This is a genomic window from Streptomyces sp. NPDC056738, from assembly GCF_042790435.1.
In the GTDB taxonomy this organism is placed as follows: Bacteria; Actinomycetota; Actinomycetes; order Streptomycetales; family Streptomycetaceae; genus Streptomyces.
In genome coordinates this window covers 343249-400919 of record NZ_JBHTZF010000007.1, presented here as the reverse complement: position 1 = coordinate 400919, position 57671 = coordinate 343249, and the positions used below count along the sequence as shown (strand labels likewise).

The window sequence follows — 57671 nt, the reverse complement described above, 5'->3', positions numbered from 1 at the left end:
CGACTCCGAGCCCGATCTCAAGCGTGTCGACTATCAGGTCGAGCTGCTGACGGCTCGCCGTGCGGCGAGCTATCCCGTGGCGGCGCCCGAGGGTCTGCCGTCGGCGTGGAAGGCGACCTCGGTGCGGTACGACGGCAGCGAGTTCGACGCCTGGCATCTGGGCTTCCGTGCCCCCGACGGTCAGTACGTGGCGGTCGAGCAGTCCACTCAGCGGCCGGCGGTGTTCATCGACACGGCGAGCCAGGGCGCCCGGCAGACGAAGGCCACCGAGCGCATCGGCGACCGGACCTGGCGGCGCTACGAGGGCGACCACTACGACGCCCTCGTCCTGGAGGGCAAGGGTTCCACGACGGTGGTGACCGGCACCGGGTCGTTCGGCACGCTGGTGAAGATGGCGGAGTCCCTGAAGACCTCCTAGCGGCGACCGGTACGGCCGCCGCAGAACCCCCAAGGCATGGAGAAGGGCCCCCGGCGGCGCGCCGGGGGCCCTTCTCGTTCGCTGGTGCCGTCGGTCAGACGGTCGTGATGACCTGGTCGGCCTCGAGGCGCGGGGAGCGCGGGAACCAGGCGTCCTCGCCCGGCTTGCCGATGTTGACGATCATCAGCGGGGTGTGGTCGTCGTCCAGGAACTCCTTCTGGACACCGGCGAGGTCGGCGCCGGTCATCGGGCCCGCGGCGAGGCCGGCGGCGCGGACGCCGATGATGAAGTACGCGGCCTGGAGCGCGGCGTTCATCGCGGCGGCGCTCTCACGGACCGGGCGCTCGGAGAAGAACATGTCCTTGGCGGCGGGGAAGTGGGGGAGCAGCGCCGGCAGTTCCTCGTGGAACTCGTTGTCCGCGGAGAGGATCGCGACCAGCGGGGCGGCGGCGGTCTTCGCCTGGTTGCCCTCGGCGAGGTGCTGCACCAGACGCTCACGGGCCTCGGGGGAGCGGACCAGGGTGATGCGCAGCGGCGACTGGTTGAAGGCGGTCGGGCCGTACTTGACCAGGTCGTAGATCGCCTGAACCTGCTCGTCGGTCACCGGCTCGTCGGTGAAGGTGTTCGCCGTGCGGGCCTCGCGGAACAGCAGGTCCTGAGCGGTGGGGTCAAGGACGAGAGACATGAAGAACCTTCTCGGTATGTGCGGTGGATCCGGGGGGATCTGTTGGCGAGTACGACAGTACGTCGAGGAGGTTTAAAGTTCAACCAAAAGCGGGGCGTGGTGATCCGCTTCACAGGCGGAGGGATCGAAAAAAGGGGGCCCGCCGTCTCGCGGGCCCCGCTGCAGCTACTCGGAATCGGAGAAGGACGTCACCCCGCCGCGGACGCGCCCGTCACGAGGACGTGGGGCCGCTCGTCACCCGGAGTCGCGGCACCGCACGTCACCTCGAGCAGGCGCCGGACCTCACTCGGATCCGGAACCGGCGCCCTCGGCGCCTTCCCCCTCCGCGGACTCCTCGGCCAGGGCCGCGTCCAGACGGGCCCGAGCGCCCTCCAGCCAGCGCCGGCACACCTTGGCCAGCTCCTCGCCGCGCTCCCAGAGCGCCAGGGACTCCTCCAGGGTCGTACCGCCCGCCTCCAGACGGCGTACGACCTCGATCAGCTCGTCCCGTGCCTGCTCGTACCCGAGCGCCTCGTCCACCTTGCTGGTCATGCGCCCACCCTATGCATCGACTCGAACCGTGAATTCACCCTCGGCGACCCGCGCCCGCAGCGTCTCGTCCGCCGCCACCTCGGCCGGGTCCCGGACCACATGACCGTCGGCCCGCTGCAGCACCGCGTACCCCCGCTGGAGGGTCGCCGCGGGGGAGAGGGCCACCACGCGCGCGTGGGTGTGCGTCAGCTCCGAGTCCGCGCGGTCCAGCAGATGGCCGAGGGTGCGCCGCCCCCGGTCGAGCAGGGCGGACACCTGGTCCGCCCGCTCGTCGATCATCCGGTGCGGATCCTCCATCGAGGGCCGGGCCAGCGCGTGCGCGAGGCCGCGCTCCTCGCGGTCGATGAACGACTGGACGCAGCGCCGCGCCCGGTCCCGCAGGAACCGCACCCGCTCGTACTCCTCGCCGACGTCCGGCACGACCTTCTTGGCGGCGTCCGTCGGTGTGGAGGCCCGCAGGTCCGCCACGAGGTCGAGCAGCGGGCTGTCCGGCTCGTGCCCGATCGCCGACACGACCGGCGTACGGCAGGCCGCGACCGCGCGGACGAGCTGTTCGTCGGAGAACGGCAGTAGATCCTCCACGCTGCCGCCGCCGCGCGCCACGACGATCACGTCGACCTCTTCGAGGGCGTCCAGCTCCTTCACCGCCTGCACGACCTGCGGTACGGCGTGGACACCCTGCACGGCGACGTTGCGCACCTCGAAGCGGACGGCGGGCCAGCGGTGCCGCGCGTTCTCCAGCACGTCACGCTCGGCCGCCGACGCGCGCCCGCACACCAGCCCGATGAGCTGCGGCAGGAACGGCAGCGCCTTCTTGCGCTCCGCCGCGAACAGCCCCTCGGCCGCCAGCGACTTCTTGAGCTGTTCGAGACGGGCCAGGAGCTCTCCCACTCCCACCGGTTTGATCTCGGTGGCGCGCAGGGAGAGCTGCCCGCGCGGCGCGTACCACTCCGGTTTGGCGAGGACCACCACCCGGGCGCCCTCGCTCACGACGTCGGAGACCGCGTCGAAGACCTGTCGGTAGCAGGTCACGCTCACCGAGATGTCGTACGACGGGTCGCGCAGCGTCAGGAAGACGACGCCCGCGCCGGGGCGCCGCGACAACTGGGTGATCTGCCCCTCGACCCACACCGCGCCGAGCCGGTCGATCCATCCCCCGATGAGCCGTGACACCTCGCCGACGGGCAGCGGAGCGTCCGCGGACGTGTTGAGAGCCATGCGCCCGAGCGTAGTGGGCCCCACCGACAACGCCCGTGCGGTCCGCCACGGTTCGAGGCCGTCGGCCACGGCTCGCGGCCGTCCGCAGCGGTCCGGCCCCTGGCCGTGCACGGTCCGGCCCCCGTCGGGTGGGGTGCCGCCCCCGGTCGGGGACTACCCCGTCGCGGCCCCAGCCCGCCCCCGTTGGGCGAACAGCACCACCAGCCCCGCCGCCAGCCACACGAGGCCCGTCACCTGGGCCGTTCCCGACGCCTCGGCGATCACCGCGACGGTGATCGCGGCCCCCAGTACGGGCAGGAGCACGTGCCGCCACCACACCACGGGCCCGCCCAGATGCCGTACGGCGAACCAGCCCACCACCGACGCGTGCAGCAGCGTGAACGCGGTCAGCGCGCCGATGTCGACCACCGAGACCAGCTTGTCCAGGCCGTCGTCGCGGCGCGCCGCCCAGACGGCGGCGACCGTCGTGATCACCGCCGCGCACAGCAGTGCCGCGCGCGGCACCCCGGACCCGGTCCGCGCCAGCGCCCGCGGCAGCCGCCGGTCGCGGGCCATCGCGAAGACGATCCGCCCGGCCGCGGCCTGCCCGGCCAGCGCCGCGAAGGCCGCGCCGACCGCCTTGCTCACGGCGACCAGGTTGTGCAGCCACGAGCCGACGGCGGCGTCCACGGCGTCGTAGAACGCCGGTCCCTGGAGCGCGGGGTCGGCGGCGAGCCGCGCGGACGGCAGCGGCTCCAGCAGCGCCGCCAGATAGGTCTGCGCCACGAACAGCACACCCGCGAGCACGAGACAGAACAGCACCGCGCGGGCGACCTTCTCCGAACCGCCCGTGACCTCCTCGGCGAAGGAGGCGATCGCGTCGAAGCCCAGGAAGGACAGGACGGCGACCGAGACGGCGCCGATCACGGCCGACAGCGCGAACGCGCCCTGCGTGCCGTCACCCGACAGCGGGGACAGCCAGTCGCGGTGCGCGCCGTCGCGCGCGAGCACCACGGCCGCCGCCACGACGAAGACGACGAGGACCACGATCTCCGTCGCGAGCACCAGGAAGCCGACGCGCGCCGCGGTGCGGACCCCCAGGAGATTGAGGGACGTCGTGACGAGGACGGCGAGCGTGGTCCACACCCACCGGGACACCTCCGGGACCAGCGCGTTCATCGCGATCCCGGAGAACAGATAGGCCACCGCCGGGATGAGCAGATAGTCCAGCATCACCATCCACCCGGCGACGAACCCGGCCGCCGGGCCGAGCCCCGCGCGCGCGTAGGCGAACACCGAACCGGCCTGGGGGACCACCCGGACCATCTGGGCGTAGCTGAAGGCGGTGAACGCCATGGCGGCCGTCGCGACGACGTACACCAGCGCGACCGCCCCGTGCGACCTCGCGTCCAGCGTCCCGAAGATCCCGACGGGCGCCATCGGCGCGATGAACAGCAGGCCGTAGACGACCAGGTCCCGGAAGCCGAGGCTGCGGCGCAGCCCCCGCCCGGCGGGGTCCGCCTCGGCGGTGGCCGGTGCTTCGGACATCGTGCCTCCCGGGAATCGCCTGGTCCCACCCCCAGCGGCTGTCCACAGTCTCTCCGAGGAGGCGATCCCCGACCCGCCGGACGCGGCCTTACGATGGGGGCATGACCGCTTCGCCTGGCCGCCGTGTCCTGCTCGCCGCCCCCCGTGGCTACTGCGCGGGCGTGGACCGCGCCGTGATCGCCGTCGAGAAGGCCCTCGAGCAGTACGGGGCCCCGATCTACGTCCGTCACGAGATCGTCCACAACAAGTACGTCGTGCAGACGCTGGAGAAGAAGGGCGCGATCTTCGTCGAGCAGACGGCGGAGGTCCCCGAGGGGTCCATCGTCATGTTCTCGGCGCACGGCGTCGCCCCCGTCGTCCACGACGAGGCCGCCGCCGGCAAGCTCGCCACCATCGACGCGACGTGCCCGCTGGTCACCAAGGTCCACAAGGAAGCCGTCCGTTTCGCCAACGACGACTTCGACATCCTCCTCATCGGGCACGAGGGCCACGAGGAGGTCATCGGCACCTCCGGCGAGGCGCCCGACCACATCACCCTGGTCGACGGCCCCGAGGACGTCGCCAAGGTCGAGGTCCGCGACCCCTCCCGGGTCGTCTGGCTCTCCCAGACCACCCTCTCCGTCGACGAGACGATGGAGACGGTCGACGCCCTCAAGGAGAAGTTCCCGCTCCTCATCTCGCCGCCGAGCGACGACATCTGCTACGCCACGCAGAACCGCCAGCTCGCCGTGAAGCAGATGGGTGCGGAGGCCGAGCTGGTCATCGTGGTCGGATCGCGCAACTCCTCGAACTCGGTCCGGCTGGTCGAGGTAGCCAAGCTGGCCGGTGCCCGCGCCGCCTACCTGGTGGACTTCGCCGAGGAGATCGACGAGGCCTGGCTGGAGGGCGTGACCACGGTCGGTGTCACCTCCGGCGCCTCCGTCCCCGAGGTCCTCGTCGAGCAGGTCCTGGAGTTCCTGTCCGGGCGCGGCTTCGAGGACGTGGAGATCGTCAAGGCCGCCGAGGAGTCCATCACGTTCTCGCTCCCCAAGGAGCTGCGCCGCGACCTGCGCGCGGAGGCGGCCGCTCTGGTGGAGGCGCGTACGGGTGGGCCGTCCGGGAAGTGACATTCAGCCGTACGTCGTAACGTAGGGCCATGAAGATCTTCGGTGTGGACATTGGCGGATCCGGGATCAAGGGTGCCCCTGTGGACCTTGACCGCGGGGACCTCGCGGAGGAGCGCTGCAAGGTGCTCACCCCGCACCCGGCGACGCCCGACGCGGTGGCCGACGGCGTGAAGGAAGTCGTCGACCACTTCGGCTGGACGGGCCCGGTGGGGATCACGTTCCCCGGTGTGGTGACCGGCGGTTCCACCATCCGTACGGCGGCGAACGTCGACAAGTCCTGGATCGACACCGACGCGGGCGCGCTGCTCGGCGAGCGGCTGGGCGGTCTGCCGGTGACCGTGCTGAACGACGCCGACGCGGCGGGTGTCGCGGAGATGGAGTTCGGGGCGGGGAAGGGCCGCCGGGGCACGGTCATCCTGCTCACCTTCGGCACCGGCATCGGCAGCGCCGTGTTCACGGACGGCGAGCTGGTCCCGAACACCGAGCTGGGGCACCTGGAGCTGAACGGCCACGACGCCGAGAAGAAGGCCTCCACCAAGGCCAAGGACGACCACGAGCTGACCTGGGAGCACTGGTCGCGCCGTGTCTCCAAGTACCTCGCCCATGTCGAGATGCTGTTCTCCCCCGAGCTGTTCATCATCGGCGGCGGTGTCAGCCGCAAGTCCGAGAAGTTCCTGCCGCTGATCGAGGGCATCAAGGCGGAGATCGTTCCGGCGCAGCTCCAGAACAACGCCGGGATCGTGGGCGCGGCGATGCGGGCCGCGCAGATCGGCCGCTAGCGGCGACACCGCTCCCGACGGCAGGAGAGGGCGCCGGCCGACATGACGAGGGCCGCCCGCCCGCCGTCCACGGACAGCGGTACGAGGCCCGTCAGCCCGCCTGTCCGCGGGCGGGCGGGCGGGCGGCGGGCGGCCGGTCGGGTACGCGGGCCTTCGACGGGCCGTCAGCGGGCCTGTCTGCCGGGCGGTACGGCGCGTGCCCGCTCGCGCCGCTGGGCGGCCCGGCGCCGCGACATCAGACGGATCCGGCGGAGCGTCACGACGAGGACCGCGGCCAGCGTCCCCCCGTACAGCCAGCCCGCCTGCAGGGCCAGCGTGGTGACCAGGCCCATGAAGAAGCCGCCGAGCCCGCCCCCGCCGTCGTCGGTGATCGGCGGCAGCCCGCAGGCGAAGGCGATCGGCAGGACCACGGGGGCCGTCACCAGGTCGCCGGGCCGCACCCACAGCGCGGTCAGCACGCACACGGGCAGGAACAGCACCCCGTAGACCGTGGCCGACCCGCCGAACAGCAGGTGGTCCAGGCAGGCCAGCGCGAACATCGACGCGCCGCAGAACAGGCCGCCCCCGAGCCCGGTCAGCCGGGGACGCGAGGAACGGCGCGGTTGTCCGGCCGCCGCGGGCACGGGCCGCCGCGCCACCGGGCCGTCCCGTCGGACACCGCCGTTCGCCGCCCGTCCGGCCTGGGCCGGAACAGGTGCTCCGCGTCGCGGTCTGTACTGAGGGGGACGCGTCCTGTGTTGCTCCACTGGACCAACTTAGGTCGTTTTATGTGTGGAACGGCTCATCGGACACGCCGGAGACCGGCCGAAGGCGAGGCCGTGGAAAGAGCTTGGCCATGCGTTCGATACCTCGCGGGCGGGGGGCGGGCCACGCCGTAGACTGGTGGATCGGCCCGCTCTTCTGGAGGGCCCTTCGCCCATCCTCTCGTACGGGAAGTCGCAACGTGTCGCTCACGATCGGAATCGTCGGTCTGCCCAATGTCGGCAAGTCGACCCTGTTCAACGCCCTGACCAAGAACGACGTGCTCGCGGCCAACTACCCGTTCGCCACGATCGAGCCGAACGTCGGCGTGGTCGGTGTCCCCGACCCGCGTCTGACCAAGCTGGCCGAGATCTTCTCCTCGCAGCGCGTCCTGCCGGCGACCGTCGACTTCGTCGACATCGCGGGCATCGTGCGCGGCGCGAGCGAGGGCGAGGGCCTGGGCAACAAGTTCCTCGCCAACATCCGTGAGTCGGACGCGATCTGCCAGGTCATCCGTGCGTTCAAGGACGAGAACGTCGTGCACGTCGACGGCAAGGTCTCGCCCAAGGACGACATCGAGACGATCAACACCGAGCTGATCCTCGCCGACCTCCAGACGATCGAGAAGGTCCTGCCGCGCCTCCAGAAGGAGTCGCGCATCAAGAAGGACATCGCGCCCAAGGTCGCGGCGGTCGAGGCGGCCAAGGAGATCCTGGAGAAGGGCGACACCCTGTTCTCCGCGGGCATCGTCCAGGGCTCCGGCAACGAGGAACTGCTGCACGACCTCCACCTGCTCACGACCAAGCCGTTCCTCTACGTCTTCAACGTGGACGAGGACGAGCTGGTCGACGAGGACTTCAAGGCCGAGCAGCGCGCCCTGGTCGCCCCCGCCGAGGCGATCTTCCTCAACGCCAAGCTGGAGCAGGACCTCGCCGAGCTGGACGAGGAGGACGCCCTGGAGCTCCTGGAGTCGGTGGGCGCCGAGGAGCCGGGCCTGGCCACGCTGGCCCGCGTCGGCTTCAACACCCTCGGCCTGCAGACCTACCTGACGGCCGGCCCGAAGGAATCCCGCGCCTGGACCATCAAGAAGGGCGCGACGGCCCCCGAGGCCGCCGGTGTGATCCACACCGACTTCCAGAAGGGCTTCATCAAGGCCGAGGTCATCTCCTTCGCCGACCTGGTCGAGACCGGCTCGGTCGCCGAGGCCCGCGCCAAGGGCAAGGCCCGCATGGAGGGCAAGGAGTACGTCATGCAGGACGGCGATGTGGTGGAGTTCCGCTTCAACGTGTAGTCGTGCATGCCCGCACGTCGGCGGCCGAGTCGAACGTGCGGGCCGGAAGGGGCCGGACTCTGTCGAGTCCGGCCCCTTCGCCGTCCCCGCGCCGGACGGGTGCCGAATGGTGTGACGTGGGGTCGGGGAGCGGTCAGGTCTCGTACACCGTGGACCGGTGTCCCCCGTGGACGACCCGGCGTCTCCCGCGAGGAACCGGGCGAGGGTGGTTACTAAGGGGGACCTGCTGGCCGCCTGGCCTTTGTGAGCGGCGTACGGCGGGTGGGGTACGGGAGTCGCTGAATCCCGAAGGGTGTTCAGGGCCGGGCCAGGCCCGTCTTCACGCCGGCGCCGCACAGCGGCACCACCGCCTCCCGGCGGCCGAGCGCGCCCTCGCGGACCGCCGCCCAGCAGGCCACGCCCGTCGACTCCACGTACAGGCCGCGTCCCGCGAGGTCCGTCTGCGCGTGACGGATCTGGTCCTCCGTCACCGTCAGGAAGGCGCCCCCGGAGGCGCGCACCGCGCTCAGGATCTGGCGGGCCCGCAGCGGGTGCGGGATCGCGATGCCCTCGGCGAACGTGGGCGCCATCGGGGTGACGCCGACGAGGTCGTCCGCGCCCTCGGACCAGGCGCGGGCCAGCGGGGCGACCGCGGCGGACTGTACGGCGTACAGGGCCGGCCTCTTGTCGATCAGCCCCGCCGCGTGCAGCTCGGCCACGGCGAGGGCGGCACCGAGGAGCAGCGTGCCGTTGCCGACCGGCACCACGACGGCGTCCGGCAGGCGGCCGCCCAGGTCCTCCCAGAGCTCGTGGACGTACGTCTTCGTGCCGTGCAGGAAGTACGGGTTGAAGACGTGCGAGGCGTAGAACACGCCGTCCTCGTCGGCCGCCTCACGGGCCGCGCGTGCCGTCGCCTCGCGGTCGCCGTCGACCACCCGCAGTCGTGCCCCGTGCGCCTCGATCTGCTCCAGCTTCTTCGCCGAGGTGCCCTCGGGGACGTACACCGTGCACGGCAGCCCGGCCCGGGCGCAGTAGGCGGCGACGGCCGTGCCCGCGTTGCCGCTGCTGTCCGCGAGCACCTGTCGGGGTCCGAGCCGCAGCGCCAGCTCGGCCAGCAGCACGGCCCCGCGGTCCTTGAACGACAGCGTCGGCATCAGGAAGTCGAGCTTGGCGAGCACGCCCTCGCGCAGCGGGACCAGCGGGGTACGGCCCTCGCCGAGGCTGACCGTGGGCGCGGCGAGCGGCAGGCACTCCGCGTACCGCCACAGCGAGTTCACCCGGCCGGTCAGGGACGCCAGGGGAGCCGGTGTCGGCGAGAAGTCCAGGTCGAGCGGGCCGCGGCAGACCGGGCAGCACCAGGCGAGCGAGCCGGCGGGGACGCGCGTGCCGTCCGTCGGGCAGAAGCAGTCCGGCAGTGCAGTCATAGGTGCAGGTTAGACGCGCGACCGCGGGGCGCGGCGTTCCCGAGGGCCCGGCCACGTCCGTGCTCCGGCCGTCGTCCGGTCGATCCCTGCCGCGGCCCTCGCCCGTGCTCCGGCCGTTGTCCGATGGGTCCGTGCCGCGGCCCCGTCCGTGGTCCGGCCGGCGCCCGGCCGACCCCTGTCACGACGCCCGTCACGGCCCTCGCCCGCGCCCCGGTCACCGTCCGGTCGGCCTCCGTCACCGCTCCGCCCGTGCCGTGCGTACGATGCGCCCAGCCATTCGGCAGTCGTACGCGCGTTCCATCACGGATGGATGAGGAGCAAGGGAAACCGTGGCCATACCCCCGCCGCCCGGACCGCAGCAGCCCGAAGGGCAGTACCCGCCGCCGGGGACCCCGCCGTATCCCCGGTATCCCTCCCCGGAGGGCCCGTTCCAGCAGCCCCCGCAGGCCCCCTACGCGGGGCCGTACCAGCCCTGGGGGCAGGGCTACTCCCCGTACAACCGGCCCGTCCCGTTCAACGGGCTCGCGATCGCGGCGCTGGTCCTCGGCATCCTCTGCTTCCTTCCCGCCGTCGGGCTGGTGCTCGGGATCGTGGCGCTCGTCCAGATCAAACGGCGCGGCGAGCGCGGCAAGGGCATGGCGGTGGCCGGCATGGTGATGTCGTCGATCGGTGTCGTGCTGCTCGCGCTCATGGTCGCCACCGGGGGAGCCCGCGATTTCTGGGAGGGCTTCGAGGACGCGGCCGGCGACTCGGGAGGCTCGGCGTTCTCGCTGGAGGTGGGCGAGTGCTTCGACACCGCGGGCGGCTCCTTGAAGGGTGTGACGATCGACGTCGACGAGGTGCCGTGCACGCGTGAGCACGACGCCGAGGTGTTCGCGGAGTTCGAGATGTCCGAGGGCGACTACCCGGGCCAGGACGAGGCGGCCGACGAGGCCGACCGGCGGTGCTATCTGCTCCGGAACACCTACGCGATGGACTCCTGGGCCGTCCCGGCGGACGTGGCCGTGTACTCCTTCACGCCGACGGCGCAGAGCTGGCGCGTCGGCGACCGCGAGGTGAGCTGTCTGTTCGGGAACACCGACGACGAGGCCGGCCTGACGGGCTCCCTGCGCAACGACCAGCTCACGCTGGACCCCGACCAGTACTCGTATCTGAGCTCGGCGGCGGCCATCGACAACGCGCTGGACGCGATACCCGACACCGAGTACATCGACGACGACCTGCCCGCCTACAAGGAGTGGGCGGGCCACGTCTCGGAGGCGCTGGCCTGGGAGGCGGACGGGCTGCCCGCGCACAGGTTCTCGCCGGAGGCCGCCAAACTCGTCGCGGCCCTGGCCAAGGACCTGGAGCGCTCGGCGAAGGAGTGGGACAAGGCCGCGCGGGCGCCGGACGCGGACACCTTCTCCGACCACTACGAGAAGGCCCTGAAGCTCATCGACCCCGAGAAGACGGTCACCACCCGCAAGGCTCTGGGGCTCGCCACCACCCCGCCCGTGTACGACGGCGAAGGGGGCGCCGGTAGCGGCGGCGAAGACGGTCCCGGGATCGAGGTGTGACGGCAGCCACAGTGGGGAGAAAGTGCCTGCGTAATGCCCTCAAGGGCGCGCGTCATCACTTCGAGTGATTCTCTGGCCTTCGCTTGCATGGCACAACCCACGGTTGCCACGCTGTTGCTGTCTGTACAACCTGATGGGAGCGGCTAAGTGACATTCGGTGAGCAGCCGGCGTATCTGCGCGTCGCGGGTGATCTCCGCAAGAAGATCGTCGACGGCTCGCTGCCACCGCACACCCGGCTCCCCTCGCAGGCCAGGATCCGCGAGGAGTACGGGGTCTCGGACACCGTCGCCCTGGAGGCGCGCAAGGTGCTGATGGCCGAGGGCCTGGTCGAGGGCCGCTCCGGCTCGGGTACGTACGTCCGCGAGCGTCCGGTGCCGCGCCGCGTGGCCCGCTCCGGATACCGGCCGGACAGCGGCGCCACCCCCTTCCGTCAGGAGCAGGCCGACTTCGCGGTGCGCGGCACCTGGGAGTCCCGCAGCCGTCAGGTCGAGGCGAGCGGCGCGATCGCCGAGCGGCTGGCCATCCAGCCCGGCGACCGCGTGATGTGCACGAACTACGTCTACCGCGACGGCGGAGAGGCGATGATGCTCTCCACGTCCTGGGAGCCGCTCGCCGTGACCGGGCGCACGCCGGTGATGCTCCCCGAGGAGGGCCCGCTCGGCGGCATGGGAGTCGTCGAGCGCATGGCGGCCATCGACGTGATCGTGGACAACGTCACCGAGGAAGTGGGCGCGCGCCCCGGACTCGCCGAGGAACTCCTGGCGCTGGGCGGCGTGCCCGGACACGTGGTCGTCGTCATCCAGCGCACCTTCTACGCCTCGGGCCGCCCCGTCGAGACGGCGGACGTGGTGGTCCCGGCGGACCGCTACCGCATCGCCTACCACCTGCCCGTGAAGTGACCGCGCGTCACCCGGGCCGCGGCTGAGCCCGGTTGGAATCTGGCCTTTCTCAAGTGGGGGACCCGGGAACGACTTCGCCCTGCTCGCGGGCGCGCGAGGAGTCGTGGGCGGCGTGTTCGACGGCGTGCGCCCCCCGGGTCGAAGCTCCTTACTGGCCGGTTGCGTACCTCTTTGTGTAAACCCGTGTTCGCTGCGTGAAGGTAAGGCGTACGCTCGGGCATATGCGGATTGCGGTTTCGATGGAATGCGGGGTTCGACGGGGGCCCGGGGCGGGAAGTGGAGGGGCGCTATGAACGACAGCACGATCACGCTTCCCTGGCTCGTCATACGGCAGGACGACAACGGCAATCGCTATCGCGTGGGCAGGTACGCGACCAGGGCCGAGGCCCAGAAGATCGCGGACAGCCTCGACGACCGCGGGCACAAACAGCTCTACTGGGTCGAGCGGATCGGGCCGAACGGAACCCGCTGATCCACCGGGAGCCGGACCTCGTCCCGCTCCCGTAGGCTCCGGCGCATGACGGAACGGATCGTGGTGGTCGCGGGCGCCCTCGTGCGCGGCGGACGTCTGCTCGCCGCCCGCCGCAGTGCGCCCCCCGACCTCGCCGGCCGCTGGGAGCTTCCGGGCGGCAAGGTCGAACCCGGTGAGACCCCCGAACGCGCCCTCGTGCGCGAGCTGCGCGAGGAGCTCGGCATCGACACGCGGGCGCTGGAGCGCGTCCCCGGGGAGTGGCCGCTGAAGCCGGGATACGTCCTGGTGGTGTGGGCCGCCCGGCTGCTGCCCGGCTCGGCCGAACCGGAGCCCCTGGAGGACCACGACCAACTGCGCTGGCTGAGCGCCGAGGAGATCTGGGACGTGGACTGGCTGGACCAGGACGTGCCGGCGGTCAAGGGCGCACTCCCGTGGCTCGATCCGGGCGCCTGACGACCCGAGTGCCTCCTCGTGCGCCGTTCGCGCCATAGTGTGCCCCGGGCGCGGTAAAGCTCCACCGATACCGGGTATGTGCCCCTTAACCCCCCGAAACCGGGCAGGGGTGGGGTTTCTGGTCTGGGAAGTGATCGGCTTGATCGACACTGACGGCTACTGCGCCGAGTGGACCTTTCCCGCGGAGCCCGGTGCCGTCCGCACCGCCCGCGCCGTCGTCCGGGGGCAGCTCCGCGACTGGGATCTCGAATCCCTCGGCGACATCACCGCGCTCCTGGTCAGCGAACTGGTGACGAACTCGCTCCGCCATGCCACGGGACCGATCGGCGTCCGTCTCGTACGTCCCGAGGACGTGCCGGGCGCTCTGCGCGTCGAGGTCTCCGACCCGCTGCCGGACCCGCCCCGGGAACGGTCCGCCGACACCTCCGACGAGAGCGGCCGCGGACTCCAGCTCCTGGCCGGCTCGTGCCGGCGCTGGGGCACGTGGCCCGCGGACAACGGCAAGACGGTCTGGTTCGAGCTGGCCGTGCCGGACTGAGACACCGGGGCCGGCGCGCCCGCGCGGCGCGCGGCCGGATCACGCTCCCGACCCGTGTCGCGTTGTGTGGTTCGACGGGGTGCCACCTGGTTAGAAGACTGGGAGTATGTCGCGGCCGGTCCAAAAACCATCGGGACCGTGCTGTGATCGTGAACACCGTGTCGCGCGGCACCGTAGTGCTGGATACTGCGGGCAGCCGCCCCCGGTGACCGGTGCCGGACGCGGTGAGCTGGAGGGGACGGTTCGCGTGAGCGAGATACCAGCGAAGGCCACGGAGTCCGAGGACCCGTCGGGCGGCGCGAGGGCCGATGCGGCGGGCGATGACGCGCGCCCGGTTCCCGACGACACGGCGGACGCCACCACGGAGGACGCGTCGGACGCCGCCGCCGAGGGGGACGCGGCCACGGAGCGCGCGGCCGACGCCGCCGACGGCACGGACCACGCGGCGGGGGCCGCGGTCGCCGGTCCGGACGGCGACCGGAGCGACGGGACGGGCGAGACCGGCGAAGCGCCGGGGGACGCCATGTGGCAGAGCAGTCCGCCCGGTTCGATCTACGACTACATCAAGGCCGCCTCCTTCTCCATCGGCGCGGACGGGCTCGTCGACCAGTGGAGCCTGCGGGCCGAGCAGATCTTCGGCATCCCGGCGGAACGGGCCGTCGGCATGGACCCCATCGAGGCGTTCGTCAGCGAGGACCGGCGCGAGTTCGGTCAGCGGAAGATGGCGGAGATCCTGGACGGCCGCGAGTGGACCGGGCTCGTGCCGTTCCGCACACCCGCCGCCGAGGACGCCGACGAGGGCTCCGAGGACCCCGGGGGCAGGGAGGGCCTCGCCGAGGTCTACGTGATGCCGACGACCACCGAGCACGGCGAGCGAGCCGCCGTATGCATCGTGGTGGACGTCCGTACCCTGCGGACGATCGAGACGGACCTGGCCGCCTCGCAGGCGATTTTCGGTCAATCTCCTTTCGGGTTCCTGCTGATCGACACGGACCTCCAGGTCCGGCGCGCCAACCAGCGATTCGCCTCGATCTTCGGCGGCAGCGTCGACGACCACCGCGGCAAGGGTGTCCACGACTACCTTCCGCGCGCCGAGGCCGAGCGGGTGACGGCGGTCCTGCGCCGGGTCCTTGAGACCGGCGAGTCCATCACGGACATGCACGTCACCGGTCAGGTCCCCGGCTCCGACGAGCGCCGTCACTGGTCCATCAACCTCTACCGCGTGCACAGCGGCAGCGGCCGCCCCATCGGTATCGCGTGGCTCGGAACCGACATCACCTCCCGCCGCGCCGCAGCCCGCGAAGCGGCCGCAGCCCGGCGCAACCTCGCCCTGCTGAACGAGGCGGGCGCCCGCATAGGCAACTCCCTCGACCTGGAGACCACCGCGCGCGAGCTCCTGGACGTCGTGGTCCCGGGCTTCTGCGACCTCGCGACGGTCGACCTCTACCAGGGGCTGCTCGCCGGCGACGAGACTCCGCCCGGACTCGCGGACGGCAGCGCCGAACTCCGCCGGGTGGCCTTCGCCAGCGCCGTCTCCGACGCGCCCTTCGCCGGCGGTCCGGCGCCCGTGGCCGTCGGCGCGGTCCACCACTTTCCGTTCAACTCGCCCTGCGCGGACGCCCTGCGCACCGCCCGGCCGCAGCAGATACCCGCCGACGACGGCGGCCTCATCCAGTCGACGCTCGCGGTCCCGATGGTCGCCCACGACACGGTCGTGGGACTCGCCCAGTTCTCCCGCACGAAGGGCAGCGAGCCGTTCGGGGAGCGCGACCGCGCGCTGGCCGTGGAGCTGGCCGCCCGCGCGGCCGTCTGCATAGACAACGCGCGTCTGTACCGCCGCGAGCACGAACGCGCCCTCATCCTCCAGCGGTCCCTGCTGCCCCCGGGCGACCCCGAGGCCTCCGGCCTCGACATCGCGTGCCGCTATCTGCCGGGGAACGCGGCGACGGAGGTCGGCGGCGACTGGTTCGACGTCATCGAACTCCCCGGTCACCGCACGGCGCTCGTGGTGGGCGACGTGATGGGACGCGGGCTGCGCGCCGCCGTGGCGATGGGTGAACTGCGCACCGCGGTACGCACCTTGGCGCTGCTCGACCTCGAACCCGCCGAGGTGCTCTCGGCGCTGGACGAGATCGCGCGCGGCCTCGGCACGCCCGGAGGGGTCCAGCAGGCCACCCGGACGGCCCGTCAGCCCCGCGACGCCGACCTCTCCGAGGTGTACCTGGCGACCTGCGTGTACGCCGTCTACGACTCCGTGACCCGCCGGTGCACCTTCGCCAACGCGGGCCACCTGCCGCCCGTACTGGTCGAGCCCGGCGAGAGCGCGCTGATGCTGGACGTGCCGCCCGGGATGCCGCTCGGGGTGGGCGGCGAGCCCTTCGAGGAGGTGGAGGTCGAACTCCCCGAAGGCGCCCTGCTGGCGCTCTACACGGATGGACTGGTCGAATCGCGCGACCACCCCCTCGACGAGGGACTGCAGGCGTTCGTCGGCGCCCTCACCGACCCCTCCCGGCCGCTGGAGGACGTCTGCGACCACGTCCTCAACACCCTCGACACCCACCACGGCGAGGACGACATCGCCCTGCTGATGGCGCGTGTCCAGGGGCTGCCCGCCGATTCCGTCGGCGACTGGACCCTGCCGCGTGAGCCGCGCAGCGTGGGACGGGCCCGCGAGTACACCCGCACCCAGCTCGTCGCCTGGGACCTGGAACCGCTCGTCGACACGACGGAACTGCTCGTCAGCGAACTGGTGACGAACGCCCTGCGCTACGGCGAGGGCGAGATCAGGCTGCGGCTGCTTCTCGACCGCACCCTCGTCTGCGAGGTCTGGGACGCCGGACTCGTCCAGCCGCGCCGCCGCCGGGCCCGCGACACCGACGAGGGCGGGCGGGGCCTCCAGCTCGTCGGCCTCCTCTCCGCGGGCTGGGGCTCCCGGCGCACCCCGCGCGGCAAGACCGTGTGGTTCGAACTCCCCCTCCCGGACGGCGAGACCAGCCTCACGGACCCGGCGGAAGCGCTGCTGAGCCTGTTCTGAGGGCCGGCCGGGGGTGCCGACCCGCGGGGTCAGGTGAAGAACGCTCCCCGGCGGCCCCGGGTGCGAGGGCCGCCGTAGCTCATCGGGCCGCCCTCGCCGTCGCTCAGCAGGATCCCGCCGAGCACCGCGCCGCCCGCTCCGGCGCCCCCGCGGCCGCCGGAGGGATTGCCGTACGCCCGTACGTCCCGTTCGGCGAGCCGGCGCGCCTCACGGGCCAGGTCGTCGGCCTTCAGTGCCTCGGAGAGCGGGACGGTCCCCGGCCCGAGCAGCCGGCGCGCCTCCGCCAGCCGGGTCCGCGCCTCACTGCCCACCACCCCGCCGTGGGTGCCGATGAAGCACGCGGCCCCGGCGAGCGCGCTGCGCGCGGGCAGCAGCGCCTGCCCGTGTCCCTCGGGGACGTCACCGCCGACCGCCCCGGCCAGGCCCGCCGCGGCCTCCGTCACCCGGCGCAGCGCGTCCAGCGGATCGTGGGGGCCGGCGGCGGTCTCGTGACGCACCGCGGAGAGCACCACCTCCAGGTGCCCGAGCCGCCCGACGAGTCCGGCACGGGCCTCCGCCGGGAGCGCCCGGGCCGTGTTCCACGAGTCCTCCGCCGCCGTCAGGGCCGCGGGCAGTCCGGCCGCCGCCGAGTCCAGTTCCGCCGCCAGCCGCTCCACGCCGTTCGCCAGGTCGAGGGCCTGCCCCAACGCTCCTTCCGCCGCGCGTAGATGGGCCGCGGCCTTCGCGCCGTCGCCCCGGTCCGCGTACTGCCGTGCCTGGTTGAGATGAGAGGTGGTGAACAGAAGCCGGTCCTTGGCCTGTTCGGCGTCACCGGCGACCGCGAGCGAGGCGGCGGGGGCGTACCGCTCGTGAAGCTCCGCGAGGGTCGTCTCGGCGCCGCGGATACGCGCCGCGACCTCCCGGAAGCGGGCCTCGGCGGATTCCAGGGCGGCCACCGCGTTGCGCTCCAGGGCCCGGATCTGGTCGAACCCCGGTGCCGCCGCGTCCAGCCGCTCCCCGGCGTCCCGGCAGTGGGCGACGATCTCCTCCAGGGCCTCCCTGCGGTCGCTGTCGTCCTGGGCCGGGTCCACGCCGGTGCCCTCCGTCTCGTCGAGGCGCTGGCGCAGCCGGAAGGCCGCGGCGAGAGCGGCCTCCGCGTGCCTCAGGTCGTAGACGTACGGCTCGATCGCGTCGCCCGCCGACCGGTCCGCGGCGAGCGCGAGCTCCTCGGCCCCGACGCGGACGCAGTCGTCGATCTCGACGAGCAACCGCCGCGCCTGGTCGTCGAGTTCGTGCAGAGGGGTGAGCTCTGTGTCGCCGCCGGGTGTCGTCCGGGTCGTCGCCCGCCGTCTGCGGCGCCCGTATCCGTACGCCGCCAGCGCGCCCGCGGCGCCGGCCGCGACCAGGGGCGGCACGAGATCACCGGTCTTCGTCCCGTCCTGCGCGGTCGTGACCGGCCGGGCGGCGACGTCCGTGTCCCGCGTCCGGACCACCGGGGTGTCGGCTCCCGCCCGCGCCAGCGGCAGCACCAGCCAGCCCATCGCGACCAGCCCCCCGAGCACGGCATGCGCCACCCGCACGGCTATGTGCGACGGGACCCGGCGCGACCGGCTGCGGCTCAGGGGCGACGTCACATTTGGGAGCGTATGGCCGTTCGAGCGGCTCCGCGACCGGTATACGAGGAGTTGGGGGCAGTTGGGGTACGCGAGGTGTCGGGGTGTACGGGAGGGGCGCGGGGGCCGTTCCCGCGGGCGCCCTCGGGCCCGGGGCGGCTTGCCGCGCCTTCGCCGCGGGAAGCCCCACCATGTGATGACGGCCCGGGTCCCGCGTGCGATGATCGCGGCGCGTGCCCCTGTTCGGCACGCGGGGGAGTGGGGGTTCGATGCACTGGTACTTCGTCGGGTTCGCCGCACTGATCGTCGTCGCGCAGGCCGGAATCGGGATCGCGGCCCTGACGCGGTACTGGATCCCGCCGTGGGTGCGGCGCAGGGTCGTGCGCCCGAAGCTGTGGGGCTGGGGCGCGCTGGCGGGGGCCGTCGGATGGTCCCTGTTCATCTTCCTCGGGCCGTTCCAGGGACCCGACGCCGAGTTCACGCCGTACGCCCTGGGCGGGATGGGCCTGTTCATCGCGAGCCAGGTGGTCCAGATGATGGGGCAGTACCCGGGGCGGCGCCCCGTGGCCCCGCCGGACCCCGAAGGGCAGTGACGGCGCCGCGCGCGGACCGGGGACGGCGAGCCGTCCCCGCCCCGCCCGAGCCCGGGTCTACGTACTCCGCCGGCCGATCTTCGATCCCAGCCACACGAGCGGGTCGTACTTGCGGTCGACCGCCCGCTCCTTCAAGGGGATCAGCGCGTTGTCCGTGATCTTGATGCCCTCGGGGCAGACCTCCGTGCAGCACTTGGTGATGTTGCAGTAGCCGAGACCGTGCTCGTCCTGGGCCGTGGCCTTGCGGTCCAGCCCGGACTCCGCCGCCGCGTCCAGCGGATGCATGTCCAGCTCCGCCACCCGCATCAGGAAGCGCGGACCGGCGAACGCGGGCTTGTTCTCCTCGTGGTCACGCACCACATGACAGGTGTCCTGGCACAGGAAGCACTCGATGCACTTGCGGAACTCCTGCGACCGGTCCACGTCCTCCTGCATCATCCGGTACTCGCCCGGCCCGACCCCGGCGGGCGGGACGAAGGCCGGGACCTGACGCGCCTTGTCGTAGTTGAAGCCGACGTCGGTCACCAGGTCCCGGACGACCGGGAAGGCGCGCAGCGGGGTGACGGTGATCGTCTCCTCTTGGGTGAACACCGACATCCGCGTCATGCACATCAGCCGGGGCCTGCCGTTGATCTCCGCCGAGCACGAACCGCACTTGCCCGCCTTGCAGTTCCAGCGCACGGCGAGGTCGGGGGCCTGGGTCGCCTGGAGCCGGTGGATGATGTCGAGGACGACCTCGCCCTCGTTGACCTCGACCCCGAAGTCCTCCAGACCACCGCCCTTTACGTCTCCGCGCCACACCTTGAAGCGGGCCTCGTAGCTGCTCACTCGTACAGCTCCTCTTCGGCGAGGTACTTGACCAGCTCCTCCTTCTCGAAGAGGGCGAGCAGGTCGGGGCGGATGGGCTGGGTGGTCTCGTTCACCAGGTCGATCTGTCCGGCCACCGGGTCGGTGGCGGCCAGCCCGCCGGTCGGGTCGGTGAGCCGGCACAGCAGGTTGATCCGGCGCCAGGAACGTTCCATCGTCGGGTGGTCCTCGCGGGTGTGGCCGCCCCGCGACTCGGCGCGCTCCAGCGCCGCCCGGGCGACGCACTCGCTGACCAGGAGCATGTTCCTGAGGTCCAGGGAGAGGTGCCAGCCCGGGTTGAACTGACGGTGGCCCTCCACCCCGGCGCGGCGTGCCCGTACCCGCAGCTCGGCGAGCTTCTCCAGGGCCTGCTCCATCTCGGCCTCGCGGCGGATGATGCCGACCAGGTCGTTCATGGCCTGCTGGAGTTCCTGGTGCAGGGTGTACGGGTTCTCGGGCGGCCGCGAGGCGACGGCGGGCGTGCCGCCGGGGGAGGCGGCGGGGACGGACTCGGGGCCCTCGGCGGAGAAGGGCCGCAGCGCCTCCGCGGCGGCCTCGTCGACCTGGGCGTCGTCCACCGGCGGTCGCGTGTCCTCCCCGGTGAGCCCGGCCGCGTACTCCGCCGCGTGCCAGCCGGCCCTGCGCCCGAACACCAGCAGGTCGGAGAGCGAGTTGCCGCCGAGCCGGTTGGAGCCGTGCATGCCGCCCGCGACCTCGCCGGCCGCGAACAGTCCGGGCACCCCGCGCGCCGCCGCCGTGTCCGAGTCGACCGCGATGCCGCCCATCACGTAGTGGCAGGTGGGCCCGACCTCCATGGCCTCCGCCGTGATGTCCACGTCGGCCAGCTCCTTGAACTGGTGGTACATCGAGGGGAGCCGGCGCCGGATCACCTCGGCGGGCATCCGGGTGGACACGTCGAGGAAGACACCGCCGTGCGGTGATCCGCGACCGGCCTTGACCTCGGAGTTGATGGCCCGCGCCACCTCGTCGCGCGGCAGCAGCTCCGGAGGACGCCGGTTGTGGTCCGGGTCCTCGTACCAGCGGTCGCCCTCCTCCTCCGACTGCGCGTACTTCTCCTTGAAGACGTCGGGGATGTAGTCGAACATGAACCGCTTGCCCTCGGAGTTGCGCAGCACCCCGCCGTCACCACGCACCGACTCGGTGACGAGGATGCCCTTGACCGACGGCGGCCAGACCATGCCGGTCGGATGGAACTGCACGAACTCCATGTTCAGCAGCGGTGCCCCGGCGAGCAGCGCCAGCGCGTGCCCGTCGCCCGTGTACTCCCACGAGTTGGACGTCACCTTGAAGGACTTGCCGATGCCACCGGTGGCGATCACCACGGAGGGGGCCTCCAGGACGAAGAAGCGCCCCGACTCCCGCTCGTAGCAGAAGGTCCCCGAGACCCGCTGTCCGTCCTTCAATATCCGTGTGACGGTGCACTCCTGATAGATCTTCAGGCGAGACTCGTAGTCACCGGTCTCCCGCATGTCCTCCTGCTGGAGCGACACGATCTTCTGCTGGAGCGTGCGGATCAGTTCGAGGCCGGTGCGGTCGCCCACGTGGGCGAGGCGCGGGTACTCGTGGCCGCCGAAGTTGCGCTGCGATATCCGGCCGTCCTTCGTCCGGTCGAACAGGGCGCCCCAGGTCTCCAGCTCCCAGACCCGGTCCGGTGCCTCGCGGGCGTGCAGCTCGGCCATCCGCCACTGGTTGAGGAACTTGCCGCCGCGCATGGTGTCGCGGAAGTGGACCTGCCAGTTGTCGCCCGAGTTCACGTTGCCCATGGCGGCCGCGATGCCGCCCTCGGCCATCACCGTGTGGGCCTTGCCGAACAGCGACTTGCAGATCACCGCCGTACGGGCGCCGCGCTCGCGTGCCTCGATCGCGGCACGCAGTCCGGCGCCGCCGGCACCGACCACGACGACGTCCCACTCCTGTCGGTCGACCACGGACATCAGAGGGCTCCACCCAATCTAGAAGAAGCGCGGATCGTCGAAGGCGCCGGACGCGACCAGGTACACGTAGAAGTCGGCGAGCGCGACGCTCACCAACGACGCCCAGGCCAGCAGCATGTGACGGGCGTTCAGCTTCCCGACCCACTGCCACATCCGGTACCGCACGGGATGCTTGGAGAAGTGCTTGAGCTTTCCGCCGACGATGTGCCGGCAGGAGTGGCAGGAGAGGGTGTACGCCCAGATCAGCGTGATGTTGACCAGGAACACCAGCGTGCCGAGGCCCATGTGGCCCCAGGCGTAGTGCTCGTCGCGGAAGGAGAGCACGGTGTCGTACGTGAGGATGCCGGCGACGACGAGGGCCGCGTAGAAGAAGTACCGGTGGATGTTCTGCAGGATCAGCGGGAAGCGGGTCTCGCCGGTGTACTTCTTGTGCGGCTCGGCCACCGCGCAGGCCGGCGGGCTCGCCCAGAAGCCCCGGTAGTAGGCCTTGCGGTAGTAGTAGCAGGTCAGCCGGAAGCCGAGCGGGAAGACCAGGATGATGATCGCGGGGGAGATGCCCCACCAGCTCCCGAACAGGTCCGCGTTCGGGCCGGAGCGCATCGTCCCGCACCGCTCGGCCAGACAGGGCGAGTAGAACGGCGAGACGTAGGGCGCCGCGTAGTAGTGCGTGTCCGAGAAGGCCCGCCACGTCGAGTACACGACGAAGGCCAGCAACCCGGCCGCGGTGGCGGCGGGCGCCAGCCACCAGCGGTCGGTCCGCAGATGCGGGGCGGCGATCGCGGCGCGCGTACCCGTTCGTACACCGCCGCTGTTCAGATGAGGTTCCGTACCAGTGGCCAACTTCGCACTCCGGTCGGGTTCGGGGGTGCGCCGGTGTCGCGGGCGCTAGTGGGAGGGACCGTGGTGCGCGCCGAGACCCTCGTCGTCGGAATCGGTCCACAAGGAGCTGTCGTACGGGGTGTCGGAGACGGTCACCAGGTCGGGCAGCCTGTCGGAGGCGGACACCGCCGGCCCGGGCCCGGTGGGGCGCCTGGGGGAGGGTCCGGCGGCCTCGCGCAGCAGCGCGAGGCTCTCGCGCAGGTGGTCGGCGTCGGCGCGCACGCGGCGCATCTCCAGACCGGTGCCCATCTGCTGTTCCAGGCGCCGTACCGACCGCTGCAGATCGTCGAGGCAGCGCTGGACTGACGTCAGGTCGTCGTGCACGGACATGACTTGCCCTCACTTCCGTGGGCCCCGCGGCCTTCAGGCGGCAACGTTCATGCGCCTGCGAGTGTTGCGCGTCACAAGGTCCCGTGTGAAGGCGTGTGCACGGATTGAAGACCGCCGCGCTCCAGAACGACTGGCGCGCGCCGCCCGTTCCGCTCGCGCGCCGGTCGAATTCCGCGCGCGCCCGGGAGCGGTCCGGAGGGCCGCCCGGCAGGCCGGACGGCACGGGGAACAGCGCGCCGGCGCCGTGTTCCCCGTGCACGCCGCCGGGCTCCGCGCTCGCGCGCCCGCCTCCGGCGCCATTCCGGATGCGGACCGGCGCCGCGGGCCCGGCGGGACTTCGGACGGGGCCCGGCGCGGCCGGATTGCGCCGCACGAGTGGGGTTCCCCGGCCCCGTCGCCGTGTCGCCGCCTTCCCCTCGCCGCTCTGCTCTTCAGTTGGCACGTAGATCGGATCAACTCACTAATACCGCCGAACGGGACCAGAAACGGACCAGCTCCCGCGGCGGAGCGTCCCCCGGAGGTTGCAGTGATGTCCCACGAAGGCGTCGGACTGCGCGCGGTGATGCGCTCGGCCGCATTTCTCACCGCGGGCGCGCTCGCGGTACCCGCCCTCGCCGCGTGCAGTGCGGACGACGAGGCGGACAGACCCGTGGCCGTGCAGGACATCGCGCCCGCGTCCCGTGACCAGATCGCCGACGGCGGCACGCTGCGCTGGGCCGTGGACGCCGTGCCGGAGACGCTGAACGCGTTCCAGTCGGACGCCGACGCCGCGACCACCCGTGTCGCCGGCGCCGTCCTGCCGTCGATGTACCGGCTCGACGCGAACGGCCGGCCGCAGATCGACTCCGACTACCTGGAGTCCGCGAAGGTCGTGGGCACCTCGCCCAAGCAGGTCGTGCTGTACAAGCTCAACCAGCAGGCCGTGTGGAGCGACGGTCGCGAGATCGGCGCCGCGGACTTCGCCGCCCAGTGGCGCGCCCTGTCCGGCAAGGACTCCGCGTACTGGACGGCGCGGAACGCCGGCTACGACCGGATCGAGAAGATCGAGCGGGGCAAGAACAACCTGGAGGTCCGCGTCACCTTCAGCCGGCCCTACGCCGACTGGAAGGCGCTGTTCTCGCCGCTGTACCCGAAGGACGTCATGGGGACCGCGGACTCCTTCAACGACGGCGCGCGGCGCAAGCTCAAGGTCACCGCGGGGCCCTTCGCGGTGAAGACGGTCGACCGCAAGTCCGGCCAGGTCCGCCTCACGCGCAGCGCCCGCTGGTGGGGCCGTCCCAGCAAGCTCGACGAGATCGACCTGGTGGCCGTCGCCCGGGACAAGCGGGCCGAGGCCCTCGCCGACGACAGGCTCGACCTGGCCGAGATCGACCCCGCCGAGGCCGAGCGCGTCACCCTCGCCGCCCGGCACAAGGACGGCGCCCCGTTGCAGGGGGCCTCCGCGACGAGCGAGAAGAGCGAGAAGAGCGGCAAGAGCGCCAAGGCCACCTCCGGCACGAAGGACGAGAAGAGCGAGTCCGAGGAGGAGGACGGGAAGAACGCGGCGGACGACAAGAGCGACAAGAGCGACAAGGACGAGAGCGCCGAGCACGAGAAGACCGGGAAGAGCGCCGAGCACGAGAAGAGCGAGAAGGCCGACAAGAGCGAGAAGGCCGCCCAGAAGGGCAACAAGGACGAGGACAGCGACAAGAGCGAGAGGGCGGCCGAGAAGAGCGCCCGGCAGAAGAAGACCGATGACGGCGAACAGGACGACGAGAGCGAGAAGGGCGATGCGGGAACCAAGGGCAGCGGGGCCGGCGCGACGAAGGCCTCCGAGGGGTCGGGACTGAGCGGCTTCGTGGTCCGCAAGTCCCTCGAACCCGCCTACACGCAGCTCGCCCTCAACGGCTCCGAGGGCCCCCTCGCCGACGAGCGCGTCCGCCGCGCGGTGGCGCGTGCCCTGAACCGCAAGGAACTCGCCCAGGCCGTCCTGCGGCCGCTCGGTCTGCCCGCCGAACCGGTCGGCAGCCACCTCGCCCTCGCCGGCCAGGCCGCGTACGCCGACAGCAGCGGCGCCCTCGGCAACCAGGACGCCGCCGAGGCGCGGGCGCTCCTCGCGGACGCCGGATGGGTGCCGGGCGGTCCGATCACGGAGCAGAAGAAGACGGAGAAGGCGGCCGGGTCCAAGGGCAAGAAGGGCGACGGCTCCGAGGACGGCAGGCCGGGCGGGGGCGGGACGTACGTCCTCGGCGACGACGACAAGCCCTCCGGCGTGGGCCGGGGCCCCGCCCAGGACCCCAAGGACCACGCGAGGAAGCAGGAGCAGCAGACCGGCGTGCGGCAGGGCGCCCACACCGACGAGCAGGCCGCCCGGCACCTGGACGGCCGCCAGTACGCCGGCCAGGGCGGGCTTCCGGGGGCGTACGCGCCCCAGGGGACGGCCGCTCCGGGGAAGGGGACGGCGGCTCCGGCGGGCGCGGCGTCCAACGTCCTCGCCAAGGACGGCAAGCCCCTGGCGCTGCGCTTCGTGGTGCCCTCGGGCGCGGGCTCGGAGTCCCTGCGGCTCGTGGCCGACCGGATCGCGCGGATGCTCCAGCGCGTCGGTGTCCGCACCGACATCACGAAGGTCTCCGACGAGAGCTACTTCAAGGACCACATCGCCTCCGGCGACTACGACCTCGCGCTCTACTCGTGGCCCGCCTCCGCCTTCCCAGCCACCGACGCCCGTCCGATCTACGCCAAGCCCGTGCCGGCGGCCGACGGCTCGCTGAGCGTCGAGCAGAACTACACCCGCGTCGGCACCGACCAGGTCGATCAGCTCTTCGACCAGGCACTCTCCACCCTGGACGAGGACGAGGAACGCTCCCTGGTCCGCAAGGCGGACGCCCGCATCTGGGCCGCCGCCGGTTCCATCCCCCTCTACCAGCGCCCCCAGCTCGCCGCCGCCCGCGTCGGGCTGGCGAACACCGGGGCCTTCGGATTCCAGACCCCGGTGTACGAGGACATGGGCTTCCTGAAGAAGGGCGCGAAGCCCTCGGCGAGCCCGTCGAAGAGCCGGTGACCTGCGGGTGAACGATCCGGGCCCGTCCTGTGGCGGGCCCGGTCCCCCCTGCCCCCGGTGGCCCTGCGGAGGCCGCTTCTGTCAAGGCCACGTACCATGGGGTAAGGCCGTGGCGTGTTCAGCCCGGCAGTGGCCCCGCGGATGCGGAGGCCGTCCACTCACTCCGGGAGAAGCGCCTCACTATGGCCACGCGCCACGACATCCGCAACGTCGCCATCGTCGCCCACGTCGACCACGGCAAGACCACTCTGGTCGACGCCATGCTCAAGCAGGCCGGTGCCTTCGCCGCGCACGCCGCAGAGTCGCTGGACGACCGCATGATGGACTCGAACGACCTGGAACGTGAGAAGGGCATCACGATCCTGGCGAAGAACACGGCGGTCAAGTACCACCCGAAGGATGGCGGCGACGCCATCACGATCAACATCATCGACACCCCCGGCCACGCCGACTTCGGTGGTGAGGTCGAGCGCGGTCTGTCGATGGTGGACGCGGTCGTCCTGCTGGTCGACGCCTCCGAGGGCCCGCTGCCCCAGACCCGCTTCGTGCTGCGCAAGGCGCTGCAGGCCCGCCTGCCCGTCATCCTGTGCATCAACAAGACGGACCGCCCGGACTCGCGCATCGACGAGGTCGTGAACGAGGCGTACGACCTCTTCCTCGACCTGGACGCCGACGAGGACCAGATCGAGTTCCCGATCGTCTACGCCTGCGCGCGTGACGGCGTCGCCTCGCTGACCAAGCCCCAGGACGGCACCGTCCCGGCCGACAGCGACAACCTGGAGCCGTTCTTCACGACGATCCTGGAGTCCGTCCCGGCCCCGTCCTACGACGAGTCCGCGCCGCTCCAGGCCCACGTGACCAACCTGGACGCCGACAACTTCCTCGGCCGTATCGCGCTGCTGCGCGTCGAGCAGGGCGAGCTGCGCAAGGGCCAGACCGTCACGTGGATCAAGCGCGACGGCACGATGTCCAACGTGCGCATCACCGAGCTGCTGATGACCGAGGCGCTCACCCGCAAGCCCGCCGAGGTGGCCGGCCCCGGGGACATCTGCGCCGTCGCCGGTATCCCGGACATCATGATCGGTGAGACCCTCGCCGACCCCGAGAACCCGATCGCGCTGCCGCTCATCACGGTCGACGAGCCGGCGATCTCCATGACCATCGGCACGAACACCTCGCCGCTGGTCGGCCGCGGCGGCACGGGCAAGGGCGCGGACGCCAAGTCCGCGGTCAAGGACCGCAAGGTCACCGCCCGCCAGGTCAAGGACCGCCTCGACCGCGAGCTGGTCGGTAACGTCTCGCTGCGCGTGCTCGACACCGAGCGCCCGGACGCCTGGGAGGTCCAGGGCCGCGGTGAGCTCGCGCTCGCCATCCTGGTCGAGCAGATGCGCCGCGAGGGCTTCGAGCTGACCATCGGCAAGCCCCAGGTGGTCACCCAGGTCATCGACGGCAAGGTCCACGAGCCCGTCGAGCGCATGACGATCGACGTGCCCGAGGAGCACATGGGCGCGGTCACGCAGCTCATGGGTGTCCGCAAGGGCCGGATGGACAACATGTCGAACCACGGTTCCGGCTGGGTCCGCCTGGAGTTCGTCGTCCCGTCCCGCGGCCTCATCGGCTTCCGTACCGAGTTCCTGACGGGTACGCGCGGTACGGGCATCGCCCACTCCATCCACGAGGGCCACGAGCCGTGGTTCGGCACCCTGACGACCCGTAACAACGGTTCGCTGGTCGCCGACCGCGCGGGTGCCGTCACCGCGTTCGCGATGACGAACCTGCAGGAGCGCGGTGTGCTGTTCACCGACCCCGGCACCGAGGTGTACGAGGGCATGATCGTCGGCGAGAACTCGCGCTCCGACGACATGGACGTGAACATCACCAAGGAGAAGAAGCTCACGAACATGCGGTCGGCCTCGGCCGACACGTTCGAGGCGATCGTCCCGCCGCGCAAGCTCTCCCTGGAGCAGTCGCTCGAGTTCTGCCGCGACGACGAGTGCGTCGAGGTGACCCCGGAGGCCGTTCGCATCCGCAAGGTCGTCCTCGACCAGAAGGAGCGCGGCCGCACCGCGAGCCGCGCCAAGCACGGCTGATCCACCGGTCCCGCCGGCCTGATCCGTCAGGCCCGGTCGGCTGATCCACCGGCAACCTGAGCCCGGGTGCCCCCGCATGGGGGCACCCGGGCTTTTTTGCCACCCGTTTTCCGCCCTCCCGTGTCCGAAATGCGGTGCGTCCAGACCGATAGGCATGTAACACGTCCGTTTCGGGGGCTTCTCCCGCAGATCATTTTGTCCAGATTTTGGAAGATGTACGCGGCAGCTGTGATGGAACCGAGACCTAAAGGCTGTGGTCGGTTATCTGGCTCATGTCACATAGTTAGCCGCGTAACGCTCGGGTCAATGGGTCATGCGCTGTGGGGACAGCGCCGACTCACGAGCACAGTGGGGTACTTGATCCTCCGTCAGGGGTGTCGGAGGTCGACCAGTACCCCTCCTGTCCGTGCACCGGTTGAGTCATGAGGAGGTACCCATGTGCGGTGTCATCAACGCCCTGTGGGTCACATCGTCCCCCGCGGTCCGCGACGACGGCGCGGAGTTCCGAGCCCTGATCCGCGCCACCGCGTACTGACGCGGGGGCCGGCGCCTGTGTCCGGCCCGACGGACCGTGACGTGGTTTCAACTACGCGCGTCCCGCTGGGACTTCCGGGCGACATCGGGCGATCGACGTCTCTTCTGAACCGAACGGTGGCCGGGCACGCCAGGTGACGGCCGCCGACTCGGCACGGCCTGTTCCGCTCCGGCGGACCGCCGTGGCCGGGTACGGCACACCCACACTTGCGGAATGGGCGAATTGTGACGAGTCCTATCGAGACTGAGGACGGCGCGGAACCGGTCGTCGTGCACGGCGGGCAGGCGGCGACCACGAAACCCGAGGGCGAGCAGCTCGTCGGCCGGTCTCCCGGCCAGTTGATGTGGACCCGGTTCAAACGGGACCGCTCGGGGGTCATCTCCGCCTACGTCGTGGGGTTCTTCTTCCTGATCGGGCTGCTCGCCCCGCTGATCGCCAAGCTGTACGGCAAGAACCCGTACACGGTGTACGCGGACGAGCGCCCGGAGCTCTTCGACAGCGCCGGCGTGCCGCTCCAGCCCAACGGCGGTATCAGCAGCGAGTTCTGGTTCGGCCTGGAGCCGGGCAACGGCTACGACGTCTTCACCAAGCTGATCTTCGGCATCCGGACCTCGCTGATGATCTCCGTGGCGGTGACGGTCACCGTCGTGATCACCGGCATCCTGCTGGGCGTCACCGCGGGCTACGTCGGCGGCAGGGCCGACTACGCCATCAGCCGCGTCATCGACTTCCTGCTGGCCTTCCCCTCGCAGCTCTTCTTCATCGCGAGCATGCCGGTCGTGGTCTCGCTCTTCGTGAGTCCGCGCGACGAGACACCGACCTACGTGCGCGTGGTCGCGCTGATCGTCGTCCAGTGGTTCCTCGGCTGGATGAGCCTCGGCCGCATCCTACGGGGAACCTCACTGTCCCTGCGCGAACGGGAGTTCATCGAAGCGGCGAAGGTGAGCGGGGCGTCCCCGTGGCGGATCATCCGCAAGGAGGTCCTGCCCAACGTGGTGACACCGCTCCTCGTGCAGACCACCTACCTGCTCCCGAACTTCGTGACGATCGAGGCCGGTCTGTCGTTCCTCGGCGTCGGAATCGTCGAACCGACGCCCGACTGGGGACAGATGTTCTCCAAGGCCTCGACGGAACTCGTGCTCCAGAACGACATCACCTACATGTTCTTCCCGGGCGTCTCGATGATCATCTTCGTCGTCGCGTTCAACCTGCTCGGGGATTCGGTCAGGGACGCCTTCGATCCCAAGACGGCTCGCTGACCAAAGAGTTGTGGGCGCCTTCGCCCCGATCTCGAACGGCACCTCCACAGCACCTCAATGTCAGATCACTGGTTCGAAGACCGCAGACCGCAACTCAACGGCACCACAGGTGCACTTGTTCGCACCGGTGACAACAGATGGGTAGGAATCTGAGTGATGAGTAGGGGCGGACGCCACGCATACGCCGCAATCTCAGTGCTCGCGGCGGGAGCTCTCGTGCTCACCGGTTGCAGCAAGGGCGGCAGCGACAAGGGGAACGACAGCAACAAGGACAAGGAGAACGCGCAGCGGCAGCAGCAGTCGATCAAGTTCGGCAACGCGGCCGACTCCACCGGTCCCGCGGCCGAGGTACCGGGCGCGAAGAGCGGCGGCACGATGGAGGTCCTCCAGCGTGACAGCTACGCGCACCTGGACCCGGGCCAGATCTACGTCTCCGACGAGGGCTCCCTCGCCACGCTGCTCCACCGTGGTCTGACCGGGTACAAGGCCACGAGCGACGACGGCTCCAAGCACGAGATCGTCGGCGACCTCGCCACCGACTCCGGCACCACGACGGACGGCGGCAAGACCTGGAAGTACACGCTCAAGGACGGCATCAAGTTCGAGAACGGTACGGCGATCACGTCCAAGGACGTCCGCCACACCTTCGAGCGCATGTTCGCCTCGTTCATCAACCAGGGCCCGCCCTACGTCCAGCAGTGGCTGGCCGACACCCCGGGCGCGGACTACCGCAAGCTGCTGAAGGACGGCCCCTACAAGGGCAAGCACCTGCCGGACAGCATCCTGCAGACGCCGGACGACAAGACGATCGTCTTCAAGTTCAAGACGTCGCACCCCGACCTTCCGTACGCCCTCGCCATGGCGGGCTACGCGATCGTCTCCGAGAAGGGCGACACCAAGACGAAGTACGACCGGGCGCCCGTGACGACCGGTCCGTACAAGATCCAGTCGTTCAAGTCCGGCAAGTCGATGGTCCTGGTGAAGAACACCAACTGGGACCCGAAGACGGACCCGATCCGTCACCAGTACGTGGACAAGTTCAACATCACGTTCAACCAGCAGTACGAGACGTCCACCAAGACGCTGCTGGCCGACACCGGAGCCGACCAGGCCGGCATCAGCTTCAACAACCAGGTCGACGCGGGCAACCTCTCCAAGGTCCTCGCCGACCCGAAGATGAAGTCCCGTACGGTCTCGGGCTTCCAGCCCTACGTCGGTCAGATGAACATCAACCTGAGCCACCCGGCGCTCAAGGACAAGAAGATCCGCGAGGCCATCGCCTACGCCCTGCCGATCACGCCGTTCGTGCGCGCCTACGGCGGCACCGACGCGATGCAGGTCGCCGGCGGCCTCATCAGCCCGACGGTCAGCGGCTACGACGCCGCCTTCGACCCGCACGGCAAGATCAAGAAGCCGGCCGGTGACCCGGTCAAGGCCAAGGCCCTGCTGAAGGAGGCCGGCAAGGTCGGCATGAAGCTGACCTTCGGCTACATCAACACCCCCGAGGGCCAGCAGTACTCCACCGCCATGGCCGAGGGTCTGAAGAAGGCCGGGTTCGACGTCCAGCGCCAGGAGATCCCGGCCGAGACCTACTACGACCAGGTCAGCAAGCTGGACAACAACTACGACATCTTCCACACCGCGTGGGGTGCCGACTGGCCGTCCGCCTCGACCGTGATCCCGCCGCTGTACGACGGCCGCGCGATCGCCGACGGCGCGCAGAACTACTCGCAGGTCAACGACCCCAAGGTGAACGCGGACATCGACCGCATCAACAAGATCACCGACCCGGTCAAGGCCGCTGCCGAGTGGGAGAAGGTCGACCAGTACCTGGTCAAGGACGTCGTCAACGTCGTCCCGACCGGCTACTACAAGCAGACCCAGATCGCCGGTTCCAAGGTCGGCGGCCTGGTCTACGACGACGTGATCGGTGGCGTCGACCCGCGTCGCCTGTTCGTCAAGTAACCGTCGCTCTGACGGGGCCCGGCGCGCTCACCGCTCAGCGAGGCGGACGCGCCGGGCCCCGTCGGGCCCGCTGACGTCTGAGAGCTGCCCCTGCCATGCTGCGCTTCCTCATTCGCCGGACACTCGGCGCCGCCGTCATTCTCTTCCTGCTGAGTATCGTCGCGTTCCTGCTGTTCTTCGGGATGCCGAGGGACCCGGGTCTGCTGATGTGCGGCAAGACATGCACGCCTGCCAACCTCGCGAACATCCATCACGTGCTCGGCCTCGACAAGTCGATCCCGGAGCAGTACTGGATCTTCCTGCACAACCTCGTGCTGGGCAGCAACGGCTTCGACCAGGGTCCGTGCCCCGCGCCCTGTTTCGGGTACTCGTACCACACCAATGAAGAGGTCTGGGGCACGCTGATGGACCGCCTGCCCACCACGGTGTCGCTGACGCTGGGTGCCGCGGTCTGCTTCCTCATCGTGGGTCTGGGCACCGGCATGCTCGCCGCGTGGAAGCGCGGAACGCTCGTGGACAAGACGGTGACCGCCGGCGCGATGGTGCTCAGCTCGATGCAGATCTACTTCCTCGGCCCCCTGGCGCTGGCCGCCCTCGTCTACCAGAGCCACCTCTTCGACAAGCCCGCCTACAACGACTTCACAGCGGACCCGGTGAGCTGGTTCACCGGACTGATCATCCCCTGGGTGATCCTGTCCACGATCTTCGCCTCGCAGTACACCCGTATGGCGCGCTCGTCGATGATCGAGCAGCTCCAGGAGGAACACGTCCGCACCGCCCGCGCCAAGGGCATGTCGCGCAAGTACGTCTTCTTCCGCTACGCCTGGCGCGGATCGCTGATCCCCATCGTCACCATCTTCGGCATCGACCTCGGCTCGCTGCTGGGCGGCGCGATCATCACCGAGTACACCTTCGGACTCCCCGGCCTCGGCAAACTCGCCGTGGAATCGGTCTTCTTCAGCGACCTTCCGCTGCTGCTGGGCGTGATGCTCTTCTCCGCCGCCATGATCCTGCTGTTCAACATCATCGTGGATGCCTGCTACGCCTTCATCGACCCGCGCGTGCGGCTGTCCTAGGAGCACTCCGTGACCACTCTGACCAAGGAATCGGGCGCCGGCACCCCGGCGGACTCGGGTGCCTTCCTCTCGGTGCGCGACCTGTACGTCCGGTTCAAGACCGAGGACGGCGTCGTCAAGGCCGTCGACGGGCTCTCCTTCGACCTCGAACGGGGCAAGACCCTCGGCATCGTGGGGGAGTCGGGCTCCGGCAAGTCGGTGACCAACCTGACGATCCTCGGCCTGCACAACCCGATGTTCACCACCATCGAGGGCGAGATCGTGCTCGACGGGCAGGAGCTGATCACCGCCCGCGAGTCGGAGTTGGAGAAGGTGCGCGGCAACAAGGCCGCCATGATCTTCCAGGACCCGCTGACGGCGCTCTCCCCCTACTACACGGTGGGCCGGCAGATCGCCGAGCCGTTCTGGAAGCACACCGGGGCCTCGAAGAAGGCCGCCTGGGACCGCGCGGTGGAGATGCTCGGCAAGGTCGGCATCCCCAACCCCAAGGAACGGGCGAAGGACTATCCGCACCAGTTCTCCGGCGGTATGCGCCAGCGCGCGATGATCGCGATGGCGCTGGTCTGCGACCCCGACCTGCTGATCGCGGACGAGCCGACCACCGCGCTGGACGTCACCGTGCAGGCCCAGATCCTCGACCTCCTGAAGAACCTCCAGCAGGAGTTCGGCTCGGCCATCATCTTCATCACGCACGACCTGGGCGTCATCGCGGACATGGCCGACGACATCATGGTGATGTACGCGGGCGGGGCGGTGGAACGCGGCACGGTGAACGAGGTGCTGCGCTCGCCCCAGCACCCCTACACCTGGGGCCTGCTGAACTCGATGCCGCGGCTGGACTCGGACCTCGGCACGCCGCTGGCGCCCATCCCCGGCGCGCCGCCCTCCCTGCTGCGGCCGCCGTCGGGCTGCCGGTTCCACCCCCGCTGCACCTTCCAGGGCGAGGTCGGGGGCGCGCGCTGCGTGGACGAACTCCCGCTGCTGCCGGCGGGCCGGGGCGGCGCGTGCCACCTCACGGCCGAGCAGAAGCGGACCATTTTCATCGAGCAGATCAAGCCCCGGCTGCGGTAGGGAGAACAGCGAGATGAAGGAAGACGTCGCGAAGGAAGACGTCGAGAAGGACGTCACGGCGGGCGCGGCCACGCTGCCCGCCCCGCGCTCCGCAGGCGGTGACAGCTCCGACGAGCCGCTGCTCGTGGTCGAGAACCTGGTCAAACACTTCCCGGTCAAGGGCGGTTTCCCGATCAGACGGACCATCGGCGCGGTGCAGGCCGTGGACGGCATCGACCTGACGGTCCACGTGGGCGAGAGCTTCGGCCTGGTGGGGGAGTCGGGCTGCGGCAAGTCCACGACCGGACGCCTGATCACCCGTCTGCTGGAGCCGACGGGCGGCACCGTCTCGTACCGCGGACAGGACATCAGCCACGCCGGCCGCAAGCAGCTCGCGCCGGTGCGCTCCGAGATCCAGATGATCTTCCAGGACCCGTACTCGTCGCTGAACCCGCGGCAGACGGTCGGCAAGATCATCTCCGCGCCGATGGAGATCAACGGGATCAACCCGGCGGGCGGCCGCGAGAAGCGCGTGCGTGAGCTGCTGGAGATCGTCGGTCTGAACCCCGAGCACTACAACCGCTTCCCGCACGAGTTCTCCGGCGGTCAGCGCCAGCGCATCGGGGTCGCCCGCGCGCTGGCGTCCGAGCCGAAGCTGATCGTCGCCGACGAGCCGGTCTCCGCCCTGGACGTCTCCATCCAGGCGCAGGTCGTCAACCTCCTCCAGGACGTGCAGCGGGAACTGGGCATCGCGTTCCTGTTCATCGCCCACGACCTCGCGGTGGTACGGCACTTCTCGCAGCGCGTCGCCGTCATGTACCTCGGCAAGGTGATCGAGGTCGGCGACCGGGACTCCATCTACACCCGGCCCCGGCACCCCTACACCCACGCCCTGCTCTCCGCGGTCCCCGAGGTCGAACTGGAGGAGACCGACAAGCCGCCGCGGGAACGCATCCGCCTCGCGGGCGACGTGCCGTCGCCCATCGCCCCGCCCTCCGGCTGCCGCTTCCGCACCCGCTGCTGGAAGGCACAGGACAAGTGCGCGAGCGAGGAGCCGCCGCTGGTCCGGATCGCGGGCAACCGTGAGGGCCACCTGACGGCGTGCCACTTCCCGGAGGAGCCGACCACCGAGGCCCGGGACGAGGACATCGTCCTGGACCCGGCCCTGGCGGCCCTGGAGGACGCCCCCGAGGCCGGCTAGGACGGCCTGCCGTACGGAGGAGGGGCCCGCGCCGGACGCGCGGGCCCCTCTCCCGTACGCGGGCCGTGGGCGCGTACGGCCGGGCGGGGAGTCCGTACCGCGCGCGGGGGCCGCCGTCGCGGGCAAGGGGCCGTCACAGCCCGGCGGGCCGGCGGTACGGTCAGGTCCGGCCCGCGACCGTGATGATCTCGGGGGCGGTGGGGGCGAGCGGCCGGCGCCCCCAGTCGCCGTACTGCTCGTGCACGACGAGCCCGGCCTCGCCGAGGAACCTCCGCACGGCGTCCGCGCCCAGGAAGCGCAGGGTGCTGCGGCTGACCCGCGGCCGCTCCCAGCCCGGGTGCTCGAAGGTCTCGCTGAACGTCACCCGGTCCCCGAGCACCGGCGTCTCGACCTCGTGCCGCACCCGTACGGGGTCCCCGTGCTCGTCGCGCACCTCGCGGGCCCGCTCGGGCCGCCACCCCTCCCACGCCCGCACTGCGGGATTGCGGGTCTCGAAGACGAACCGCCCGCCGTCGCCCAGGGCCTGGCGCACGGCGGCCAGCGCGGAGCGCACCTCCTCGTCGCCGACGAGCACCTGGAACGCGTGCCCGGTCATCACGACGAGGTCGAACTCCCGCTCCCAGCGCACCGATCCGAGGTCACCGAGCACCCACTCGACGTCCGCCTGCCCGCGCGCCTGCACCAGCATGGCCGCGGCGGGATCCAGCCCGCACAGCCGCCCCGCGTGACCGGCCTTCCGGGCACGCGCCAACAGGCGTCCCGTCCCGCATCCGACGTCGAGCACGGACCGCGCGGACATCACCAGATCCAGGTAGAAGTCGTCGCTCGGACCCCATGGATTCAGCGCGTCGTACAAGGCGGCGAGTGAGACGTCACTGAACGATCGGTCAGCCATCACAGCAGTCTGTCAGCCGCGGCGGTCTCACGAAACCACTGATCGGAAAGGAACGGGTGAGCAACGTGAGGGGAAAGAATGGCAGGTTGGAGGGACGGGGAACGGGAGCCGGGGTGTGCCGGGCTCCGGCACCGCCGACGAGGATCGGGACGAGATGCTGCATCACATCGAGCTGTGGGTACCGGACCTGGGACGGGCCGTACGCTCCTGGGGCTGGCTCCTGGGGCGGCTCGGCTACACGCCCTACCAGGACTGGCCGGACGGCCGGAGCTGGCGGCTGGGGGAGACCTACCTGGTCTTCGAGCAGTCCCCGGCCCTGACCGCAGACCGCCACGACCGGCTGCGCCCGGGCCTGAACCACCTCGCCTTCCACGTCCCGGGCCGCGCCGAACTCGACACCCTGGTCACCGAGGCCCCGGACCACGGCTGGACCCTGCTGTTCCCCGAGGCCCATCCCCACGCGGGCGGTCCCGCCCACTACGCCGCCTACCTGGAGGACCAGGACGGCTTCGAGGCCGAACTCGTGGCCCGGCAGGAGGAGTAGGGGAGCGTTAATCGCTCGACATCGAACGGCCCCGGCCGGGATGCTTCACCCCGATGACTTCACAGACACGTACGGACATGCCCCGTGACTGGGACGAGCGTTCCCAGTTGGCCACCTTCCTCGACTACGCCCGGGCCACCGCCCGCGCCAAGTGCGAGGACGTCTCGGCCGAGGACGCCCGCAAGGCGCCGCTGCCCGGGTCGCCGCTCATGACCCTGAGCGGGCTGATCAACCATCTGCGCTGGGTCGAGTACTACTGGTTCCAGGTGGTCTTCCAGGGCGAGGAGGACGAGGGGCCCTGGACGGACGAGGACCCCGACCGCGAGATGCGCATCGCCGTCGACTTCCCGCTCGCGCAGCTTCTCGACGAGTACGAGGAACAGAGCGCCCGCTACCGCACGTTGGTGGCCGAGCACGACCTCGACACCAAGGCCAAGCGGGCCGGTCGCGACGGCACCCACGTCGACCTCCGCTGGATCGTCCTCCACCTCGTGGAGGAGACGGCCCGCCACAACGGCCACCTCGACATCCTGCGCGAACTGGCCGACGGCCGGACGGGAGGCTAGACCATGGGAGACGCGCGGGTACCGCACCCCACCATCCGTACGATCACCTTCGACTGCACCGGTGATCCCTACGAAGTCGGTCTGTTCTGGAGCCGGTTGCTCGGCAGGCCGCTGCACGACGACGACAAGCCCGGTGACCCGGAGGCGGTCCTGGAGGACCCGTCCGGCGGCCCGACGCTTCTGTTCGTACGGGTTCCCGAGGGCAAGGCGGCCAAGAACCGCGTCCACCTCGACCTGACCCCGCACGGCCGCACCCGCGACGACGAGGTCGAACACGCCGTCTCCCTGGGCGCCCGCCGCGTCGCCGACCACATCCGCCCCGACGGGAGCGGCTGGGTCGTCCTCGCGGACCCCGAGGGCAACGAATTCTGCATGGAGCGCGGGGACCTGGAGCTGACGGACAAGTCCTAGGGCGTGTCCCGGCCGGACCCGGAACGCGAGAAGGCCCGCACGGGGAAGTGCGGGCCTTCGTTCCCCTGGAACCGGCGTTCACGGGCTCGGGTCAATGGGCCGGGAAAGACGGTTCCTGAAGGTGGCGGCTGACGAAAAGGGGTGTGTCAGACCGCCGCCTCGGAGTCCTTCGCGAGACGCTGGGCCGGGACGGTCTCCGTCGTCTCCGGGTAGTGGCAGGCCGTCAGGTGACCGTCGTTGCTGCCCGAGATCTGCACCAGCGGCGGAGCCTCGGTCGCGCACTTCTCCGTCGCCTTCCAGCAGCGGGTGCGGAACCGGCAGCCCGACGGCGGGTTGAGCGGCGAGGGGACGTCACCCTTGAGCAGGATGCGCTCACGGGCCGGGGCGTCGTCCGCGGTCGCCTCGGGGACGGCGGACATCAGCGCGCGGGTGTACGGGTGACGCGGGTTGTCGTACAGGTCCTCGCGGTTGGCGATCTCGACGATCTTGCCGAGGTACATCACCGCGACGCGCTGCGAGAAGTGCCGCACGATCGCGAGGTCATGCGCGATGAACAGGAACGCGATGCCCAGGTCCCGCTGGAGGTCCTGGAGCAGGTTCACGACCTGCGCCTGGATGGAGACGTCGAGCGCCGAGACCGGCTCGTCCGCGACGATCAGCTTCGGCTCCAGGGCGAGCGCGCGGGCCACCCCGATGCGCTGGCGCTGACCGCCGGAGAACTCGTGCGGGAAGCGGTTGTAGTGCTCGGGGTTGAGACCGACCGTCTCCAGCAGCTCACGGACACGCTTCTCGTAGCCGCCGGGCGTCTTGATCCCGTTGATCTCCATCGGACCCGAGATGATCTTGCCGACCGTCTGCCGCGGGTTCAGCGAGGCGTACGGGTCCTGGAAGATCATCTGGATCTCGGAGCGCACCGGTGCGAGCTGCTTGCGGCCGGCGTGCGTGATGTCCTGGCCGCGGTACTTGATGCTGCCGCCCGTGGGCTCCAGCAGACGCGTGACCAGCCGGCCCGTCGTCGACTTGCCGCAGCCGGACTCGCCGACCAGACCGAGGCTCTCGCCCTCGGCGACCTGGAAGTCCAGACCGTCCACGGCCTGGACCGCGCCGATCTTCCGCTTGAAGGGGAAGCCGCCCATCACCGGGAAGTGCTTGGTCAGTCCGGTGACGTCCAGGAGGGGGTTCGTGTTGCTCATGATCGTGAAGTCCCGTCTCAGTTACGTCAGTGCGACCGCGTCGCGGCGAAGTCGGCGAAGAAGTCGCGGCGCTGGTCCGCCGTGAGGTGGCAGGCGGCACCGCGCCCGTCCGTGACCTGGAGCAGCGGCTGCTCGCTGGAGCAGCGGCCGTCCGTGACCTTCTCCGCGAAGGTGCACCGCGGGTGGAAGCGGCAGCCCGACGGCGGGTTGAGGAGCGAGGGCGGCGAGCCGGGGATCGGCGACAGCGGCACGTCGACCGGTCCGTCCAGGCTCGGCATGGAGCCCAGCAGACCCCAGGTGTAGGGGTGCTGCGGCGCGCGCAGCACCTCCTTCTTGGTGCCCCGCTCCACGCACCGGCCGCCGTACATCACCAGCACGTCGTCCGCGATGTCCGCGATGACGCCGAGGTCGTGGGTGATGAAGATGATGGCGGTGCCGAACTCCTGCTGGAGGTCCTTGAGCAGGTCCATGATCTGGGCCTGGACGGTGACGTCGAGCGCGGTGGTCGGCTCGTCCGCGATGAGCAGCTCGGGGTCGCAGACCAGCGCCATGGCGATCATCGCGCGCTGGCGCATACCGCCGGAGAACTGGTGCGGGTAGTCGTCCACCCGGACGTCCGGCTGCGGGATGCCGACGCGCCGCAGCATCTCGATCGCCCGCAGCCGGGCCTCCTTCTTGGAGGCGCCGGTGTGCTTGCGGTACGTCTCGCCGATCTGCCGGCCGATGGTGTGGTACGGCGACAGCGAGGCCAGCGCGTCCTGGAAGATCATCGACATCTTGTTGCCGCGCAGCCGCTCCAGCTCCCGCTCGGAGGCGGTCAGCAGCTCCTTGCCGTCGAGCAGGATCTCGCCGTCGATGGCCGTGCGCTCACGGTCGTGCAGACCGAGGATCGTCAGGTTCGTGACGGACTTGCCCGAACCCGACTCGCCCACGATGCCGAGCGTCTTGCCCTTGGCCAGGTCGAAGGTGAGACCGTCGACGGCCTTGACGACGCCGTCCTCGGTGGAGAAGTGGACCTTCAGATCCCTGACGGACAGGAAGGGCTGCTGATCGGTGCTCGTCACGGGGACGCTCCTGGGGGGTGATGCGAGGGGGTAGCTTGCGGTCGGCGGGTGAGCGGCGCGGGGGCGCCGGGGTCAGGCGAGCCGGATCCGCGGGTCGATGAAGGCGTAGACGGCGTCGACGATGATGTTGAAGAACACGATCGCCCCGGAGGCCACCAGAGTCACGGCCAGCAGCATCGGCAGGTCGTTCGCCTCGACGGCGGTCACGGCGAGCTTGCCGATGCCCTGGAGGCTGAAGACCGACTCGGTGATGATGGCGCCGCCGATGAGGGTGCCCAGGTCGATGCCGAAGATCGTGACGATCGGACCCATCGCGCCGCGCCAGGCGAAGCGGAAGAACACCGAGCGCCGGGACAGACCCTTGGCGCGCGCCGTACGCACGTAGTCCTCGCTGAGCTGTTCCACGAGCTGGGAGCGGGTCATACGGGTGTAGTTCGCGGTGAAGATGATCGACAGCGTCAGCCAGGGCAGCAGCAGACCGCCGGCCCAGGCCGCGGGGTCGTCGGTGAACGGCGTGTACGAGGGCTGCTCGAGGATGCCGAGCTGCTGGACCAGGAAGTACATCGCGATGTAGCCGACGAAGTAGATCTGGAGCGAGGAGCCGATCAGCGAGAACGAGCTGGCGATCTTGTCGGCGGCCTTGCCCTGCTTGACCGCGGCGATCATGCCCGTGCCGACACCGATGATGAGGAAGAAGACCGAGGCGCCGAGCGCGAGGGAGAGCGTCGTCGGCATGCGGTCCATGATCGTGCCCAGGACCGGCTCACGGTTGGTGAACGAGAAGCCGAGGCACGGGGCGTTGCAGTTGCCCAGGCCGCCGTAATCACGCCCGACGAAGATGCCCTCCAGCCAGTGCCAGTACTGCACCGGCAGCGGATCGGCGATCCCGAGGTTCACCCTGACCTGCTCCAGGAGGTCCTTGGTGCAGACCTTGCCGCACGCCATGCGGGCAGGGTCACGCGGGATCGCGTAGAAGAGCATGAAGGTGACGGCGCTGATGATCAGCAGAATCACAAGTGCGCCGATGACACGGCGGACTAGAAAACGGAACATGTGGCGTGACTTTCCGGACGGGGCGCCGTCGCCGGGAGTGTGGGGAGAAGTACGAGGGGGTGGAGAGGTACCGGGGCGGCGGCACGGGTGCCGCCGCCCCGGAGCTGGATCAGGCCTTCGCGGCGTAGACCTTGCCCAGCGCGATGCAGGTGTTGCCGGAGTCGTAGATCACGCCGCCGACCTTGGAGCCGTGGAAGTAGTTGCGGATCGGGTTGTAGTCCGGAACCACGGCGGCGAGCTGCATGATCTGCTCGTCGATGTCGCCCCACATCGTGGCGGCCTTCTTCGCGTCGGGCTCGATCGTGGCGGCGGCGATCGCCTTGTCCACGCTCGCGTCCTTGAGCTGCGGCCAGTTGACGCCACCGTCGGCGATCTGGCTGCTGTCGAAGCAGGGCTGGATGACGGCGTAACCGGCCGGCCAGTCCGGGCCCCAGCCCGCGGCGAACATGTCGTACTCGTTGTCGAGCTGGCCGATCTGGCTGTAGAAGGAGGTCTTGTCGACCTGCTTCACGACCGGGGTGAAGCCGGCCTTGGTCAGCGCGGTCTTGATCGCGACGGCCTGCTTGACCGCGTTGTCCGACTGCTGCATGGCGACGACGATGGTCTGGCCCGTCTTGCCGGCCTCCTTGAGAAGGGACTTGGCCTTCTCGGGGTCACCCATGGGCTTGGTCTTCTTCTCGTAGAGGTCGAAGTCCTTGTGGCCCGGGGTGAGGGGGCTGATGATCGTGGTCGCGGTCGCCGTGGAGAGCGAGCCACCACGGATCTGCTGGAGCTGCTTCGAGGGCCACGCGAAGTTGAGCGCCTGGCGCACCTTGACGTCGGTGACGCGCTTGGTGTTGATCGCGAAGTAGTAGCAGGTGGTGTCGACCTGCGTCAGGACGCGCTTCTTGAGCGTCGGGTCCGTCATGACCTTCTGGATGCGCTCGGCGGCGACCTCGTTGAGCAGCGACAGCGTGAACTGGTCGTTGCCCTGGTCGGCGATGTAGCGGTCCGTCGAGGCCAGCGACTGGAAGCCGAACTGGAAGACGAACTTGTCCGGGTACGCGTTGCGCAGCGGGTCCGTCTCGGCGACCCAGTGCTCGTTGCGGACCAGCGTCGCGCCCTTGCCGATGCTGCGGCTCTCGATCTTGTACGGGGCGCAGGACAGCGGGTGCTTGTCGTACTTCTCCTTGGTGTCGTGCTTCTTGGGCACGATGGAGAAGCCGCGCATGGCCACCATGAAGTTGAAGTCGGCGTGGGCCTCCTTCAGCTTGAACGTGATGGTCTTGCCGCTGACCTCGATGGAGTCGAGGTGCTTGCCGCCGTAGGGGCCCTTGTACTTGTCGCCGCCGACGAGCCAGCCCTGCGGGTAACGGGGACCCTGGGTGACGAAGGAGGCGAAGAGGCGCTCGAAGGTGTGGCGCACGTCCTCGATCGTGACGTCGGCGCCGTCCTCCCACTTCACGTTGTCCTTCAGCGTGAAGGACCAGGTCTTGCCGCCGTCGGCCGCGGTGCCGGCGTCCGTGGCGAGGTCACCCACGAGGGTGGTGCCGCCCTTGGAGTCGACCTTGTAGCCGGTCAGGCCGCGCAGGAACAGGACCGAGCAGGCGCCCTCGTACGAGGAGTAGAGCTGCGCCGGGTCCAGGTGGTCCCAGTCGATCTGGTCGAGGGTGTAGATCGTGCCGCCCTTGACCGCGCCGGCGACCTCGGGGGCCGGACCGGTGGAGTCGGCCTTGGTGCCGACCAGGATCTCGGCAGCCTTGGCCTTCGCCACGGACGGGGCCTTGTTGCTGCCGCTCCCGCCGCCGTTGCCGCTGCTGCAGGCGCTCAGAACCGTGGTGGCACCGGCGGCCACACCAGTGGCTATCAGGAAGTTTCTGCGGGAAAAGGACATGGCTTACCTGCCTAGTGGTGGGTGAATGTGAGACGGGTAACCAGCCGGACGGCTATGACCGGTACTGGGGGTGGAAGTCAGCGCTTGGACTTCGGGTCGAGTGCGTCGCGGACCGAGTCTCCGAGCAGGTTGAAGGCGAGGACGAAGATGATCATCGAGACGCCCGGGAAGATCATGAAGGTGATGTCTTCCGTGTAGAAGCCGGCACCACGCTGGATCATGACGCCCCAGTCCGGGGTCGGGTCCTGGATACCGACGCCGAGGAAGGCGAGACCCGCTTCGGCCGTGACGTAGGCCGGCAGCATGAGGGTCGACTGGATCAGGATCGGTGTCCAGAGGTTGGGCAGAAGTTCCTTGAAGACGATGCGGCGCGAGGACGCGCCGGTCACCTTCGCCGCCTCGACGAACTCGCGCTCCCGCAGGCCGAGGACCTGACCGCGCAGCAGACGCGCGATGGAGGCCCAGCCGAAGGCGGAGAGGACGAGGATCAGGCAGGTGGCCCGCAGCCAGGTCGGGACCTCTTCGTTGAAGGGCACGAAGAGCGCGTAGACGACCGGCATGAAGGCGATGAAGAACAGCGTCGACGGGAACGACAGGAGAATGTCGATCACCCGGCCGACGAAGTAGTCCGTCTTGCCGCCGAGGTACCCCGCGGTGATGCCGATCACGACACCGACCACCGTGGTCAGCAGCGTGGCGGCGGTCGCGATCATCAGCGACGTGCGGATGCCGTACAGCAGGAACGTGAAGACGTCACGTCCGAGCTGGGGCTCGATGCCGAACCAGAAGCTGCCGTCGATGCCGCCGTTGGGCTTCACCGGGAAGGCGAAGTCGTTGAGCAGGCCGTCGGTCTCCTGGCCGTACTGCTCGTACGGGTTCTTCCCGTACAGCTTGGCTATCAGCGGCGCGCAGATCGCGATGACGAAGAAGAAGACCACGATGTACGCGGAGACGACACCGGTGCGGTCGCGCTTGAAGCGCGTCCAGGCGAGTCGTCCGGGGGAGCGACTTTCCGAGCCCTTGTGGGTGGAAGACGAAGCCGGGGTCTTGCCGGTCTCGTCGGTCACCTCAAGTGGGGCGGCCGCGGATGGAGTAGGGGGGGTCATGATGCTCCAGGCCCGAGGGGGTCAAGGGCTCCGCAGGGCGCTCCCTACGGGCTACGCCGGACTTTTTCAACGCAATTCATGCAAGGTCAATAAAATCTCGGTCGCCTTGGTCTTCTCTTTACTTTCTTTACCTCTGATTGACCTGAGCGTAACTACGCGTGTAGCGCACTGTGGCCGTTCTGTGTCCGGATTCGGACTAACGGGGCGAAACGGGCAATGAGTTCGTTATCCGGACGCCGGAGTCTCGGAATGCGTACATCTCGTGCACTGGAATCAACAGTTCCGCATCGAACGGCGAAGATCTGTTGCGCGGAAGGTCAAGATCGTCTGCGAGGACGGTCAAGATCATTTGACGGAGTGTCCGGAACGCCTCCTTCTGGATGGATCGCCACTCGGAAGGGTGGGGTAAATGTGCGATCTGCCCTATATAGGAAGATATTGGGCCCTAAAGGCACACCGCGCTGGAACCGGACGTCCGAGCCCGACCCCGGCGCCGGCGGCACAGCGCACTCTCGAGGAGGCACTCCATGCGTGGAGCCACGCACGCCAAATGGGCCGCATGCGCGGCGGCGGTAGTCCTGGCGGCGTCCGCCTGCGGAGGGGGAGGGGGTGACAGCGGCGGCGGCAGCGGTTCCGGCACCGTCAGCGCTTCCTGGGGCGACCCGCAGAACCCGCTGGAGCCGTCCAACACCAACGAGGTGCAGGGCGGCAAGGTCCTCGACATGATCTTCCGCGGGCTGAAGCGGTACAACGCCAAGACCGGCGCCGCCGAGGACATGCTCGCCAAGAGCATCGAGACCACCGACTCGCAGAACTTCACGATCACGGTCAAGGACGGCTGGAAGTTCAGCAACGGCGAGGCCGTCACCGCGCAGTCCTTCGTCGACGCCTGGAACTACGGCGCCAGCCTGAAGAACAACCAGAAGAACGCGTACTTCTTCGGCTACATCGAGGGCTACGACAAGACGCACCCAGACACGGGCAAGCAGACCGCCGACACCCTGTCCGGGCTCAAGGTGACCGGAACGAACACGTTCACCGTCAAGCTGACCCAGAAGTTCTCGACGTTCCCGGACACCCTCGGCTACGCGGCCTTCTCGCCGCTGCCCAAGTCGTTCTTCAGCGACCACGCCGCCTGGGTCGCGAAGCCCGTCGGCAACGGCCCGTACACGATCAACAGCTACGCCAAGGGCTCCCAGATGTCCCTGACGAAGTGGGCCGACTACCCCGGGGACGACCCGGCGAAGAACGACGGCGTGACCCTCAAGGTCTACACGGACAACAACACCGCCTACAACGACCTGCTGGCCGGCAACCTCGACCTGGTCGACGACGTGCCCGCGGCCCAGCTCAAGAACGCCAAGAGCGACCTGAACGGCCGGTACATCAACACCCCGGCCGGCATCATCCAGACGCTCGCCTTCCCGTTCTACGACCCGAAGTGGAACACCAGCGGCGCCACCAAGGTCCGTCAGGGACTGTCCATGGCGATCAACCGCCAGCAGATCACCGACACGATCTTCCAGAAGACGCGCACGCCCGCGAGCGACTGGACCTCACCGGTGCTCGGCGAGAAGGGCGGCTTCCAGGAAGGCCTGTGCGGCAAGTACTGCGACTACAACCCGTCCGAGGCCAAGAAGATGGTCCAGGAGGGCGGCGGTCTGCCCGGCGGCCAGGTCAAGATCACGTACAACGCGGACACCGGCTCCCACAAGGAGTGGATCGACGCCGTCTGCAACTCGATCAACAACGCCCTCGGCAACGAGAAGGCCTGCGTCGGCAACCCGGTCGGCACCTTCGCCGACTTCCGCAACCAGATCGGGCAGCACAAGATGCCCGGTCCGTTCCGGGCCGGCTGGCAGATGGACTACCCGCTGATCCAGAACTTCCTCCAGCCGCTGTACTACACGAACGCCTCCTCCAACGACGGCCAGTGGTCCAACAAGCAGTTCGACAGCCTGGTCAACCAGGCGAACGCGGAGACCGACACGAGCAAGGCCATCAAGCTCTTCCAGCAGTCCGAAGAGGTCGTACGGGACAACATGGCCGCCATCCCGCTCTGGTACCAGAACGGCAGCGCCGGCTACTCGGACAAGGTCTCGAACGTGGCCCTGAACCAGTTCAGCGTGCCCGTCTACAACGAGATCACCGTCAACTGAGCCGCCACGGCGGGCCCGCCACGGCGGGTCCGCCCCTCTCTCCCCGGAGCACTCATGGGACGGTACGTCATCCGGCGTCTGCTGCAGATGATCCCGGTCTTCTTCGGCGCCACGCTGCTCATCTTCCTGATGGTGAACGTGATGGGCGACCCCATCGCGGGCCTGTGCGGCGACCGGCAGTGCGACCCCGCCACGGCCGCCCAGCTGCGCGAGGAGTTCAACCTCGACAAGAACGTCTTCGTCCAGTACCTGCTGTACCTGAAGGGCATCTTCACCGGTGACTTCGGCACCGCGTTCGACGGGCAGCCGGTCACCGACCTGATGGCGACCGCCTTCCCGGTCACCATCCGGCTGACGATCGTCGCGATCTTCTTCGAGATCGTCATCGGCATCACGCTCGGTGTCATCACCGGTCTGCGCCGCGGCCGGCCCGTCGACACCGGCGTCCTGCTGCTCACCCTCGTCGTCATCGCGGTGCCGACTTTCGTCACCGGTCTGCTGGCCCAGCTCCTGCTCGGTATCAAATGGGGCTGGATCAAGCCGTCGGTCTCCGGGGACGCCACCTTCGGCGAGCTGATCGTGCCGGGCCTGGTGCTGGCCTCGGTCTCCCTCGCGTACGTGACCCGTCTGACCCGGACCTCCATCGCGGAGAACAAGCGGTCCGACTACGTCCGTACGGCCGTGGCCAAGGGCCTGCCACGGCGCCGCGTCACCATCCGGCACCTGCTGCGCAACTCTCTGATCCCCGTGGTCACCTTCATCGGCACCGACATCGGCGCGCTCATGGGCGGCGCGATCGTCACCGAGCGGATCTTCAACATCCACGGTGTCGGCTACTACCTCTACCAAGGGATCGTGCGCCAGAGCACCCAGACCGTCGTCGGCTTCGTGACCATCCTCGTCCTCGTCTTCGTGGTCGCCAATCTGCTCGTCGACCTGCTGTACGCCGTACTCGACCCGAGGATCCGCTATGCCTGAGCAGCCGCCGTACGAGGAAGAGGAATTCCACCACGGCCCCGAAGGTCCGCCGCCGGAGGACCTGGCCATCGCTCCGACCGGCTTCGGCGGCCCCATGGACCTCGGATCGAGCGAAGCGGAGACCCTGGAGAAGACCCCGGGCGGACCGGAGGGGACGGGGCCGAAGGAGAAGCCGCGCTCCCTGTGGTCCGACGCCTGGCGGGACCTGCGCCGCAACCCGGTCTTCATCATCTCCGGACTCGTCATCCTCTTCCTGGTCGTCATCTCGATCTGGCCCTCGCTGATCACCGACCAGTCCCCCCTCAAGTGCGACCTCTCCAAGGCGCAGGAGGGCTCGCAGCCCGGACACCCCTTCGGCTACGACGGACAGGGCTGCGACGTCTACACACGGACCGTCTACGGGACCCGCATCTCCATCAGCGTCGGCGTCCTCGCCACGATCGGGGTCGCGCTCCTCGGCTCGTTCCTCGGCGGGCTGGCCGGCTTCTTCGGCGGGGTCGGCGACTCGATCCTGTCCCGGATCACCGACATCTTCTTCGCGATCCCCGTCGTGCTCGGCGGTCTGGTCCTGCTCTCCGTGGTGACCAGCAACACGATCTGGCCGGTCGTCGGGTTCATGGTGCTGCTCGGCTGGCCGCAGGTCTCCCGGATCGCGCGCGGCTCCGTCATCACCACCAAGGAGAACGACTACGTCCACGCGGCGCGCGCGCTCGGCGCCTCCAACTCCCGGATGATGCTCCGGCACATCACCCCGAACGCGGTCGCCCCGGTGATCGTCGTCGCGACCATCGCGCTCGGCACGTACATCTCGCTGGAGGCGACGCTGTCGTACCTGGGTGTCGGTCTCAAGCCCCCGACGGTGAGCTGGGGCATCGACATCTCCTCGGCCTCCGCCTACATCCGCCAGGCACCGCACATGCTGCTGTGGCCGGCCGGCGCGCTCGCGATCACCGTGCTCGCGTTCATCATGCTCGGCGACGCGGTGCGCGACGCCCTCGACCCGAAGCTGAGGTGAGAGCCGTGCTCCTCGAAGTGCGCGATCTGCAGGTGGAGTTCAGGACCAGGGACGGGGTCGCCAAGGCCGTCAACGGCGTCACGTACAGCGTCGACGAGGGCGAGACGCTCGCCGTGCTCGGCGAGTCAGGCTCCGGCAAGTCGGTGACCGCCCAGGCGATCATGGGCATCCTCGACATCCCGCCCGGGAAGATCACCGGCGGCGAGATCCTCTTCCAGGGCAAGGACCTGCTGAAGTTCAAGGAGGAGGAGCGGCGCAAGGTCCGCGGCGCCGAGATGGCGATGATCTTCCAGGACGCGCTGTCCTCCCTGAACCCCGTGATCAACGTCGGTGACCAGCTCGGCGAGATGTTCACCGTGCACCGGGGAATGTCGCGCAAGGAAGCCCGCGCCAAGGCGATCGAGCTGATGGAGCACGTGCGCATCCCGGGTGCCGCCGAGCGGGTGCGGGACTATCCGCACCAGTTCTCCGGCGGTATGCGCCAGCGCATCATGATCGCCATGGCGCTGGCCCTGGAACCCGCGCTGATCATCGCCGACGAACCGACCACGGCGCTCGACGTCACCGTGCAGGCCCAGGTCATGGACCTGCTCGCCGAACTCCAGCGCGAGCTCAACATGGGGCTCATCCTCATCACCCACGACCTCGGCGTGGTCGCGGACGTCGCCGACAAGATCGCGGTGATGTACGCGGGCCGGATCGTCGAGACCGCCCCGGTCCACGACATCTACAAGGCGCCCGCCCACCCGTACACCAAGGGTCTCCTCGACTCGATCCCCCGGCTCGACCAGAAGGGCCAGGAGCTGTACGCCATCAAGGGACTGCCGCCCAACCTGATGCACATCCCGCCGGGCTGCGCCTTCAACCCGCGCTGCCCGATGGCCCAGGACATCTGCCGCACCGAGGTGCCGCCGCTCGCCGCCGTCGACGAGAACCGCGGGAGCGCCTGCTTCTTCTGGAGGGAGTGCCTCGATGACTCAAGCCGCAACTGAGCCGCTGCTGGAGGTCAGCGGACTGGTCAAGCACTTCCCGCTCACCCAGGGGATCCTGTTCAGGAAGCAGATCGGGGCCGTCAAGGCGGTCGACGGGGTCGACTTCCACCTCGACCGCGGCGAGACCCTCGGCATCGTCGGCGAGTCCGGCTGCGGGAAGTCCACCGTCGCCAAGATGCTGGTCAACCTGGAGCGGCCGACCGAGGGCGCGATCAAGTACAAGGGCGAGGACATCACCAAGCTGTCCGGCAAGGCGCTCAAGGCGGTGCGCCGCAACATCCAGATGGTGTTCCAGGACCCGTACACCTCGCTCAACCCGCGCATGACCGTCGGCGACATCATCGGGGAGCCGTACGACATCCACCCCGAGGTCGCGCCGAAGGGCGACCGGCGGCGCCGGGTCCAGGACCTGCTGGACGTGGTCGGGCTCAACCCGGAGTACATCAACCGCTATCCGCACCAGTTCTCCGGCGGCCAGCGCCAGCGCATCGGCATCGCGCGGGGCCTGGCGCTGCGGCCCGAGATCATCGTCGCCGACGAACCGGTCTCCGCGCTCGACGTCTCCGTGCAGGCGCAGGTGATCAACCTGCTGGACCGGCTCCAGGCCGAGTTCGACCTCAGCTACGTCTTCATCGCGCACGACCTGTCGATCGTGCGGCACATCTCCGACCGGGTCGGGGTGATGTATCTCGGGCGGATCGTGGAGACCGGCAAGGACGTCGAGATCTACGACCATCCCACCCACCCCTACACGCAGGCGCTGCTGTCCGCGGTGCCCGTGCCGGACCCGGAGGCCCGGGAGCACCGGGAGCGGATCATCCTGCACGGCGATGTGCCCTCGCCCGCGAACATCCCGTCCGGCTGCCGGTTCCGCACGCGCTGCTGGAAGGCGCAGGAACGCTGCACGCTGGAGGTGCCGCTGCTCGCGGTGCCGGCCGAGTTCCGGCTCGTCGAGGGACCGGCCGCCCACGACTCGGCCTGTCACTTCGCGGAGGAGAAGCAGGTCGTGCCGCCCGAGGAGCCGTCCGACGGAACGCCATAGCGTCACAAACGTGGGCAAACTTCGTTAACACGCAGGCAACTTGACGGAAGCGGTACCGATATACGGACGCGGCAGGGTGAACACCGTACGGCCGTGCGGGTGCCGTGAACGAGCCGGGGTGTCGCCATGTCACCCCGGCTCGTACTTTTGCGCCCGCTCGGTGGGGGCGGTCGGTGCTCAGTCCAGACCGAGGGAGCGCTTCAGGAAGTCCACCTGGAGCAGGAGCAGGTTCTCGGCGACCGTCTCCTGCGGGGTCATGTGGGTGACCCCCGACAGGGGCAGCACCTCGTGCGGGCGGCCGGCGGCGAGCAGGGCGGAGGAGAGCCGCAGGGCGTGCGCCACCACCACGTTGTCGTCCGCGAGGCCGTGCACGATCATCAGCGGCCGGTGCGTGTCCGCGGGCTCGGCCAGTCCCTCGTCGGTGACCAGCGAACTCTTCGCGTACACGGCCGGGTCGGCCGCCGGGTCGCCGAGGTAGCGCTCCGTGTAGTGGGTGTCGTACAGCCGCCAGTCCGCGACCGGGGCGCCCGCGATGCCCGCGTGGAAGACGTCGGGGCGGCGCAGCACGGCGAGCCCCGCGAGCCAGCCGCCGTACGACCAGCCGCGGATCGCGACCCGGGACAGGTCGAGCGGGAACCGTTCCGCGAGACCGTGCAGCGCCTCCACCTGGTCGTCGAGGGACAGCGTCAGGTCGTCGCGGATCGCCTTCTCCCAGGCGGGGGAGCGCCCCGGGGTGCCGCGGCCGTCGGCGACGACCACCGCGAAACCCTGGTCGGCGAACCACTGCGAGGTGAGGTGCGCGTTGTGCGCGGCCAGCACCCGGGGGCCGTGCGGACCGCCGTAGGGGTCCAGGAGGACGGGCAGGGGAGTGTCACCGTCGTAGTCGGTCGGCATAAGCACGGCGCATGGGATTTTCTGTGCGCCCCCCTGTGTGAGCGTCACGCGCGGGGTCAAACCGGGATCTTCGGCGTACGAGGGGATGATCGCGAGTCGCTTCCCGTCGCGCAGCACCTGCACCTGGGCACCCGGCTGGTCGAGCACCGACGACACGAGCACCGTCACGCCCCCGGCGCGCACGGCCGAGTGCACGCCGGGCTCCTGCGAGACGCGCTCCAGGCCGAGTTCGTTCACCCGGTACACATGGACTTCACCCGTTTCGGGGGAACTCGCTCCCTCGCCCGCCGAGGCCGAGACCAGCACGTCGTCGGCCGACACGTCGAGCACCGCCCGCACGTGCAACTGCGCTCCTGTCAGCGGGCGTTCGCCGAACGCCAGGACCCGCGCGCCGCCCTCGTCGGCGATCCGCACGAGCTGTCCGCCGGGGCTCCAGCACGGCACCCCGGGGAAAAGATCAAGCCAAGTTGGATCTTCGTCCGCGTGCACCATCCGGGTCGCCCCTGAGTCGGGGTCCACGGCCAGGAAGAGCTGGCTGCGCTGATCCCTCGCCTGCACCAGAAGCAACGGTGCCCCAGCGGCTGACCAGTGCACATGTGCCAGATACGGGTAGCGCGCCCGGTCCCAGGACACCTCGGTGCGCACCCCGTCGAGCCCGAACACGAAGAGCCGTACCTCGGCGTTGGCGCTGCCCGCCACCGGATAGGCGACCCGCTGCGGATCGGCTTCCGGGTGCGCCGGATCGGAGATCCACCAGCGCTGTACGGGCGTGTCGTCGACCCGCGCGACGAGCAGCCGGTCCCCTTCGGGCGACCACCAGAAGCCGCGCGAACGCCCCATCTCCTCGGCCGCGATGAACTCGGCCAGTCCATAGGAAACCGTCCCGGGGCCCGCGGCCGGCTCCGGCTCCGCGACGGCCCGGTCGCCCTCGCCCTCGGCCCCGACGACGCGCAGGGCGCCCCCGGACACGTACGCCACGAGCGTGCCGTCCGGGGAGGGGCGCGGGTCGATCACCGGCCCGGGGACGCGGAGTTCACGCGCGGTACCGGCCCGCAGCTCGGCCGTGAACAGCCGCCCTGACAAGGTGAAAGAGGCCAACTCGGCGGCTGCGTCGGTGGCATATCCGACGATGCCGGCGCCGCCCTCGCGGCTGCGCTCGCGGCGCGCCCGCTCCTCGGGGGACAGGCGCTCGGTGGCTCCGCCGAGCAGGGCCGCGGGGTCGGCCACGACCCGCTCACGGCCCTCGGGCACGTCCAGCACCCACAGTTGGTTCGCCCGCTCCGTGCCGGAGGGGGAGCGCAGGAACACCACGCGGGAACCGTCCGGGGACACGGTGAACGCGCGCGGCGCGCCGGAGCTGAACCGCTGGGTGCGGGCGTACCGGCGCGGGAAGGAGAGAGGCTCGGTCGTCATGCCTCGACCATATTGGCCATGCGCCCCCTTGTGCGGCCGTGCGCCGATCGATGCGCGCGTACGGATAGTTATGATCACTAGCGCTGCGTGGGTAGGAACCTGCTGGCTGCTGTTTGGATGTACCGACCCCTCGTGTCCGACCCCGTACCGGACCCCAAGTCCCTGGGAACTTTGGAGGTGAGCCGCCGTGGCACTCTCGATTTCGGCGGTGGTGCTGCTGGCGATCATCGTCTTTCTTCTGATCAAGAAGTCAGGACTGAAAGGCGGGCACGCGGTCGTCTGCATGCTGCTCGGCTTCTATCTCGCCTCCTCGACCATCGCGCCCACCATCAGCGATCTGACCACCAACATCGCGGGCATGATCGGCAGCATCAAGTTCTGACCGCTCCCGGGGCCGTGGGCGGGGAGGGCGTCCGGCTCCCGCTCCCCGCCTGCCCCGTCCGGCCTCCCCGAAACGGGCCGGTCCGCGCCGCCGGTCGGCGGGGGACCAGGGCCTCGTAGGGTGGGTTCCATGACGGAACTGCCCGACCGGCGTCTGCTCCTGGTGCACGCGCACCCGGACGACGAGTCGATCAACAACGGCGCGACCATGGCCCGGTACGCGGCCGAGGGCGCCCAGGTGACGCTGGTGACCTGCACCCTCGGCGAGGAGGGCGAGGTCATCCCGCCCGAACTGGCCCATCTCGCCCCCGACCGCGAGGGCGGACTCGGCCCCTACCGCACCGGCGAGCTGAGCGCCGCCATGAAGGAACTGGGCGTCACCGACCACCGCTTCCTGGGCGGCCCCGGGCGGTTCCGCGACTCCGGGATGATGGGCGCCGAGCAGAACCACCGCCCCGGCGCCTTCTGGGCCGCGGACGTGGACGCCGCCGCCGACCACCTCGTCGAGGTGATCCGCGAGGTGCGCCCCCAGGTGCTCGTCACCTACGACCCCGACGGCGGGTACGGGCACCCCGACCACATCCAGGCCCACCGCGTGGCCGTGCGCGCCGCGGAACTGGCCGCGGATCCCGCCCACCGCCCCGACCTCGGCGGCGCCTGGCGGATCGCCAAGACCTACTGGAACCGGGTGCCGCGCCCGGTCGCCGAAGAGGCGTTCGCCCGCCTCCGCGAGGCCCTCCCCGGGCTGCCGTTCGACCGGACGGCCGCCGTCGACGACGTACCGGGCGTGGTCGACGAGGCGAGCGTCACCACCGAGATCGACGGCACGGCGTACGCCGCGGCGAAGGCCGCCGCGATGCGGGCGCACGCCACCCAGATCACCGTGGACGGCCCCTGGTTCGTCCTCTCGAACGAGCTGGCCCAGCCGCTCTTCACCACCGAGTACTACGAACTGGCCGGCGCCCCGCGCCCCGCGGCGCGCGAGCGCGACCTCTTCGAGGGGACCGGCACGACCGTGCGAGGGACGGATCCGCGATGAGCTCGAACGGACAGCGCGGCGGGGGAAGCCTGCTCGCCCAGCCGCTGAAGCCCCCCTCGGGCGGGCGGATCGCCGCCTACCTGGGGCTCTTCCTGCTCGGTGCCGTGGTCGGCGTCGCCGGAGCCTTGGTGCAGCCGGGCTGGTTCCCGTTCGGGCTGCTGCTCGCCCTGGCGGGCGCCGCCGGACTCTTCCTGGGCGGCGCCCGGGCGGCGGGCACCCGGGCCGGAGCCGTCGCCCCCGCGGCCGGCTGGATGGTCGCCGTCGTCCTGCTCACCGCCAGCCGCCCGGAAGGGGACTTCCTCTTCGGCGCGGGAGTCGTCTCGTATCTCTTCCTGCTCGGAGGCATGGCCGTGGCTGTGATGTGCGCCACTCTGGGCCAGGGGCGGCAACCAGGCCCTTCCGGCGCCCGACTTGGCAAGTGACGTACCACTTCGCCGTGTCGGTCCCGTGCGGGTCCCGCGCGAGATTCCTGCACGGTCGAGGTTTGCGGGCCGGACATGGCCAGTATGGTGGTGCGCGCCGCCGAGCTGCCCGAGATGAGGTCGAGTAAACGGGCGGCGGAGCCAACCGGGAGAACCTGCCTTGAGTCGTGAAACTGACAGTTCGTCCTCCGGGCCCAACGGGCGCGGTGGAGCCGCGTACCCGTCGGGGACGCCGCCGTACGGCACCCCCACGGCTTCCGAGAACGGTGCCGACGCGGGCCGTTCGGCCGCCGGCAAGCCGACGGAGGAGCGCAAGACCGAGACAACGCTGACGACACGGATCCGGATCAACATCCCCGGATCGCGGCCCATCCCGCCCGTGGTCGTCCGTACACCCGTCGCCGACACCGACGCCTCGCCCGACAGCGGCGAGAGCGCGGGAGGCGCCACACCGGCACCGCAGGGCACGAGTTCGCCCGCGGTCGCCTCCGGTCCGGCGGCCACCGCCGCGGCCCCGTCCGCCCCCGCGACCGCGCCCGTGGAACAGAGCGCGCCCGCCGAGGAGAAGACGAGCGACTGGTTCGCGCCCCGCAGGGCCGGCACGCCCCCCAAGGGCGGCTCGACCAACGGCGCGGGCCTGCCGGGCGGTTCGGCTCCCGCCGGCGCCCTGCCCGCCGGGCCCACGCCCGCCACGGGACGGCCGGCGCCGTCCACCGGGGCGGGTCCGCTGGGCATCACCGGCGGACGGCCCGGCGGCACGAACGGTGCCCCGCTCCCCGGCGCCACCGGCGCCGGACCCGTGGCCCCCGGTCACGGCGGCGGCACCGGCTCCTTCGACGTCTCCGGGGCACTGCGCGACACCGGCTCGTTCCCGGCCATCGGGTCACCCGGCGCGAACGGCACGCCCGGCGCGTCCAGCACGCCCGCGGGATCCGGCGAACCGCGCCGCGACGACCTCCCGTACTTCTCCGAGAGCGGCCGCGGCGGCCCGGCCGGTCCCACCGGCGGTCCCGCCACCGGAGACGGCCCGCTGCGGCCCCCGGCCGGCGCGGGCGCGGCCCCCGGCAGCCTGGCCGCCCGGCCCGACCCGGCCGCCGGCAACCGCAACACCGGCGCGGGATACTCCGGCGCGCGCGGCGGCCTCAGCGGCGGTCTCAGCGACGACACCGCGATCCTCACCCCGCAGAAGCCGGCGCCCGACCCGGGCCCCGGTGCCTACGGCGCCCCCGCGGACAACGTCTCCGGACACACGCTGACCAGCGGCATGCCCGTCGTGTCGCCCAGCCAGAACTTCGCCTACGACGGGGAGCCCGAGGGCGCCCGGTCGCACACCCCGCCGAAGCTCCCCGAGCCCGTGCGGCAGCCCTCCGCCCCCGCGAAGCCGGCGAAGAAGAAGGGCCGCAACAAGCCCGCGCTGCTCGGCGTCCTCGTCGTGGTCCTCGTCGGCGGTGCCTACGGCGCCGGCCTGCTCATGAACCACTCGGACGTGCCCAAGGGCACCACCGTGCTCGGCGTCGACATCGGCGGCGGCACCCGCGACGACGCCGTCCAGAAGCTCGACGACGCCCTCGGCACCCGCATGAACAAGCCGCTCACGCTGTCCGTCGACGGTGACACGGTCCAGCTCAAGCCCGACCAGGCCGGACTCCAGCTCGACAGCCAGGCCACCGTCCGTGCCGCCGCCACCAGCGACTACAACCCGATCTCCGTGATCGGCTCGCTGTTCGGGCAGGGGCGTGTGGTGGACCCCGTCATGCCGGTCGACAAGGAGAAGCTGCAGGCCGCCCTGGAGCGCGCCGCGAGCGGCTCGGGTTCGGCGAGCGACGGCACGATCAAGTTCCAGGCCGGCAAGGCCGTCCCGGTCTACGGCAAGGCCGGCAAGGGCATCGACGTCGAACCCTCGCTGCAGGCCGTCCAGGACGCGTACCGCGCCCAGGTGGAGAGCAACACGGCCGCGCCGGTGAAGGTCGCCACCACGACCCGCCAGCCGACGATCAGCAAGGCCGAGGTGGACCGGAAGATGTCGACGTTCGCGAACGTCGCCATGTCCGCGAACATCACCGTCCGGACGGACGCGGCCCACGCGGTCTCCTTCAGCCCGCAGAAGTCCATCTGGAAGTTCCTGAGCGTCCAGCCGATCCAGGGCAAGCTCGTCGAGCACTACGACCTCAAGGCGCTCGAGGAGCTGTACGGGCACGCCTTCGACGGGGTGACGATCACCAAGGGCGACGGCAGCCAGAAGGCCGTCAGCCCGCAGGACGTCGCCTCGGCCGTCGGCAGGGCGCTCGTCGGGAAGACGGCCGCCGACCGCATCATCACCATCTCCACGAACCCCACCTGAGGGGCATAGCCCACCCGTCGAGGGCGCCCGGCCGGAACTCAACCGGCCGGGCGCCCTCGCGTCGTCCGGGCCCGCCGACCCGGCGGCGTCCGCGGCGGTCCGCCCGACCCGGTCCGGGCGGACATGACGGTGGTTCGGGCCGCCGTATGACATCTGTCATCCGCCGCTCAGGACACACCACACTGCCGCGCGCTCCCCCCTGTCGACCACGATGGACGGCATGACAACGACTGCGGCGACCACCACCACATCGGTGGTCCGGTTCGAATCGGTGACCAAGAGCTACGGGAACGTCCGGGCCGTGGACGGACTGACGCTCGAACTCCACCCGGGTGAGACCGTCGCCCTGCTGGGCCCCAACGGCGCGGGCAAGTCGACCACGCTCGACCTGCTGCTCGGCCTCAAGAACGCCGACAGCGGCACCGTGCGGGTGTTCGGCACCGGCCCGCGCGAGGCGATCGTCGCCGGCCGGGTGGGCGCCATGCTCCAGAGCGGCGGGCTGATGGACGAGGTCACCGTCGGTGAACTGGTCAAGCTCGCCTGCGACCTGCACCCGAGGCCGTACCCGGCGAGCGAGGTCCTCGCCCGCGCGGGCATCGCCCAGATCGCCGACCGCAAGGTCAACAAGCTCTCCGGCGGCCAGGCGCAGCGCGTCCGCTTCGCCCTCGCCACGGCCGGCGACAGCGACCTCATCGTCCTGGACGAGCCCACCACCGGCATGGACGTCTCCGCCCGGCAGGCCTTCTGGGCCACCATGCGCGAACAGGCCGACCAGGGCCGTACGGTCCTGTTCGCCACGCACTACCTGGAAGAGGCCGACGCCATCGCCGACCGCGTGCTCGTCCTGCACCGCGGACGGCTGCTGGCCGACGGCACCGCCGCCGAGATCAAGGCCAAGGCGGGAGCGCGCCGCGTCTCCTTCGACCTGGAGGGCCCGGTCGACGAGGCCGCGCTGCGCGCGCTGCCCTTCCTCACCTCGGTCACGGTGTCCACGAACGGCTCCGCCGCGGGGTCCGGGCAGACCGTCCGCATCCAGTCCTCCGACGCCGACGCCACCGTCCACGCGCTGTACGGGCTCGGCGTCTACCCCCGCAACCTCGAAGTCGCCGGGCTCGGTCTGGAGCAGGCCTTCGTCGCCATCACCGAGGCCGAAGAGGCCACGCTCACCGCCGCCGGGGCCCAGGAGGGCACCAGCACCGCCGCCGAGGGGGCCACGTCCAAGTGAAC

At 70.3% G+C, this 57671-nt stretch carries 50 protein-coding genes (2 of these 50 only partly in view); 32 read left to right on the top strand and 18 right to left on the bottom strand.

The window, feature by feature from the left end:
* Positions 1-418, top strand: partial view of a DUF4245 domain-containing protein gene (locus tag ACFRIC_RS21145; RefSeq protein ID WP_382787842.1) — the 3' portion only. Its footprint begins 101 nt before the window's first position; 418 of the gene's 519 nt are visible here — the last part of the coding sequence; the start codon falls outside the window, past its left edge; the stop codon is at positions 416-418.
* A 94-nt stretch (positions 419-512) separates the two neighbouring features.
* Here the strand turns inward: ACFRIC_RS21145 and ACFRIC_RS21140 are convergent, their stop codons facing one another.
* From ACFRIC_RS21140 to ACFRIC_RS21125, 4 genes are all read right to left on the bottom strand, one after another.
* Positions 513-1103: a malonic semialdehyde reductase gene (locus tag ACFRIC_RS21140; RefSeq protein ID WP_382787840.1), complete on the bottom strand. Its 591-nt coding sequence runs from the start codon at positions 1101-1103 to the stop codon at positions 513-515.
* Positions 1104-1385: 282 nt separating this feature from the next.
* The gene (locus ACFRIC_RS21135; protein WP_382787838.1) at positions 1386-1634 is read right to left on the bottom strand and encodes an exodeoxyribonuclease VII small subunit; all 249 of its coding nucleotides are present in this window, start codon (positions 1632-1634) and stop codon (positions 1386-1388) included.
* 9 nt (positions 1635-1643) lie between these two features.
* Positions 1644-2852: an exodeoxyribonuclease VII large subunit gene (xseA, locus tag ACFRIC_RS21130; protein WP_382787836.1), complete on the bottom strand. Its 1209-nt coding sequence runs from the start codon at positions 2850-2852 to the stop codon at positions 1644-1646.
* Positions 2853-3005: 153 nt separating this feature from the next.
* A complete protein-coding gene (locus ACFRIC_RS21125) occupies positions 3006-4379 on the bottom strand; it encodes an APC family permease (RefSeq protein ID WP_382787834.1) in 1374 nt (457 codons plus the stop codon).
* A 101-nt stretch (positions 4380-4480) separates the two neighbouring features.
* Between ACFRIC_RS21125 and ACFRIC_RS21120 the strand changes: the two genes are divergently transcribed.
* Both ACFRIC_RS21120 and ppgK read left to right on the top strand, forming a co-directional pair.
* Entirely contained in the window at positions 4481-5485 is a 1005-nt protein-coding gene (locus ACFRIC_RS21120) for a 4-hydroxy-3-methylbut-2-enyl diphosphate reductase (RefSeq protein ID WP_382787832.1), read from the top strand.
* Between the two features lie 29 nt (positions 5486-5514).
* The gene (gene ppgK, locus ACFRIC_RS21115; RefSeq protein ID WP_382787830.1) at positions 5515-6264 is read left to right on the top strand and encodes a polyphosphate--glucose phosphotransferase; all 750 of its coding nucleotides are present in this window, start codon (positions 5515-5517) and stop codon (positions 6262-6264) included.
* 164 nt (positions 6265-6428) lie between these two features.
* Here ppgK and ACFRIC_RS21110 read toward each other — a convergent pair whose 3' ends face one another.
* Positions 6429-6902, bottom strand: a complete 474-nt coding sequence (locus ACFRIC_RS21110) for a DUF6542 domain-containing protein (protein WP_382787828.1) — start codon at positions 6900-6902, stop codon at positions 6429-6431.
* Between the two features lie 305 nt (positions 6903-7207).
* On the opposite strand from ACFRIC_RS21110, the gene ychF reads away from it, so the two are divergent.
* A complete protein-coding gene (gene ychF / locus ACFRIC_RS21105; protein ID WP_361685992.1) occupies positions 7208-8296 on the top strand; it encodes a redox-regulated ATPase YchF in 1089 nt (362 codons plus the stop codon).
* Positions 8297-8592: 296 nt separating this feature from the next.
* Here ychF and ACFRIC_RS21100 read toward each other — a convergent pair whose 3' ends face one another.
* On the bottom strand, positions 8593-9699 hold the full coding sequence (locus ACFRIC_RS21100; RefSeq protein WP_382787826.1) for a threonine synthase: 1107 nt from the start codon (positions 9697-9699) through the stop codon (positions 8593-8595).
* 329 nt (positions 9700-10028) lie between these two features.
* On the opposite strand from ACFRIC_RS21100, the gene ACFRIC_RS21095 reads away from it, so the two are divergent.
* The 6 genes from ACFRIC_RS21095 (at position 10029) to ACFRIC_RS21070 (ending at position 16652) form a co-directional block, all read left to right on the top strand.
* Positions 10029-11255 (top strand): DUF4190 domain-containing protein, encoded by a 1227-nt coding sequence (locus tag ACFRIC_RS21095; protein WP_382787824.1) that lies wholly within the window; start codon positions 10029-10031, stop codon positions 11253-11255.
* Between the two features lie 147 nt (positions 11256-11402).
* Entirely contained in the window at positions 11403-12155 is a 753-nt protein-coding gene (locus tag ACFRIC_RS21090; protein WP_382787822.1) for a GntR family transcriptional regulator, read from the top strand.
* Positions 12156-12444: 289 nt separating this feature from the next.
* Positions 12445-12627, top strand: coding sequence for an SPOR domain-containing protein (locus ACFRIC_RS21085; RefSeq protein WP_382787819.1), 183 nt, complete (start codon positions 12445-12447; stop codon positions 12625-12627).
* A gap of 45 nt (positions 12628-12672) precedes the next feature.
* Positions 12673-13080 (top strand): (deoxy)nucleoside triphosphate pyrophosphohydrolase, encoded by a 408-nt coding sequence (locus ACFRIC_RS21080; RefSeq protein ID WP_382787817.1) that lies wholly within the window; start codon positions 12673-12675, stop codon positions 13078-13080.
* A gap of 76 nt (positions 13081-13156) precedes the next feature.
* Positions 13157-13618: an ATP-binding protein gene (locus ACFRIC_RS21075; protein WP_382787815.1), complete on the top strand. Its 462-nt coding sequence runs from the start codon at positions 13157-13159 to the stop codon at positions 13616-13618.
* Between the two features lie 247 nt (positions 13619-13865).
* Complete coding sequence (locus ACFRIC_RS21070; protein ID WP_382787813.1) at positions 13866-16652, top strand: SpoIIE family protein phosphatase; 2787 nt, start codon at positions 13866-13868, stop codon at positions 16650-16652.
* Between the two features lie 29 nt (positions 16653-16681).
* On the opposite strand, the gene ACFRIC_RS21065 is transcribed toward ACFRIC_RS21070, so the two are convergent.
* Positions 16682-18265: a hypothetical protein gene (locus ACFRIC_RS21065; protein ID WP_382787811.1), complete on the bottom strand. Its 1584-nt coding sequence runs from the start codon at positions 18263-18265 to the stop codon at positions 16682-16684.
* A gap of 248 nt (positions 18266-18513) precedes the next feature.
* Between ACFRIC_RS21065 and ACFRIC_RS21060 the strand changes: the two genes are divergently transcribed.
* Entirely contained in the window at positions 18514-18837 is a 324-nt protein-coding gene (locus ACFRIC_RS21060; protein ID WP_382787809.1) for a hypothetical protein, read from the top strand.
* Positions 18838-18894: 57 nt separating this feature from the next.
* Here the strand turns inward: ACFRIC_RS21060 and ACFRIC_RS21055 are convergent, their stop codons facing one another.
* The 4 genes from ACFRIC_RS21055 to ACFRIC_RS21040 are packed head-to-tail and all read right to left on the bottom strand — an operon-like array spanning position 18895 to position 22847.
* Positions 18895-19665 (bottom strand): succinate dehydrogenase/fumarate reductase iron-sulfur subunit, encoded by a 771-nt coding sequence (locus tag ACFRIC_RS21055; RefSeq protein WP_382787807.1) that lies wholly within the window; start codon positions 19663-19665, stop codon positions 18895-18897.
* The gene (locus tag ACFRIC_RS21050; RefSeq protein ID WP_382787805.1) at positions 19662-21638 is read right to left on the bottom strand and encodes a fumarate reductase/succinate dehydrogenase flavoprotein subunit; all 1977 of its coding nucleotides are present in this window, start codon (positions 21636-21638) and stop codon (positions 19662-19664) included. The genes ACFRIC_RS21055 and ACFRIC_RS21050 overlap by 4 nt, the downstream gene beginning before the upstream one ends.
* Positions 21639-21656: 18 nt before the next feature.
* Complete coding sequence (locus ACFRIC_RS21045) at positions 21657-22478, bottom strand: hypothetical protein (protein WP_382787803.1); 822 nt, start codon at positions 22476-22478, stop codon at positions 21657-21659.
* Between the two features lie 45 nt (positions 22479-22523).
* Positions 22524-22847, bottom strand: coding sequence for a hypothetical protein (locus ACFRIC_RS21040; RefSeq protein WP_355760583.1), 324 nt, complete (start codon positions 22845-22847; stop codon positions 22524-22526).
* A gap of 529 nt (positions 22848-23376) precedes the next feature.
* Here ACFRIC_RS21040 and ACFRIC_RS21035 point away from each other — a divergent pair.
* The 7 genes from ACFRIC_RS21035 (at position 23377) to ACFRIC_RS21005 (ending at position 35063) form a co-directional block, all read left to right on the top strand.
* A complete protein-coding gene (locus tag ACFRIC_RS21035; protein WP_382787801.1) occupies positions 23377-25887 on the top strand; it encodes an ABC transporter substrate-binding protein in 2511 nt (836 codons plus the stop codon).
* 182 nt (positions 25888-26069) lie between these two features.
* Positions 26070-27977: a translational GTPase TypA gene (typA, locus tag ACFRIC_RS21030; RefSeq protein ID WP_382787799.1), complete on the top strand. Its 1908-nt coding sequence runs from the start codon at positions 26070-26072 to the stop codon at positions 27975-27977.
* Between the two features lie 759 nt (positions 27978-28736).
* The gene (locus ACFRIC_RS21025) at positions 28737-29771 is read left to right on the top strand and encodes an ABC transporter permease (RefSeq protein ID WP_382787797.1); all 1035 of its coding nucleotides are present in this window, start codon (positions 28737-28739) and stop codon (positions 29769-29771) included.
* Between the two features lie 156 nt (positions 29772-29927).
* On the top strand, positions 29928-31736 hold the full coding sequence (locus tag ACFRIC_RS21020; protein WP_382787794.1) for an ABC transporter substrate-binding protein: 1809 nt from the start codon (positions 29928-29930) through the stop codon (positions 31734-31736).
* Positions 31737-31831: 95 nt separating this feature from the next.
* Positions 31832-32812: an ABC transporter permease gene (locus tag ACFRIC_RS21015; RefSeq protein ID WP_382787792.1), complete on the top strand. Its 981-nt coding sequence runs from the start codon at positions 31832-31834 to the stop codon at positions 32810-32812.
* 9 nt (positions 32813-32821) lie between these two features.
* Positions 32822-33883, top strand: a complete 1062-nt coding sequence (locus ACFRIC_RS21010) for an ABC transporter ATP-binding protein (protein ID WP_382787790.1) — start codon at positions 32822-32824, stop codon at positions 33881-33883.
* Positions 33884-33896: 13 nt separating this feature from the next.
* On the top strand, positions 33897-35063 hold the full coding sequence (locus ACFRIC_RS21005) for an ABC transporter ATP-binding protein (protein ID WP_382787788.1): 1167 nt from the start codon (positions 33897-33899) through the stop codon (positions 35061-35063).
* A 160-nt stretch (positions 35064-35223) separates the two neighbouring features.
* Here the strand turns inward: ACFRIC_RS21005 and ACFRIC_RS21000 are convergent, their stop codons facing one another.
* On the bottom strand, positions 35224-35958 hold the full coding sequence (locus tag ACFRIC_RS21000) for a class I SAM-dependent methyltransferase (protein WP_382787786.1): 735 nt from the start codon (positions 35956-35958) through the stop codon (positions 35224-35226).
* 154 nt (positions 35959-36112) lie between these two features.
* Here ACFRIC_RS21000 and ACFRIC_RS20995 point away from each other — a divergent pair, with 154 nt between their 5' ends.
* Genes ACFRIC_RS20995 through ACFRIC_RS20985 form a run of 3 tightly spaced genes read left to right on the top strand, consistent with a single transcriptional unit; the run spans position 36113 to position 37479 of the window.
* Positions 36113-36502 carry a VOC family protein gene (locus ACFRIC_RS20995; RefSeq protein ID WP_382787784.1) on the top strand — a complete coding sequence of 130 codons (390 nt, stop codon included), beginning with the start codon at positions 36113-36115 and terminating at the stop codon, positions 36500-36502.
* A 53-nt stretch (positions 36503-36555) separates the two neighbouring features.
* Positions 36556-37068 (top strand): DinB family protein, encoded by a 513-nt coding sequence (locus ACFRIC_RS20990; RefSeq protein ID WP_382787782.1) that lies wholly within the window; start codon positions 36556-36558, stop codon positions 37066-37068.
* 3 nt (positions 37069-37071) lie between these two features.
* On the top strand, positions 37072-37479 hold the full coding sequence (locus tag ACFRIC_RS20985) for a VOC family protein (protein ID WP_382787780.1): 408 nt from the start codon (positions 37072-37074) through the stop codon (positions 37477-37479).
* A gap of 146 nt (positions 37480-37625) precedes the next feature.
* On the opposite strand, the gene ACFRIC_RS20980 is transcribed toward ACFRIC_RS20985, so the two are convergent.
* The 5 genes from ACFRIC_RS20980 to ACFRIC_RS20960 form a co-directional block, all read right to left on the bottom strand.
* Positions 37626-38672, bottom strand: a complete 1047-nt coding sequence (locus ACFRIC_RS20980) for an ABC transporter ATP-binding protein (protein WP_382787778.1) — start codon at positions 38670-38672, stop codon at positions 37626-37628.
* Positions 38673-38698: 26 nt separating this feature from the next.
* Positions 38699-39736, bottom strand: coding sequence for an ABC transporter ATP-binding protein (locus ACFRIC_RS20975; protein ID WP_382787776.1), 1038 nt, complete (start codon positions 39734-39736; stop codon positions 38699-38701).
* A gap of 72 nt (positions 39737-39808) precedes the next feature.
* Positions 39809-40789, bottom strand: a complete 981-nt coding sequence (locus ACFRIC_RS20970) for an ABC transporter permease (RefSeq protein WP_382787774.1) — start codon at positions 40787-40789, stop codon at positions 39809-39811.
* Between the two features lie 109 nt (positions 40790-40898).
* Positions 40899-42662, bottom strand: a complete 1764-nt coding sequence (locus tag ACFRIC_RS20965) for an ABC transporter substrate-binding protein (protein WP_382787772.1) — start codon at positions 42660-42662, stop codon at positions 40899-40901.
* Between the two features lie 77 nt (positions 42663-42739).
* Complete coding sequence (locus ACFRIC_RS20960) at positions 42740-43768, bottom strand: ABC transporter permease (RefSeq protein ID WP_382787770.1); 1029 nt, start codon at positions 43766-43768, stop codon at positions 42740-42742.
* Positions 43769-44295: 527 nt separating this feature from the next.
* On the opposite strand from ACFRIC_RS20960, the gene ACFRIC_RS20955 reads away from it, so the two are divergent.
* The 5 genes from ACFRIC_RS20955 to ACFRIC_RS20935 are packed head-to-tail and all read left to right on the top strand — an operon-like array spanning position 44296 to position 49954.
* Positions 44296-45927 (top strand): ABC transporter substrate-binding protein, encoded by a 1632-nt coding sequence (locus ACFRIC_RS20955; RefSeq protein ID WP_382787768.1) that lies wholly within the window; start codon positions 44296-44298, stop codon positions 45925-45927.
* A 54-nt stretch (positions 45928-45981) separates the two neighbouring features.
* The gene (locus tag ACFRIC_RS20950) at positions 45982-46905 is read left to right on the top strand and encodes an ABC transporter permease (protein ID WP_382787767.1); all 924 of its coding nucleotides are present in this window, start codon (positions 45982-45984) and stop codon (positions 46903-46905) included.
* The gene (locus tag ACFRIC_RS20945; protein WP_382787765.1) at positions 46898-47920 is read left to right on the top strand and encodes an ABC transporter permease; all 1023 of its coding nucleotides are present in this window, start codon (positions 46898-46900) and stop codon (positions 47918-47920) included. The genes ACFRIC_RS20950 and ACFRIC_RS20945 overlap by 8 nt, the downstream gene beginning before the upstream one ends.
* A 5-nt stretch (positions 47921-47925) precedes the next feature.
* Positions 47926-48912 carry an ABC transporter ATP-binding protein gene (locus tag ACFRIC_RS20940; protein ID WP_382787763.1) on the top strand — a complete coding sequence of 329 codons (987 nt, stop codon included), beginning with the start codon at positions 47926-47928 and terminating at the stop codon, positions 48910-48912.
* Positions 48893-49954 carry an ABC transporter ATP-binding protein gene (locus tag ACFRIC_RS20935; protein WP_382787761.1) on the top strand — a complete coding sequence of 354 codons (1062 nt, stop codon included), beginning with the start codon at positions 48893-48895 and terminating at the stop codon, positions 49952-49954. Before ACFRIC_RS20940 ends, ACFRIC_RS20935 begins: the two co-directional genes overlap by 20 nt.
* 177 nt (positions 49955-50131) lie before the next feature.
* Here ACFRIC_RS20935 and ACFRIC_RS20930 read toward each other — a convergent pair whose 3' ends face one another.
* Positions 50132-52261 (bottom strand): prolyl oligopeptidase family serine peptidase, encoded by a 2130-nt coding sequence (locus tag ACFRIC_RS20930; protein WP_382787759.1) that lies wholly within the window; start codon positions 52259-52261, stop codon positions 50132-50134.
* Between the two features lie 187 nt (positions 52262-52448).
* Between ACFRIC_RS20930 and ACFRIC_RS20925 the strand changes: the two genes are divergently transcribed.
* The 6 genes from ACFRIC_RS20925 to ACFRIC_RS20900 all read left to right on the top strand — a co-directional run.
* The gene (locus ACFRIC_RS20925) at positions 52449-52643 is read left to right on the top strand and encodes a hypothetical protein (protein WP_037620693.1); all 195 of its coding nucleotides are present in this window, start codon (positions 52449-52451) and stop codon (positions 52641-52643) included.
* A gap of 129 nt (positions 52644-52772) precedes the next feature.
* Positions 52773-53681, top strand: a complete 909-nt coding sequence (gene mshB, locus ACFRIC_RS20920; RefSeq protein ID WP_382787757.1) for an N-acetyl-1-D-myo-inositol-2-amino-2-deoxy-alpha-D-glucopyranoside deacetylase — start codon at positions 52773-52775, stop codon at positions 53679-53681.
* Complete coding sequence (locus ACFRIC_RS20915) at positions 53678-54103, top strand: DUF6113 family protein (protein WP_382787755.1); 426 nt, start codon at positions 53678-53680, stop codon at positions 54101-54103. Before mshB ends, ACFRIC_RS20915 begins: the two co-directional genes overlap by 4 nt.
* A gap of 160 nt (positions 54104-54263) precedes the next feature.
* Positions 54264-56444: a hypothetical protein gene (locus ACFRIC_RS20910; protein WP_382787753.1), complete on the top strand. Its 2181-nt coding sequence runs from the start codon at positions 54264-54266 to the stop codon at positions 56442-56444.
* A 220-nt stretch (positions 56445-56664) separates the two neighbouring features.
* Complete coding sequence (locus tag ACFRIC_RS20905; RefSeq protein ID WP_382787751.1) at positions 56665-57669, top strand: ABC transporter ATP-binding protein; 1005 nt, start codon at positions 56665-56667, stop codon at positions 57667-57669.
* Positions 57666-57671, top strand: the 5' portion of a protein-coding gene (locus tag ACFRIC_RS20900) for an ABC transporter permease (RefSeq protein ID WP_382787749.1). 735 nt of this gene lie beyond the right edge of the window; the window shows 6 of its 741 coding nt (coding positions 1-6); it begins with the start codon at positions 57666-57668; its stop codon lies off the right edge, out of view. The genes ACFRIC_RS20905 and ACFRIC_RS20900 overlap by 4 nt, the downstream gene beginning before the upstream one ends.

Coding starts and splice junctions, on each gene's coding strand:
- ppgK (WP_382787830.1), top strand. CDS start 5,515: ATGAAGATCTTCGGTGTGGACATTGGCGGATCCGGGATCAAGGGTGCC.
- ACFRIC_RS21125 (WP_382787834.1), bottom strand. CDS start 4,379: ATGTCCGAAGCACCGGCCACCGCCGAGGCGGACCCCGCCGGGCGGGGG.
- ACFRIC_RS21085 (WP_382787819.1), top strand. CDS start 12,445: ATGAACGACAGCACGATCACGCTTCCCTGGCTCGTCATACGGCAGGAC.
- ACFRIC_RS20985 (WP_382787780.1), top strand. CDS start 37,072: ATGGGAGACGCGCGGGTACCGCACCCCACCATCCGTACGATCACCTTC.
- ACFRIC_RS21050 (WP_382787805.1), bottom strand. CDS start 21,638: ATGTCCGTGGTCGACCGACAGGAGTGGGACGTCGTCGTGGTCGGTGCC.
- ACFRIC_RS20930 (WP_382787759.1), bottom strand. CDS start 52,261: ATGACGACCGAGCCTCTCTCCTTCCCGCGCCGGTACGCCCGCACCCAG.
- ACFRIC_RS20970 (WP_382787774.1), bottom strand. CDS start 40,789: ATGTTCCGTTTTCTAGTCCGCCGTGTCATCGGCGCACTTGTGATTCTG.
- ACFRIC_RS21035 (WP_382787801.1), top strand. CDS start 23,377: ATGTCCCACGAAGGCGTCGGACTGCGCGCGGTGATGCGCTCGGCCGCA.
- ACFRIC_RS21100 (WP_382787826.1), bottom strand. CDS start 9,699: ATGACTGCACTGCCGGACTGCTTCTGCCCGACGGACGGCACGCGCGTC.
- ACFRIC_RS21005 (WP_382787788.1), top strand. CDS start 33,897: ATGAAGGAAGACGTCGCGAAGGAAGACGTCGAGAAGGACGTCACGGCG.
- ACFRIC_RS20950 (WP_382787767.1), top strand. CDS start 45,982: ATGGGACGGTACGTCATCCGGCGTCTGCTGCAGATGATCCCGGTCTTC.
- mshB (WP_382787757.1), top strand. CDS start 52,773: ATGACGGAACTGCCCGACCGGCGTCTGCTCCTGGTGCACGCGCACCCG.
- ACFRIC_RS21080 (WP_382787817.1), top strand. CDS start 12,673: ATGACGGAACGGATCGTGGTGGTCGCGGGCGCCCTCGTGCGCGGCGGA.
- ACFRIC_RS21015 (WP_382787792.1), top strand. CDS start 31,832: ATGCTGCGCTTCCTCATTCGCCGGACACTCGGCGCCGCCGTCATTCTC.
- ACFRIC_RS20990 (WP_382787782.1), top strand. CDS start 36,556: ATGACTTCACAGACACGTACGGACATGCCCCGTGACTGGGACGAGCGT.
- ACFRIC_RS20935 (WP_382787761.1), top strand. CDS start 48,893: ATGACTCAAGCCGCAACTGAGCCGCTGCTGGAGGTCAGCGGACTGGTC.
- ACFRIC_RS21120 (WP_382787832.1), top strand. CDS start 4,481: ATGACCGCTTCGCCTGGCCGCCGTGTCCTGCTCGCCGCCCCCCGTGGC.
- ACFRIC_RS20980 (WP_382787778.1), bottom strand. CDS start 38,672: ATGAGCAACACGAACCCCCTCCTGGACGTCACCGGACTGACCAAGCAC.
- ACFRIC_RS20955 (WP_382787768.1), top strand. CDS start 44,296: ATGCGTGGAGCCACGCACGCCAAATGGGCCGCATGCGCGGCGGCGGTA.
- ACFRIC_RS21040 (WP_355760583.1), bottom strand. CDS start 22,847: ATGTCCGTGCACGACGACCTGACGTCAGTCCAGCGCTGCCTCGACGAT.
- ACFRIC_RS20915 (WP_382787755.1), top strand. CDS start 53,678: ATGAGCTCGAACGGACAGCGCGGCGGGGGAAGCCTGCTCGCCCAGCCG.
- ACFRIC_RS20945 (WP_382787765.1), top strand. CDS start 46,898: ATGCCTGAGCAGCCGCCGTACGAGGAAGAGGAATTCCACCACGGCCCC.
- ACFRIC_RS21135 (WP_382787838.1), bottom strand. CDS start 1,634: ATGACCAGCAAGGTGGACGAGGCGCTCGGGTACGAGCAGGCACGGGAC.
- ACFRIC_RS20965 (WP_382787772.1), bottom strand. CDS start 42,662: ATGTCCTTTTCCCGCAGAAACTTCCTGATAGCCACTGGTGTGGCCGCC.
- ACFRIC_RS20905 (WP_382787751.1), top strand. CDS start 56,665: ATGACAACGACTGCGGCGACCACCACCACATCGGTGGTCCGGTTCGAA.
- ACFRIC_RS20995 (WP_382787784.1), top strand. CDS start 36,113: ATGCTGCATCACATCGAGCTGTGGGTACCGGACCTGGGACGGGCCGTA.
- xseA (WP_382787836.1), bottom strand. CDS start 2,852: ATGGCTCTCAACACGTCCGCGGACGCTCCGCTGCCCGTCGGCGAGGTG.
- ACFRIC_RS21075 (WP_382787815.1), top strand. CDS start 13,157: ATGTGCCCCTTAACCCCCCGAAACCGGGCAGGGGTGGGGTTTCTGGTC.
- ACFRIC_RS21140 (WP_382787840.1), bottom strand. CDS start 1,103: ATGTCTCTCGTCCTTGACCCCACCGCTCAGGACCTGCTGTTCCGCGAG.
- ACFRIC_RS20960 (WP_382787770.1), bottom strand. CDS start 43,768: ATGACCCCCCCTACTCCATCCGCGGCCGCCCCACTTGAGGTGACCGAC.
- ACFRIC_RS21060 (WP_382787809.1), top strand. CDS start 18,514: ATGCACTGGTACTTCGTCGGGTTCGCCGCACTGATCGTCGTCGCGCAG.
- typA (WP_382787799.1), top strand. CDS start 26,070: ATGGCCACGCGCCACGACATCCGCAACGTCGCCATCGTCGCCCACGTC.
- ACFRIC_RS21000 (WP_382787786.1), bottom strand. CDS start 35,958: ATGGCTGACCGATCGTTCAGTGACGTCTCACTCGCCGCCTTGTACGAC.
- ACFRIC_RS21020 (WP_382787794.1), top strand. CDS start 29,928: ATGAGTAGGGGCGGACGCCACGCATACGCCGCAATCTCAGTGCTCGCG.